The 57,671-nt window shown below is 37.4% G+C and carries 55 protein-coding genes and 1 tRNA gene (2 of these 56 only partly in view); 22 read left to right on the top strand and 34 right to left on the bottom strand.

Annotated features, from left to right (window positions below):
• The 6 genes in view from U0R11_RS05690 to U0R11_RS05665 are tightly spaced (at most 49 nt apart) and all read right to left on the bottom strand, a layout consistent with a single transcriptional unit that may run on beyond the window.
• Positions 1-34 carry the start of a YgaP family membrane protein gene (locus tag U0R11_RS05690; RefSeq protein WP_406750442.1) on the bottom strand. It extends 179 nt beyond the left edge of the window, so the window shows 34 of its 213 coding nt (coding positions 1-34); the start codon lies at positions 32-34; the stop codon falls past the left edge of the window.
• A gap of 19 nt (positions 35-53) precedes the next feature.
• Positions 54-794: a cbb3-type cytochrome c oxidase N-terminal domain-containing protein gene (locus tag U0R11_RS05685; protein WP_406750440.1), complete on the bottom strand. Its 741-nt coding sequence runs from the start codon at positions 792-794 to the stop codon at positions 54-56.
• A 36-nt stretch (positions 795-830) separates the two neighbouring features.
• The gene (locus tag U0R11_RS05680; RefSeq protein ID WP_166373951.1) at positions 831-986 is read right to left on the bottom strand and encodes a CcoQ/FixQ family Cbb3-type cytochrome c oxidase assembly chaperone; all 156 of its coding nucleotides are present in this window, start codon (positions 984-986) and stop codon (positions 831-833) included.
• Positions 987-990: 4 nt separating this feature from the next.
• Positions 991-3,120, bottom strand: coding sequence for a cytochrome-c oxidase, cbb3-type subunit I (ccoN, locus tag U0R11_RS05675; protein WP_406750438.1), 2,130 nt, complete (start codon positions 3,118-3,120; stop codon positions 991-993).
• 17 nt (positions 3,121-3,137) lie between these two features.
• Entirely contained in the window at positions 3,138-3,281 is a 144-nt protein-coding gene (ccoS, locus tag U0R11_RS05670; RefSeq protein ID WP_406750582.1) for a cbb3-type cytochrome oxidase assembly protein CcoS, read from the bottom strand.
• A gap of 49 nt (positions 3,282-3,330) precedes the next feature.
• Entirely contained in the window at positions 3,331-5,850 is a 2,520-nt protein-coding gene (locus U0R11_RS05665; protein WP_406750436.1) for a heavy metal translocating P-type ATPase, read from the bottom strand.
• 132 nt (positions 5,851-5,982) lie between these two features.
• Between U0R11_RS05665 and U0R11_RS05660 the strand changes: the two genes are divergently transcribed.
• On the top strand, positions 5,983-6,363 hold the full coding sequence (locus U0R11_RS05660) for a cyclic nucleotide-binding domain-containing protein (RefSeq protein ID WP_406750435.1): 381 nt from the start codon (positions 5,983-5,985) through the stop codon (positions 6,361-6,363).
• Between the two features lie 209 nt (positions 6,364-6,572).
• Here the strand turns inward: U0R11_RS05660 and U0R11_RS05655 are convergent, their stop codons facing one another.
• Positions 6,573-7,379, bottom strand: coding sequence for an SDR family oxidoreductase (locus U0R11_RS05655; protein WP_406750433.1), 807 nt, complete (start codon positions 7,377-7,379; stop codon positions 6,573-6,575).
• Positions 7,380-7,469: 90 nt separating this feature from the next.
• On the opposite strand from U0R11_RS05655, the gene rlmD reads away from it, so the two are divergent.
• Positions 7,470-8,891 (top strand): 23S rRNA (uracil(1939)-C(5))-methyltransferase RlmD, encoded by a 1,422-nt coding sequence (gene rlmD / locus U0R11_RS05650; RefSeq protein WP_406750431.1) that lies wholly within the window; start codon positions 7,470-7,472, stop codon positions 8,889-8,891.
• On the opposite strand, the gene dnaB is transcribed toward rlmD, so the two are convergent.
• Positions 8,888-10,477 carry a replicative DNA helicase gene (dnaB, locus tag U0R11_RS05645; RefSeq protein WP_406750429.1) on the bottom strand — a complete coding sequence of 530 codons (1,590 nt, stop codon included), beginning with the start codon at positions 10,475-10,477 and terminating at the stop codon, positions 8,888-8,890. The two genes, rlmD and dnaB, sit on opposite strands and share 4 nt — an antisense overlap.
• Positions 10,478-10,584: 107 nt before the next feature.
• Here dnaB and U0R11_RS05640 point away from each other — a divergent pair, with 107 nt between their 5' ends.
• From U0R11_RS05640 to U0R11_RS05630, 3 genes are read left to right on the top strand one after another with little or no spacing between them, the layout of a single operon-like run.
• Complete coding sequence (locus tag U0R11_RS05640; protein ID WP_406750427.1) at positions 10,585-11,544, top strand: PhoH family protein; 960 nt, start codon at positions 10,585-10,587, stop codon at positions 11,542-11,544.
• A 1-nt stretch (position 11,545) separates the two neighbouring features.
• Positions 11,546-11,983, top strand: a complete 438-nt coding sequence (locus U0R11_RS05635; protein ID WP_406750425.1) for a GNAT family N-acetyltransferase — start codon at positions 11,546-11,548, stop codon at positions 11,981-11,983.
• A 54-nt stretch (positions 11,984-12,037) separates the two neighbouring features.
• A complete protein-coding gene (locus U0R11_RS05630) occupies positions 12,038-12,907 on the top strand; it encodes a pirin family protein (protein ID WP_406750423.1) in 870 nt (289 codons plus the stop codon).
• A 110-nt stretch (positions 12,908-13,017) separates the two neighbouring features.
• Here U0R11_RS05630 and U0R11_RS05625 read toward each other — a convergent pair whose 3' ends face one another.
• The gene (locus tag U0R11_RS05625) at positions 13,018-13,392 is read right to left on the bottom strand and encodes a DUF3127 domain-containing protein (protein WP_166373961.1); all 375 of its coding nucleotides are present in this window, start codon (positions 13,390-13,392) and stop codon (positions 13,018-13,020) included.
• A 76-nt stretch (positions 13,393-13,468) separates the two neighbouring features.
• Here U0R11_RS05625 and U0R11_RS05620 point away from each other — a divergent pair.
• A tRNA-Leu gene (locus U0R11_RS05620) sits at positions 13,469-13,552 on the top strand.
• A 37-nt stretch (positions 13,553-13,589) separates the two neighbouring features.
• Positions 13,590-14,579: an oxygen-dependent tRNA uridine(34) hydroxylase TrhO gene (trhO, locus tag U0R11_RS05615; protein WP_269009647.1), complete on the top strand. Its 990-nt coding sequence runs from the start codon at positions 13,590-13,592 to the stop codon at positions 14,577-14,579.
• Here trhO and U0R11_RS05610 read toward each other — a convergent pair.
• Genes U0R11_RS05610 through U0R11_RS05585 form a run of 6 tightly spaced genes read right to left on the bottom strand, consistent with a single transcriptional unit; the run spans position 14,573 to position 23,699 of the window.
• The gene (locus tag U0R11_RS05610) at positions 14,573-16,078 is read right to left on the bottom strand and encodes a serine hydrolase domain-containing protein (RefSeq protein ID WP_406750421.1); all 1,506 of its coding nucleotides are present in this window, start codon (positions 16,076-16,078) and stop codon (positions 14,573-14,575) included. The genes trhO and U0R11_RS05610 overlap by 7 nt on opposite strands.
• Positions 16,079-16,087: 9 nt before the next feature.
• On the bottom strand, positions 16,088-16,549 hold the full coding sequence (locus U0R11_RS05605; RefSeq protein ID WP_406750419.1) for a 3-oxoacyl-ACP synthase: 462 nt from the start codon (positions 16,547-16,549) through the stop codon (positions 16,088-16,090).
• A gap of 6 nt (positions 16,550-16,555) precedes the next feature.
• A complete protein-coding gene (locus tag U0R11_RS05600; protein WP_406750417.1) occupies positions 16,556-18,289 on the bottom strand; it encodes a type I restriction-modification system subunit M in 1,734 nt (577 codons plus the stop codon).
• A gap of 3 nt (positions 18,290-18,292) precedes the next feature.
• Complete coding sequence (locus U0R11_RS05595) at positions 18,293-19,504, bottom strand: AAA family ATPase (protein ID WP_406750416.1); 1,212 nt, start codon at positions 19,502-19,504, stop codon at positions 18,293-18,295.
• Between the two features lie 3 nt (positions 19,505-19,507).
• A complete protein-coding gene (locus U0R11_RS05590) occupies positions 19,508-20,740 on the bottom strand; it encodes a restriction endonuclease subunit S (RefSeq protein WP_406750414.1) in 1,233 nt (410 codons plus the stop codon).
• Complete coding sequence (locus U0R11_RS05585; RefSeq protein ID WP_406750412.1) at positions 20,733-23,699, bottom strand: type I restriction endonuclease subunit R; 2,967 nt, start codon at positions 23,697-23,699, stop codon at positions 20,733-20,735. The genes U0R11_RS05590 and U0R11_RS05585 overlap by 8 nt, the downstream gene beginning before the upstream one ends.
• Before the next feature lie 257 nt (positions 23,700-23,956).
• Here U0R11_RS05585 and U0R11_RS05580 point away from each other — a divergent pair, with 257 nt between their 5' ends.
• A complete protein-coding gene (locus U0R11_RS05580; RefSeq protein ID WP_406750411.1) occupies positions 23,957-24,835 on the top strand; it encodes a nucleoside phosphorylase in 879 nt (292 codons plus the stop codon).
• Here U0R11_RS05580 and U0R11_RS05575 read toward each other — a convergent pair.
• Complete coding sequence (locus tag U0R11_RS05575; protein WP_406750409.1) at positions 24,816-25,301, bottom strand: GNAT family N-acetyltransferase; 486 nt, start codon at positions 25,299-25,301, stop codon at positions 24,816-24,818. The genes U0R11_RS05580 and U0R11_RS05575 overlap by 20 nt on opposite strands.
• Before the next feature lie 50 nt (positions 25,302-25,351).
• Here U0R11_RS05575 and surE point away from each other — a divergent pair, with 50 nt between their 5' ends.
• The gene (gene surE / locus U0R11_RS05570; protein WP_166373966.1) at positions 25,352-26,134 is read left to right on the top strand and encodes a 5'/3'-nucleotidase SurE; all 783 of its coding nucleotides are present in this window, start codon (positions 25,352-25,354) and stop codon (positions 26,132-26,134) included.
• On the opposite strand, the gene U0R11_RS05565 is transcribed toward surE, so the two are convergent.
• Positions 26,124-26,675, bottom strand: a complete 552-nt coding sequence (locus U0R11_RS05565; protein ID WP_406750407.1) for an NUDIX domain-containing protein — start codon at positions 26,673-26,675, stop codon at positions 26,124-26,126. The genes surE and U0R11_RS05565 overlap by 11 nt on opposite strands.
• 49 nt (positions 26,676-26,724) lie before the next feature.
• Here U0R11_RS05565 and U0R11_RS05560 point away from each other — a divergent pair, with 49 nt between their 5' ends.
• Positions 26,725-27,711, top strand: coding sequence for a cation diffusion facilitator family transporter (locus U0R11_RS05560; protein WP_406750405.1), 987 nt, complete (start codon positions 26,725-26,727; stop codon positions 27,709-27,711).
• On the opposite strand, the gene U0R11_RS05555 is transcribed toward U0R11_RS05560, so the two are convergent.
• Genes U0R11_RS05555 through U0R11_RS05545 form a run of 3 tightly spaced genes read right to left on the bottom strand, consistent with a single transcriptional unit; the run spans position 27,697 to position 29,481 of the window.
• Entirely contained in the window at positions 27,697-28,395 is a 699-nt protein-coding gene (locus tag U0R11_RS05555; protein ID WP_406750403.1) for an SDR family NAD(P)-dependent oxidoreductase, read from the bottom strand. The two genes, U0R11_RS05560 and U0R11_RS05555, sit on opposite strands and share 15 nt — an antisense overlap.
• A complete protein-coding gene (gene folE, locus U0R11_RS05550) occupies positions 28,395-29,099 on the bottom strand; it encodes a GTP cyclohydrolase I FolE (RefSeq protein ID WP_406750401.1) in 705 nt (234 codons plus the stop codon). The genes U0R11_RS05555 and folE overlap by 1 nt, the downstream gene beginning before the upstream one ends.
• A complete protein-coding gene (locus U0R11_RS05545; RefSeq protein ID WP_406750399.1) occupies positions 29,059-29,481 on the bottom strand; it encodes a 6-pyruvoyl trahydropterin synthase family protein in 423 nt (140 codons plus the stop codon). Before U0R11_RS05545 ends, folE begins: the two co-directional genes overlap by 41 nt.
• 79 nt (positions 29,482-29,560) lie before the next feature.
• Between U0R11_RS05545 and U0R11_RS05540 the strand changes: the two genes are divergently transcribed.
• The 4 genes from U0R11_RS05540 (at position 29,561) to U0R11_RS05525 (ending at position 34,419) form a co-directional block, all read left to right on the top strand.
• Positions 29,561-30,913 (top strand): Gfo/Idh/MocA family protein, encoded by a 1,353-nt coding sequence (locus tag U0R11_RS05540; protein WP_406750398.1) that lies wholly within the window; start codon positions 29,561-29,563, stop codon positions 30,911-30,913.
• Positions 30,914-30,919: 6 nt separating this feature from the next.
• Positions 30,920-32,125, top strand: coding sequence for a sugar MFS transporter (locus U0R11_RS05535; RefSeq protein ID WP_166373972.1), 1,206 nt, complete (start codon positions 30,920-30,922; stop codon positions 32,123-32,125).
• Positions 32,126-32,213: 88 nt separating this feature from the next.
• Entirely contained in the window at positions 32,214-34,229 is a 2,016-nt protein-coding gene (gene ispG, locus U0R11_RS05530) for a (E)-4-hydroxy-3-methylbut-2-enyl-diphosphate synthase (protein WP_406750395.1), read from the top strand.
• Position 34,230: 1 nt separating this feature from the next.
• On the top strand, positions 34,231-34,419 hold the full coding sequence (locus U0R11_RS05525; protein WP_406750393.1) for a DUF6728 family protein: 189 nt from the start codon (positions 34,231-34,233) through the stop codon (positions 34,417-34,419).
• A 2-nt stretch (positions 34,420-34,421) separates the two neighbouring features.
• On the opposite strand, the gene U0R11_RS05520 is transcribed toward U0R11_RS05525, so the two are convergent.
• Together U0R11_RS05520 and gldC are read right to left on the bottom strand one after the other, a co-directional pair.
• Positions 34,422-35,471 carry a thioredoxin family protein gene (locus tag U0R11_RS05520; RefSeq protein ID WP_406750391.1) on the bottom strand — a complete coding sequence of 350 codons (1,050 nt, stop codon included), beginning with the start codon at positions 35,469-35,471 and terminating at the stop codon, positions 34,422-34,424.
• 11 nt (positions 35,472-35,482) lie between these two features.
• Positions 35,483-35,833, bottom strand: a complete 351-nt coding sequence (gene gldC, locus U0R11_RS05515; RefSeq protein ID WP_166373975.1) for a gliding motility protein GldC — start codon at positions 35,831-35,833, stop codon at positions 35,483-35,485.
• Between the two features lie 84 nt (positions 35,834-35,917).
• Between gldC and U0R11_RS05510 the strand changes: the two genes are divergently transcribed.
• Complete coding sequence (locus tag U0R11_RS05510; RefSeq protein ID WP_406750389.1) at positions 35,918-37,171, top strand: competence/damage-inducible protein A; 1,254 nt, start codon at positions 35,918-35,920, stop codon at positions 37,169-37,171.
• A gap of 2 nt (positions 37,172-37,173) precedes the next feature.
• Positions 37,174-38,442 (top strand): dihydrolipoamide acetyltransferase family protein, encoded by a 1,269-nt coding sequence (locus tag U0R11_RS05505; RefSeq protein WP_166373977.1) that lies wholly within the window; start codon positions 37,174-37,176, stop codon positions 38,440-38,442.
• A gap of 154 nt (positions 38,443-38,596) precedes the next feature.
• Here the strand turns inward: U0R11_RS05505 and U0R11_RS05500 are convergent, their stop codons facing one another.
• The 6 genes from U0R11_RS05500 to U0R11_RS05475 all read right to left on the bottom strand — a co-directional run bounded on the left by U0R11_RS05500 (position 38,597) and on the right by U0R11_RS05475 (position 44,255).
• Positions 38,597-38,932: a hypothetical protein gene (locus tag U0R11_RS05500; protein ID WP_166373978.1), complete on the bottom strand. Its 336-nt coding sequence runs from the start codon at positions 38,930-38,932 to the stop codon at positions 38,597-38,599.
• Positions 38,933-39,258: 326 nt separating this feature from the next.
• Complete coding sequence (locus U0R11_RS05495; protein ID WP_406750387.1) at positions 39,259-40,020, bottom strand: acyl-CoA desaturase; 762 nt, start codon at positions 40,018-40,020, stop codon at positions 39,259-39,261.
• 90 nt (positions 40,021-40,110) lie between these two features.
• Positions 40,111-40,770, bottom strand: a complete 660-nt coding sequence (locus tag U0R11_RS05490) for a DUF4159 domain-containing protein (protein WP_269002892.1) — start codon at positions 40,768-40,770, stop codon at positions 40,111-40,113.
• Positions 40,760-41,476, bottom strand: a complete 717-nt coding sequence (locus U0R11_RS05485; RefSeq protein ID WP_269009393.1) for an RsmE family RNA methyltransferase — start codon at positions 41,474-41,476, stop codon at positions 40,760-40,762. Before U0R11_RS05485 ends, U0R11_RS05490 begins: the two co-directional genes overlap by 11 nt.
• 2 nt (positions 41,477-41,478) lie before the next feature.
• The gene (locus U0R11_RS05480) at positions 41,479-42,036 is read right to left on the bottom strand and encodes a hypothetical protein (RefSeq protein ID WP_406750384.1); all 558 of its coding nucleotides are present in this window, start codon (positions 42,034-42,036) and stop codon (positions 41,479-41,481) included.
• A gap of 11 nt (positions 42,037-42,047) precedes the next feature.
• A complete protein-coding gene (locus U0R11_RS05475) occupies positions 42,048-44,255 on the bottom strand; it encodes a glutamine synthetase III family protein (protein WP_166373983.1) in 2,208 nt (735 codons plus the stop codon).
• A 244-nt stretch (positions 44,256-44,499) separates the two neighbouring features.
• Here U0R11_RS05475 and U0R11_RS05470 point away from each other — a divergent pair, with 244 nt between their 5' ends.
• Both U0R11_RS05470 and mtaB read left to right on the top strand, forming a co-directional pair.
• Complete coding sequence (locus tag U0R11_RS05470; RefSeq protein WP_166373984.1) at positions 44,500-45,513, top strand: glutamine synthetase beta-grasp domain-containing protein; 1,014 nt, start codon at positions 44,500-44,502, stop codon at positions 45,511-45,513.
• Between the two features lie 88 nt (positions 45,514-45,601).
• A complete protein-coding gene (gene mtaB, locus U0R11_RS05465) occupies positions 45,602-46,927 on the top strand; it encodes a tRNA (N(6)-L-threonylcarbamoyladenosine(37)-C(2))-methylthiotransferase MtaB (protein WP_166373985.1) in 1,326 nt (441 codons plus the stop codon).
• Positions 46,928-47,026: 99 nt separating this feature from the next.
• Here the strand turns inward: mtaB and U0R11_RS05460 are convergent, their stop codons facing one another.
• The 3 genes from U0R11_RS05460 to U0R11_RS05450 form a co-directional block, all read right to left on the bottom strand.
• Positions 47,027-48,370 (bottom strand): ammonium transporter, encoded by a 1,344-nt coding sequence (locus tag U0R11_RS05460; RefSeq protein ID WP_166373986.1) that lies wholly within the window; start codon positions 48,368-48,370, stop codon positions 47,027-47,029.
• Positions 48,371-48,391: 21 nt separating this feature from the next.
• Positions 48,392-49,546, bottom strand: coding sequence for a porin (locus tag U0R11_RS05455; RefSeq protein WP_406750382.1), 1,155 nt, complete (start codon positions 49,544-49,546; stop codon positions 48,392-48,394).
• A 352-nt stretch (positions 49,547-49,898) separates the two neighbouring features.
• A complete protein-coding gene (locus tag U0R11_RS05450; RefSeq protein WP_166373988.1) occupies positions 49,899-50,246 on the bottom strand; it encodes a 4Fe-4S dicluster domain-containing protein in 348 nt (115 codons plus the stop codon).
• A gap of 148 nt (positions 50,247-50,394) precedes the next feature.
• On the opposite strand from U0R11_RS05450, the gene U0R11_RS05445 reads away from it, so the two are divergent.
• Positions 50,395-51,408, top strand: a complete 1,014-nt coding sequence (locus U0R11_RS05445; protein ID WP_406750380.1) for an aldehyde dehydrogenase family protein — start codon at positions 50,395-50,397, stop codon at positions 51,406-51,408.
• Here the strand turns inward: U0R11_RS05445 and U0R11_RS05440 are convergent.
• Both U0R11_RS05440 and trpS read right to left on the bottom strand, forming a co-directional pair.
• Complete coding sequence (locus U0R11_RS05440) at positions 51,381-51,929, bottom strand: phosphatase PAP2 family protein (protein WP_406750378.1); 549 nt, start codon at positions 51,927-51,929, stop codon at positions 51,381-51,383. The genes U0R11_RS05445 and U0R11_RS05440 overlap by 28 nt on opposite strands.
• Positions 51,930-51,931: 2 nt before the next feature.
• The gene (gene trpS, locus U0R11_RS05435) at positions 51,932-52,903 is read right to left on the bottom strand and encodes a tryptophan--tRNA ligase (protein WP_406750376.1); all 972 of its coding nucleotides are present in this window, start codon (positions 52,901-52,903) and stop codon (positions 51,932-51,934) included.
• Positions 52,904-53,019: 116 nt separating this feature from the next.
• On the opposite strand from trpS, the gene U0R11_RS05430 reads away from it, so the two are divergent.
• The 3 genes from U0R11_RS05430 to trxA all read left to right on the top strand — a co-directional run bounded on the left by U0R11_RS05430 (position 53,020) and on the right by trxA (position 57,659).
• Entirely contained in the window at positions 53,020-53,703 is a 684-nt protein-coding gene (locus U0R11_RS05430) for a DUF2461 domain-containing protein (protein WP_406750375.1), read from the top strand.
• A 3-nt stretch (positions 53,704-53,706) separates the two neighbouring features.
• Complete coding sequence (dnaE, locus tag U0R11_RS05425) at positions 53,707-57,270, top strand: DNA polymerase III subunit alpha (protein WP_406750373.1); 3,564 nt, start codon at positions 53,707-53,709, stop codon at positions 57,268-57,270.
• Between the two features lie 65 nt (positions 57,271-57,335).
• Positions 57,336-57,659 carry a thioredoxin gene (trxA, locus tag U0R11_RS05420; RefSeq protein WP_109323049.1) on the top strand — a complete coding sequence of 108 codons (324 nt, stop codon included), beginning with the start codon at positions 57,336-57,338 and terminating at the stop codon, positions 57,657-57,659.
• On the opposite strand, the gene U0R11_RS05415 is transcribed toward trxA, so the two are convergent.
• Positions 57,656-57,671, bottom strand: partial view of an aspartate aminotransferase family protein gene (locus tag U0R11_RS05415; protein ID WP_406750370.1) — the final stretch only. The gene runs 1,187 nt beyond the window's last position; the window shows 16 of its 1,203 coding nt (coding positions 1,188-1,203); the start codon falls outside the window, past its right edge; it ends in the stop codon at positions 57,656-57,658. The genes trxA and U0R11_RS05415 overlap by 4 nt on opposite strands.

Genomic DNA, 57,671 nt, shown 5'->3' with positions numbered 1-57,671 from the left:
CTATCCTATCTGTACGTCCTACATTCTGTTTCATATTAGTTGAGTTTAGATGACTATTTTTGCTCTGTTCCTTGTGGTTCTTTCGCCCCTGGAGGATTAGTACCTTGTAAGGTTAAAATGTAGGAAGAAACTTGCTGAATCTGAATGGGATTCAGTGTTTTATTCCATGCAATCATCCCTTTCTCTGGAACACCATTGGTGATTGTTTGGAATAAATCCTTAATTGTGCCTCCATGTATCCAGTACACGTCTGTTAAATTTGGACCTACTCCCCCTTGACCTTTATCACCATGACAAGCTACGCAATTTGTCGTATAAATTGAAGATCCTTCTGTTAAATCTTTTGCCGAACTAAGGGCTTTAACATTATCCTCATTGACCGAATTAGCGAATTTCTTCATGTATTCCTCTCTGGCTTTTTCAGCAACAGCTACTTCTGTTTTGTATTCTGCTTCTTGAATATTGCCATCTTGTGCTACGTGGTAATAAAACAAATACACGACAGCAAATAAAATAGTAATATAAAACAGGTACATGAACCAAGGCGGTGTAGGATTATCTAACTCAACAATGCCATCGTATTGATGTTCCATCTCTAGATCTTTTTCCTTTTCTAAAGGTTTTAATCCAGTAAATTTCTGCCACCAGCTTAAGGATGCTTCTTCTTCCTGTTTATTGGGATCTAAGGTTAATTTCTTAAGCGCAGAAGAAAGCTGCATGGTTACGATTAATACCAAAATGCTTGTTAAAAGAATCAAGCTGATTAACCAAATTTCTGTGAATGAATTAAACATATTGTTATGAATAAATGTTATCAAAATGTATTAGACCTATTCTAGAGGCATTTTTCTCATTTTATCTAGATGTTTTTTATCCATCCAGAACAAATAGACTCCCACTAAAACAAAGAATACAAGGAATATCAATAAGGAGAAAATCATGTAGGAATCAGCTCCTGGTATCGTGGAAATAAATTGCTTAAACATGGGCTTATTTTTTAGAAATGTCTGTACCTAATCTTTGTAAATAAGCGATCAAAGCAATAATCTCTTTGTCTGCACTTACTTTGATTTTTTCTTCCGCTAATCTCGCTTGAATCTCTTTAGACTGAGCTTCTAAGTCCTTTACCGCGTTTTTGATTTGAACATCATCATAAGGAACGCCCAATGTCTTCATGGCTTGTAATTTAGCTTGAGTTTGAGACGTATTTAAACGCTGATCATACAACCAATCGTAAGCTGGCATGATGGACCCAGGAGACATAGACGCTGGTTCACGCATGTGGTGATAGTGCCAAGAATCTGGATATTTTCCTCCCTCACGGTGTAAATCCGGACCAGTTCTTTTAGATCCCCACAAGAACGGATGATCATAGACAAATTCACCTGATTTAGAAAACTCGCCATAACGTTCTGTTTCACTTCGGAAGGGACGAACCAATTGGGTGTGGCAGTTTACGCAGCCTTCACGTATATAAATATCACGTCCTTCTAATTCAAGCGATGTATAAGGTTGAACAGCCGCAATGGTAGGAACATTGGATTTCACCATGAAAGTTGGTATTAATTCCACTAAAGAACCTATCAGAATCATGATTAAAGAACCAATCAATAATTGAATCGGTCTTCTTTCAATCCAGCTATGCCAGTGTAATCCTTTTACTTCTTTTTCAGAAACAATCACTTCTAATGGAGCAGCTTCTGCAGGCTCATTCGCTAAAAGTGAACCTTGAGCCATGGTTTTAAATAAGTTATAAGCCATTAAAATAGCGCCCACTAAGTACAAAGTTCCTCCTAAAGCACGCATTTGGTGCATTGGGATAATTTGTAAAGTTGTATCTAAGAAGTTACCATATTGTAACGTTCCCTCTGGAGTAAACTGTTTCCACATCATACCTTGAGTGAAACCAGAGATATACATGGGGATAGCATAAAAGGCAATACCCAATGTACCAATCCAGAAGTGAGTCTTTACTAATTTTTCAGAGAACAAAGTGGTTTGGAAAATACGAGGAACCATCCAATACAACATCGCAAATGTCAAGAAACCGTTCCATCCTAATGCTCCAACGTGAACGTGTGCTACGATCCAGTCGGTAAAGTGGGCAATCGCATTCACGTTCTTTAAACTTAACATAGGGCCTTCAAAAGTAGCCATACCGTAAGTAGTGATACCTACTACCATGAATTTCAAAATAGTATTTTCACGTACTTGATCCCAAGCACCACGCAAGGTTAATAAACCATTGATCATGCCACCCCATGATGGAGCAATCAACATAATTGAGAAAACGACACCTAAGGATTGTGCCCAATCGGGTAAGCTCGAATATAGTAAATGGTGAGGACCAGCCCAGATATAAATAAATATTAAAGCCCAGAAGTGTAAAATAGATAAGCGATACGAATACACAGGGCGGTTCGCCATTTTAGGTAAGAAATAATACATCAAACCTAAGAATGGAGTAGTTAAGAAAAATGCTACTGCATTATGTCCATACCACCATTGAATCAAGGCATCTTGTACCCCTGCATAGACATAATAACTTTTAAGGAAGGAAATAGGTAACTGAACGGAGTTGGTTAAATGTAATACCGCCACCGTAACAAACGTAGCAATGTAAAACCATATGGCCACATACAAGTGACGCTCTCTACGTTTAATGATAGTCCCAAACATATTGATACCAAATGCTACCCATACCAAAGTAATGGCAATATCAATAGGCCACTCCAATTCCGCATATTCATGGGAGGTCGTAATACCTAATGGTAAAGTGATGGCGGCAGCTACGATGATTAATTGCCAACCCCAAAAATGGAACGACGAAAGAAAATCACTAAACATACGTGCTTTTAATAACCTTTGTAGAGAATAATACACACCAGCAAAGATGGCATTACCTACAAAAGCAAAAATCACCGCATTGGTATGCAGCGGACGTATACGACCAAATGTTCCGTATTGAGTGACGTTCATTGCAGGTTCGAACAACTGCGAGGCAATAATGACCCCAACGAGCATTCCAACAATACCCCAGATAATGGTTGCAATGGCGAAATTCCGAACGGTTTTATTGTCGTACGAGAATTGATCCAAAGTAGTCGTTTGTGACTTCATAAGCGTTTAAATTGAGATTAATTGATTGTCTTTTTATCTTCATTAAGAATGCGCATACCTGGAGTAATGAGGTCATCTTGTTGCCCTGAGCGTACAAACCAAATAAACGCCAAGAGAAAACCGATGGCCATAAGTAAACTCAAAAAAATCATTAAGTACATTATTTCCATGGCAATAAAAATTAAGAGAACAAGGATTGCAGAAAGTAACTTAATACTCTATACTGCTTTGTAAAGTTCTTTTTATATCAGTATTTAAAATATGATTTTCCTCAGCAATGAGTGAGCGGCTATATGATTTCAATTGGTTTTTAACCTGTTTTCCGTAGATATTCATCCCCCATGTTGCTATAATTAACATACTGATTGAATTAACCGGCATTAAGATCGCTGCAATTAAGGGAGATAAATTACCCTGTACCGCAAAACTTAATCCAATGGCGTTATATACCAAGGATAATAAGAAACTCATTTTGATTAAAGTCAGGGCCTTTTTCGAAAATTGTAAAAATTCAGGCAAGCGACTTAGTGAACGACCTTGTAAAATAGCATCGCTAGCGGGGGTAAAATGTAAGTGATCATCAGAAACGGCTATCCCTACATGAGCCTGTTGCAATGCTCCTGCATCATTTAATCCATCTCCTACCATCATGACTTTCTTTCCTTGGGATTGTAATTCACGAATGAATTCCATTTTTTCCATGGGACTACATTCAAACTTCATATGGTTCTCTGTGGAAAACCAATCTTGTAAACTTGTGGCATGGCTCGCTTTATCTCCAGAGACCAAATACACCTCATATTGATGCTGTAATTTTCGTAGCATGAATTCTACTCCTTCTCTGTTTTCCCAAGGGAAGTCCCAATAACCCAATGTCTCCTCTCCTATTTGTATAAATAATTGAGATTCAGAAGAGTAGAAATCTTGCGGTGAATAATAAGTGATCCCCAAAAATTTGGCCGAACCTAATTTTATAGGTAAATCCCTCCATTTTGCTTCTAAACCTTTGCCTGGTATTTCTTTGAACGAAGTTATTTTTACCAAATTTCTTTCTCCTAAACTTTGGGTATAGGCACAAAGTCGGCGGGCAAGCGGATGGGTTGACTGTACGGATAAAGAATACAAAAGATCTAATTCTTGCTCGCTGATACTTCGATGCAAATAACTTTTTGGTGCTTCAGATTTTGCCAAGGTCAGTGTACCTGTTTTATCGAAAACCAAGGTATCTACTTGTGCCATGCGTTCTAAGGCTTGTATATCCTTAACATATAACTGGAACTTGGATAACCACCTAACACCATGCCCTAGGGCAAATGGATAAGAAATAGCTAAAGCACAAGGACAAGCAATGACCAAAATACTAACTACTGAATTTTGCCATTTACTGGGGTCAACTTGAATCCAGTAGGCAGCTACAATGCTGGCTAAACTAATTAAACCTATGGTAAAATAAACCCCAACTTGATTGGCAAAATTTTCCCAGTTTTCCATTTTTAAACTGGGGTCCTTGAATGCTTGCTGTTCCCATAATTGTGTTAAATGACTTTGCTGAAGGTCCTTTTTAACTTCTATCTCCATCATTTCCCCATGATGCTTTCCTCCAGCATAGATTAAGTTTCCTGATTGGATGGAAACCCATTCACTTTCACCTGTAACAAAACTATAATCCATGCTACTTTGTCCCTTCATCAAAATCGAGTCAGCAGGAATGATTTCTTCATTCCTTATGCGCAAACGGTCACCTACTTTGATGTCACTTAATGGTGCCGTTTCTTCTCTTCCATGAACGATTTTAGTAATAACCAAGGGAAAATAGGAAGTGTATTTTCTTTCAAAGGATAGAAAATCAAAGGATTTTTGTTGAAACCATTTACCTACCAATAAGAAAAATAAAAGTCCGGAAACAGAATCCATATACCCTGCTCCTGTATGGCTCAATATTTCATAGACACTTCGGGAGTAACCGACCATAACGCCTAAAAGTATAGGCATTTCGATCGTGATTTTTTTCAATTTTAAGTGAGCCCATATATTTTTGAAATAATCTGAACCTGAATAAAAAAGGGTCACCGACCCCAACACTAAGTTTAAATAGCCAAAAAGATTTTTTAAACTACCCTCCTCAATACCTAAATATTCAGGAAAACTAAAAAGCATGATGTTGCCAGCACAAAAGCCAGCAACACCTAGTTTGATGAAGAGTTGTGTTTGTTGAGTATGTCTTTTTTTCTTTTCTTGTCCTTCAGATTCTTCCGATAAAAGCGGTTCATATCCAATTTTAGCTAATAAGGAAGCTAATTCTCCTAAACTAATTTCTTTCTCTTTGAACCAAATGCTTAAATCCTTTTTCCCAAAATTCAATTGAGTTTTAAGGATTCCTGCATGTAGTTTATGTAGATTTTCCAATAAATAAAGGCAAGACCTACAGTGGATACTGGGTAGGTTAAAACTGACTTTGGAAATTTCTTGATTGGAAAATTGTATTAATTTATCCCGAAAAGCAGGTTTATTTAAATAATCAAAGTTTTGATGACTGGGTGAAATGCCTGGATTAACATCGCAAGTATAGTAGGTGCCTAATTCATGGTCATTTAGTAGCTCATAAACGTTTTTACACCCTTGACAGCAAAATTCCTTTTCCTGAAATAGAATAATCTCGTCGACAAATGGCTCTCCACAGTGAAAGCAGCTTGTTTTTGTTAGGGTAGTATGGACAGGTTGTTCCATCATAAACTCAATCTTTTCTCAAAGTTCCCATGAAAATACTGCTCTGTTAATGATAAAAAGCAGGACAAAACATGAGCATTGTCATGAAATTAATTCAGGAGTAAATCTACTTTCGTAAACAAATTTTTAAAAAGTATGGATCAGATGATCGAGACCGAACGTAAAGTACTAGCTAGCGGAATAGAAATCAACTATTTAGCTAACGAATTTTTGTTCCGTCAAGGTCAAAAAGCGGAGTTTGTATTCTATTTTCAAGGAGGCGAAATTTCTTTAAAGTCATTTAATTCTCCTGAAGGTATTGTATATCACGCCAATCCTATATTTCTAGGTATCAGTGAAGTGATGGAAGGTAAAAAACATACCTTTTCTGCTGAAACTCTTCTGACATCTAAGTTTTTAGTTTTTGAGAAAAATTATTTCTTGATGTTGATGCAAGAGTTTGATTTTGCATCAACCTATTTTGAACAAAAAAGTAAGGAATTTGATGCCGTATTTACGGAGTTAGTTCCGCATTAATCGAGATTTTCATTAAGAGGATAACCTCTAAAAAAAATAGAGTGGTAAGTTAAAAGGGTTGTACTGCCCTGCTTGACGTTGTCGGGCAGGGCTTTTACTTGTATCATGTAGAATAACTGGTTATTTTAACGCTTATTAATTGCTAATTCTAAAGCAATTATTTGATATTTCTACATTCTACATTTTAATTCTACATTCTTAATTCTACATTATTTCAGCGGGCTATCCTTCTCCTTTTTCAAGGTATTATACACCAGCCTATCCATGAAACCGTTTAGCCATTTGTTTAAAAAGACAGTCAATTTCCCCTGGAAGGTCAAAACCAAGGTTTTTTTCTTTTGTTCAAAGGCCTGATAAATGCGCTGAGCTACTTCCTCAGCCGACATCATTTTTTCTTCATCCCGCATGGTATCTCCTGTAATTTTACCTTCGGAATTCAATGATGCATTCCGAATATTGGAAGCCGTAAATCCTGGACAAGCTGTTAAGACATGTACCCCAGTTTCCAATAGTTCTGTTCTTAATGCCTCTAAAAAACCATTCATAGCAAATTTGGATGCGGAATACCCTGTTCTTACGGGTAATCCTCTGTATCCTGCGATGGATGAAATACCAATAATGCCTCCTTTACTCTCTTTTAAATAAGGCAAAGCGGCATGTGTGGCATAAACTGTTCCCCAAAAATTGATGTCCATGACTTGCTTCAAAACTTTTAAATCTACATTTTCAAACATAGAACGCATGGAAATTCCCGCATTATTGATCAATAAGTCGATCCTCCCAAATTCTTGAACAACCTGAGCAATCATCACTCTTGTTTGTTCCTCAGAACTACTATCACAAACAATGGCTTGGCAAGCAATATTGGCAGTGACTAATTCTGACTTCGCTTCTTCAAGTTTTGCTTCATTTCGACCCGTAATAATAACTTGGGCTCCATGCTTACCATATTCCAATGCCAAGGCTTTACCGATTCCGGAAGATGCCCCTGTGATAATGACGACTTTGTTTTTCATATGCAAAATTTGATCTCAAAGTTAAGCTTTTATCCCATAATTGATTGACTAGCCAAATGAAAGCCCTATTTTTGTGGCAGAATTTACCTTATGAACGCAAGAAAATACAAAATCCCCCAAGTGTTAGAACAAATTTCCATCCTTGATTTCGCAGCGGAAGCAAAGTGCATAGCGAAGGTAAATGATGAAGTTATATTTGTTCAAGGTACAGTAGCCCCTGGTGATATTACTGATTTGCGCATTCTTAAGTCTAAAAAGAAATTCAAACAAGCTCAAGCGATCAACATTCAAGCTCTCTCTCCTTTTAGAACAGAAGCTCCTTGTGATCATTTCGGGGTTTGTGGTGGATGTAAATGGCAGCACGTTTCCTATGAGGCTCAATTGGCGTTTAAACAGCGACAGGTGAAAGACAATTTAGAGCGAATTGCCAAAATTAAATTACCTGAATTTCAACCCATTTTAGGTTCTGATGAAGCCTATTATTACCGTAATAAATTGGAATTCACCTTTTCTTCTGCTCGCTGGTTGACCAACGAAGAGATTGGAAAAGAAGATTTAGCTTCCATGAATGCCTTAGGTTTTCACGTACCGGGTCGTTTCGATAAAATATTACCTGTCGATCATTGTTATTTACAACCTGATCCTTCGAATGCTATTCGAAATGGAGTTCGTGACTTTGCCGAAGCAAAGGGCATTTCATTCTATGAATTGAAAAATCAAAAAGAAGGCGCTTTACGTAATTTGATCATTCGTAATGCAAGTTCAGGAGAATGGATGGTGGTGGTGCAGTTTGCCTATGCTACAGAGGAAGAAATTAGCTTGGTCATGAATTACCTCCAAAGCAATTTTCCGATGATTACCTCATTAAATTATGTGGTCAATCAAAAAGGGAATGATACTTTCCACGATTTGGAAGTTATATGTTTTCATGGTAAGCCATTTATCGAAGAACAAATGGAAGATTTGCGTTTTCAGATTGGCCCAAAATCCTTTTTCCAAACCAATGCCAAACAAGCCTTGCGATTATATCAATTAGTAAGAGAATACGCTGATTTACAAGGAGATGAGTTGGTGTATGATTTATATACAGGCACAGGAACTATCGCTTTGTTTTTGGCTAAATATGCCGCCAAAGTAGTTGGACTAGAATATGTTGAAATGGCGGTAGAAGATGCCAAAATGAATGCTATTCATAATAACATTGATACGGCATCTTTCTTTGCTGGGGACATGAAAAAGCTTTTAACAGAAGAATTTATAGCCCTTCATGGAAAGCCTCAAGTGGTCATTACAGATCCACCGAGAGCAGGTATGGATGAGGATGTCGTTCGACAATTATTGCAAGTTCGTCCAGAAAAAATAGTCTATGTAAGTTGTAATCCTGCTACACAAGCCCGTGATTTGGCTTGGCTAGATGAAGCATATGAGGTGGACGTAGTTCATCCAGTAGATATGTTTCCACAAACGCATCACGTGGAAAATATCGTTCGCTTACGACTAAGAAAAAACTAGAAAGGTTCGTTCAATGGGTCAAAATCCGCAGGAGGCAAATTCATTTTACTTCCTTTAAAGACGGAGTCGCTATTACCTTGCTCAAATTGAGATGCTGTATCTCCTAATTCACTGAGGTTAAAAACTCCGTTTCCATTACCATCCGCAAAGGGTTGAAAATCCAAATCACAATATTTGGTGAACTTACCGATGAATTTCAACCAAACATTTTCTAATGAACCAGATCGGTTTTTAGCCATGATAATCTCTCCCATTCCTGTGATGGAATTACCTTGTTCATCGGTAGTAATGCCATAGTATTCAGGGCGATAGATGAACATAACCTGGTCAGCATCTTGCTCAATGGCTCCCGATTCACGAAGGTCAGAAAGTTGAGGTTTTTTATTTCCCCCACGAGTTTCCGTCGAACGATTTAATTGAGAAAGTGCAATCACGGGAACATCCAATTCTTTTGCTAATTGCTTTAAAGCACGAGATATTTGAGCGATTTCTTGTTCACGGTTTCCACTTGCTCCTTTTCCAGATGTATCCCCTGTCATTAATTGCAAGTAGTCAATAACAATCAGCTCAATGTTCTTTTGAGCTTTTAAACGACGACATTTGGCTCTTAATTCCAAAATGGATAAGGCGGGTGTATCGTCAATATAGATGGGTGCTTGGAATAATTTATCGATCTTGGTGTGTAATTGTTGCCATTCATGCGGCTCCAATTTTCCTTTTCGTATTTTTTCAGCCTCAATCTCAGCTTCAGCAGAAACAATACGATTCACCAATTGAATTGAACTCATTTCTAGGGAGAACAAAGCTACCGCATGGCCAAAGTCTAGGGCGGCATTTCGACAAGCGGAAACGACAAAGGCCGTTTTACCCATACCCGGACGAGCTGCAATGATGATTAATTCTTGTTTTTGCCAGCCAGAAGTATGGCGATCTAAATCGGTAAAGCCAGATGGAATACCCGTAAGGCCACTTTTTTGCTTTTGTTTCTTTTCTAATTCATCAATAGCCTTCTTCAAAATGTCCGACATACTTTCGTAATTCTTCCGGATGTTGGATTCTGCAATGGAAAATAATTCTTGCTCCATACGATCCAAAATTTGGAATACGTCGGTTGTATCTTCATAAGCCAGTCGTTGAATCTCAGAAGAAACGTGAATCAACTGACGTTTGATGAATTGCTCAATGATAATCCTAGCGTGAAACTCCACGTTAGAGGTGGAACTGACCCTAGAAGTTAATTGAGCTAAATAACTCGTCCCTCCTGCTTTTTCTAAATCCCCATTAACTTTTAAGAAATTGTTTACCGTTAATAAGTCGACAGGTTGAGAGGCTTGGAACAATCCCTGAATGGCCAGAAAGATCTTCTGATGTGCTTCTTTGTAAAAAGTCTCAGGTTTTAATAATTCAATGACATTGGCTAAGGGTTCCTTTTCCAACATCAAAGCCCCCAATAATGCTTCTTCTAACTCAGGAGCCTGTGGAGGAAGCTTTCCTAAGCCTAAATCACTTAATCGTGTAGGTTGATTGGAACGATTATAGCTAGAATTTGCTTTTTTAGAAATTGATGAGGGATTGTTTGATTCCATAGACTACAATTTTACAATATTTTGATAAAAATATCATTCTAATCATCCGATTAAATTTCAATTATTCTCTATTTTAGTAAATATTTTTCACCTTAACTTTTTCATACTTGTTAGAAAAAATTATTGCCTTAACGGATGTGTCTCTGGTTGATTTTCTCGGAGTCTCAAATTCCAACTTAACACTATTGACGGAAGCTTTTCCTCAGACCAAAATCATTGCTCGTGGTGATCAAATTACAGTTCGAGGTTCAGATGATCAAATTTCTTTGGTGGAAGCCATCGTCAATCAATGTATCAAGCATTTAGAAAAACATAGTTCTTTGTCGGCCAATCACATGAAGGCCTACATCGATTTGATCTTAAACCCAACAGGAGAAGAAAATGAAACTCCTTGGGTGGAAGATAAGGACGTTTTACTTTTTGGAACCAAGGGTTTGGTGATCAAAGTGAAAACACCCAATCAACGGAAATTAGTGGAAGCAGCTAGTAAAAACGATATCGTTTTTGCCATTGGGCCCGCTGGTACCGGTAAGACTTATACGGCGGTAGCTTTAGCCGTTAAAGCACTCAAAAACAAAGAGGTCAAGAAGATTATTATTACGCGCCCTGCTGTAGAGGCTGGTGAAAACTTGGGTTTTTTACCGGGAGATTTAAAAGAGAAAATAGATCCATACCTACGTCCAATTTATGATGCTTTGGATGATATGATTCCAGCGGAAAAATTAAAATTCTACCTCGAAAATAGAACCATCGAAATTGCTCCTTTGGCCTACATGCGCGGTCGTACATTAAATAAGGCATTTATCTTGTTGGATGAAGCCCAAAATACCACTTCCATGCAAATGAAGATGTTTTTGACGCGTATGGGTATTCAGTCTAAAACCATTATCACGGGTGATAAGTCTCAAGTAGATTTACCTAAAAATCAAGTATCTGGATTAGGAGAAGCGGCTCATATACTGAAAGGTATCACAGGCATTGCTTTTGTGGAATTGGATGGCTCCGATGTGGTTCGTCACCGCCTTGTTCGTGAAATCATTGAAGCTTACGGAAAACAAGAGAAATAAGATGGTCAAAATCATTCAAGCCAAATCGCTGGAAGAAATTCATGAGGTTTTTGAGATTAGAATCGAGGTATTTGTCGTAGAACAAGCATGCTTGCCTTCAGAAGAGTTTGATGAATTAGATGCGCAAGCGAAGCATTATTTATTTTTGGAAGATGGAAAGCCGGTGGCAACTGGTCGTTATCGCAAAACAGATAAAGGAATTAAGATTGAGCGAATTGCGACACTTGCTTCAGCCAGAGGAAAGGGATATGCCAGTCAGATTGTTCAACATATCATTCAAGAAGCTCGGACAGCTTATCCAGATGCTACATACTTCTACTTACATTCTCAACAAACGGTCATGCCCCTCTATGCCAGTTTAGGATTTATTCCTTTTGGTGAAACTTTTATCGAGGCAGATATTGTTCATCAAGCAATGTCACTCGAAATAAGTGATTAGGGTTTAGTGATTAGTGATGGTGAAGAATGTTTTCAACATTAAATTTTGATGATTATGACAAAGAAAGTCGAGTTAGTATATCCTCCTGGTGAGGTACATTTTGTTGGAGATGGGTTTAGAGTACATAATTTTATTCCTAGTCGATATGGTTTAGATATGCAACGCATGAGTCCATTTATTATGTTGGATTATGGTTCAAAGCATTACTTCTCCCCTTCTACACATGCCAGAGGCGTAGGTGTTCACCCTCACCGGGGCTTTGAGACGGTTACCATTGCTTATAAAGGTCGAGTAGCTCATCATGATAGTAGTGGTGGTGGTGGAATTATTGGTGAGGGAGATGTACAATGGATGACGGCTGCCTCAGGGGTTTTACATAAAGAATATCATGAAGAATCTTTCAGTGCAGAAGGGGGTGATTTTCAAATGGTTCAATTGTGGGTTAATTTACCTGCTAAGGATAAAATGTCGACACCTAAGTATCAAGCCATATCAAACCAACAAATCACACAAGTTGATCTTGGAGATTCAGGTTTTATAGAAGTGATTGCAGGAGAATATCAAGGACAAAAAGGCCCTGCTTCTACTTTCACTCCCGTGAATATGCTGAATGCCAAATTGAAAAGCGGAGCACAAGCTAGTTTTTCTTTTCCAGCTTCTTACAATACCTGTTTATTGGTAATCGAAGGAAGTGTTCGAGTGAATGGTGCAGAAGATGTAGACTTAGACAATTTAGCTTTGATGGAAAACGAAGGCGAGGAATTTTCGATAGAGGCTAAAGAAGATAGCGTGGTATTAATTCTAAGTGGTGAGCCAATAAATGAGCCCATTGCGGCACATGGTCCGTTTGTGATGAATACCCGTCAAGAAATCATGCAAGCTTTTGAAGATTTTAATGCTGGGAAATTCGGTTATCTTTCCTAGAGCCCTTTCATGACACGAAGAGTCCTTGCAAGGCAAGGGCCTAGAACCACAGAATCTCAAAAAAAAGCCCTTGCAATGCAAGGGCTTTTTTTTGGACTCATACATTATCCTTAAAAGGGAAGATCATCACCCGATTCAGCTTCTAACGGAGGGAACTGATATCCACCACCTGCTGAAGGAGCTACATTAGGAGGAACAGATGGCGCTGCACCTGAACGATCTAATCGATATGCTCTAATTTCGGTATACCAGCGATCATTATATTCCCTTGATTCGACATTGAATTGTACTTTCACTATTTCACCTTCTTGTACAGGAGCTAAATCTTGAGTCTTGTCACCCCAGACCGACATACACACTTTTTTAGGGTATTGGTCTTGAGTTTCAATCACAAATTCTTGCTTGATCCAATTGGTCCCATTACGTCCGGTACCGGTTACTTCAGGAAGTTTTTTAACTAATTTTCCGCTGATTTCTAAAGCCATTCTGTTTATTCAGATTTGATGAAAACTTGATTTCCTTGCAAGTAAGCAAATATTTGGTAATTTTGCTAACCATATTGGCGATGTGGTGAAATTGGTAGACACGCTACCTTGAGGTGGTAGTGCCGTTTTAGGTATGGGAGTTCGAATCTCCCCATCGTCACTTATTTTTTATTATTAATCTGTAAATCATGTTGAAGATGAAACCTTACAGTGTGTTGCTTTACTATAACTACACCCCTGTGCCAGATCCCGAGGCTTATCGGGAAAAACACCATCTTTTTTGTATTGAAAACAATATCTTGGGGCGCATCATTGTGGCGTCAGAAGGATTGAATGGAGCCGTTTCTGGACTCAAAGAAGATTGCGACAAATACATGCATTGGTTAGAAAGTGATCCCATATTTCAGGGAACTGATTTTGACTTTAAAATTGAAGAATTTGACAAACACACTTTCAATAAATTGCATGTGCGTGTCAAAAATGAAATAGTCCATTCCGACTTACCTGTGAATCCTTTGGAGCGAACAGGTAAGCATTTGAAGCCTAAAGAATTCAAGGAATTATTGAAAAATGATCCAGATGTGGTCTTGGTAGATATGCGTTCTAATTATGAACATGAATTAGGACGTTTTAAAGGGGCATATACTTTCGACATGGAAAATCTACGTGATTTACCAGACCATGTGCATGAAATTGATCATCTGAAAAATAAGAAAGTTATTACTTACTGTACTGGTGGTATTAAATGTGAAAAGGCTTCCGCTTATTTACTAGAGAAAGGTTTTAAAGATGTATATCAATTGCACGGTGGTATCATTAAGTACGGTTTAGAAGAAGGAGGAGAAGATTTTGATGGATCTTGCTATGTATTTGATAGTCGTGTAGCAACACCCGTTAATAGCGTAAACCCGGTTGTTGTTTCCAAATGTCATGTTTGCCAGGAGCCATCAGACCACATGGTCAATTGTGCTAATCCGGAATGTAATGAGCATTTGGCTATTTGTCCAAGCTGTTTAAAAGAAATGGATGGCGCTTGTTCTCCTGCTTGTAAGGATCATCCGAGAAAGCGCCCATACAATGAAAAAGGATATTATTCCAAACAATCCGTGGGCTACTCTCCTATTTTAGGATTTAAGTCCTTTAGCAGAAATGCGAAGATTGAAGAAAAACAAAAAAAGGCTCATTGAGCCTTTTTTATTTCAATTAAATGGAATTCTTGAATCAGGGCTGGATTTTCTGGGCTTAAAGTAAAGCTTACTTCTAAATCGCCTTTTTCTCCCTCTATGCTAAATTTACCACGTAATTGATTTTCTGGAATCATGTCATGTACCTTTTTGATAGAGCCAACTTTCGAGAATAAGGCTTCTGCTTCTTTTTTCAGTACAGTAGTAAAATAATCGGAGAAAAAATTGATGGCAAAAATCCCACTGCTCTCTGCTTGGTTCCAATGAGGTAATATTTTCATTAATTCGTTTTGTCTTTGTTTCAGAATGGCAGAAACAGCTAAAGTACGTTTAGGTAAAGCTGTAGTATGTAGCAAGGAATCAATGACCAACATATTGATGCTCCCCATATTGGCATAGGTTAAATTACTAAAAGATATAATTCCGATATTATAATCTGGAAATATCCGCCAATTACTCCCAAATCCGGGTAAACCTCCAGAATGAGAAATGGAAGTTCTGTTGGCATAATCTTTCTTAAAACTCAATCCATAGGCATAAGCGTTAAAACTTTGCCCCACCTGACCATTGGGATATTTTTGTTTAGGATTCACATCAATGAAATTCCATGGGAATTGCATTTCTCTGACAGAAGCGCGTTTAATCGGACCAGATTCTGGATCATCTCTTTCTGGCCAAGCGGATAAATGAAAAGTAACATAACGACTAAAATCTTCCATGGTAGTAATTAAACCACCCATGGCTCCATAAGCTCCATCATGTTCCAAGGGCTGCTCCACCCAAGTTTGATTGATCCAGCGGTAGCCAAGGGCTAATTGGTTTTTGGGAACATCCATATATTCCCAATAGGTATGGGTCATACCTAAGGGTTTTAAAATTTTCTCTGTAATGTAAGCTTGATAAGGCTGTCCACTTACTTTTTTGATAATGCTTCCCAAAAGCGCAAACCCCATATTACTATATTCATAGCTTACACCAGGGTTGTTTGAAAATGAAATTCCCTGATGTAGCATGTCAGAAAAGGCCTTTTCTGAAATACCCAGTTGTCGATCCCCCCAAGGATTATCTTCAGGAAAACCCGCCGCATGGGTCATTAAATGCCTAATGGTAATCTCAGGAGCATCTTTTGTGACATATCGTTGATTTTTTAATTCTGGAATATAATGGTGCGCGGGTTCATCCAATTGCAATTTCCCCTCATCGCGCAATTTTAAAATAGCCATAGTGGTGAAACTTTTGGTCATGGAAGCTATGCGATAATCCACTTGCGAACTTGCAGGAATTTGTTGTTTGATATTTGCCAAACCAATGGATTGTGCGTGCACCAATTTTCCTTGATAGACCAATCCATAGACAACGCTAGGTAGTTTTTCTTTCTCAACAAACTGTTTAAAAAGTAGATCCATTTGCGGTATAAATGCCTTGATTTTCTCTTCAGCACTTTGGCCAAATGCCGATTGCACACAAATTACAATCAAGAGTAGATGTACTATTTTTTTCATGTTTTTCTATTAATAAATGCCCTGTATATGAATTTTCTGTTCTCTCAGAAGGATGAACTCGCCTACTTTCTTTCCTAAAAACAAGCTTCCAATGGGTGATTCAGGTGAAATAGCAAAATAGTCTTTTTGATCTAAGCTGATTTTCCCTAAGCCTACCAACATATAATACATTCCTTTGTCTGTGATGATAAGGGCCCCTTTTTCGACGCTCTCATAGGTTCTATGGATGGGTACGTGCTGGATGATTTGCAAGGAATGCTTGTTTTGATCCATCAAAGCAGAGCATTTATCCATTTCTCTTTGCATCATTTCTCGGCCTGTTTCGTATTTATCCCCTGCGGAGCTCTTGGTGTCTGAATCTCTTGATTCTTTCGCCTGAACATATGCTATTTGTGCCTCTTGGATGTTTTGCTCCAAGCGCTGTAAAATTTCCTGATAAATTTGAGATTTAATATGGGGCCAATCGCTCATGTTGAATTAGATGGTTGGTAATCCTAACTCGTGTAAAAATTGATTATGCTTTAATCTTGCTTCCTCTATTTTTACATTTAATTCATTAATTTTTTGATTGACATCTTTTAGATCAATGATTTCTTCATCCAAGGATGTACTGACATACCTTGAAATATTGAGGTTATAACCATTCTTTTCAATTTCATCCATATTAACTCTTCGGGCATATCGTTCAATATGCTCAGGACGAAATTGATAGGTTTCAACAATTTTCTTTATATCATTTGGTTCATCATTTTTCCCTTCTCTAAGTTTATTTTGTCTTTTCCCTTTTTCATAATGCTCACTGGCATTAATGAATAAGACATCATCTTGTTTTTTGCATTTTTTCAGCACTAAAATACAAACAGGAATGCCCGTGGAATAGAATAAATTAGAAGGTAAACCAATGACGGTATCAATGTGGTTATCTTTTAATAATTTGGTTCGAATTCTTTCCTCTGCACCACCCCGAAATAAGACGCCATGTGGCAAAATAATGGCCATGGTTCCTTCTTTTGATAAGAAGTGAAAACCATGTAATAAAAAGGCAAAATCAGCAGCTGATTTTGGGGCTAATCCATAACTTTTAAAGCGAAAATCTTCGGCTAAAGTATCACTGGGTTCCCAACGTAAACTAAATGGAGGATTAGCCACGATGGCATCAAATTCTGTCTTTTTACTTGGATTCAGCTCGTTAAGTATGGACCAACTATTCTCTAATGTATCTCCATGGAATATCTCAAACTCGGTATCTTTCATACCATGCAAAAGCATATTCATACGGGCAAGGTTATAGGTGGTGATATTTTTTTCTTGACCGTAAATTTTACCAATATTTCCGCCACTATCTTTGATTCGCTTCCTTACATTGAGTAATAAGGATCCTGATCCACAGGCAAAATCCAATACCTTATCTAATTTATTTTTTTTACCCGTTTTGGGCTCTTGACTGTCCAAGGTTACTATTTCAGATAAGATGGTAGAAATTTGTTGAGGTGTATAAAACTCTCCTGCTTTCTTTCCTGAACCTGCAGCAAATTCACCAATAAGATATTCATAAGCATCACCCAAGGTATCAGCATCGGCTGAGAATTCAGCAATTCCTTCGGCAATTTTTTGTATAATAGTGCATAGTTTCTTATTTCTTTCGGAAGAGGTTTTACCTAGTTTTTCGGAGTTAAGATTGATTTCAGAAAATAATCCTTGAAATGCACTTTCAAATGATTCATTCTCAATGTATCGAAAGCCTGATTCGAGTGTAACCAATAACTCCGTATTTTGAGTTCGGGCTAATTCGGTGATGTTGCTCCATAAATGATCTGGTCGAATAACATAATGCACCTTTCTGCGCATTTGCTTCTCAAATTCTTGTATTTCATCAGGATTTTCGAAATACCATTTGCCAAGAGGTGAAATAGTGTGATTTTTTGTTTTCTCTATTTGTATTTCTTTATCATCTATTTTTTGATGCGCTCGGGCTACTTTTTCAAATTCAAATTCAATGTCATGTTTTTGAATAGTTATAAAAAGACTATGAGTTGGATAATCTTTCCCTAGCTCTTTTTTTGCAGCTTCTTCATAATTGTAGGACAAATAACGAAGGAAAAGAAACGAAAGCATATAATCACGGAAATCATCTGCATTCATGGCTCCTCTTAAATCGTTAGCTATATTCCAAAGGGTTTTACCTAATTGTTGTTGGTCTTTTAGTGTCATATCTTAATTTTCTGCCGGTATTGGTTGAATTCCCTCGTTAAAAATTTCAGGGAGTCTAAATTTATATTTGTCAACAAACCCTCTAAGAATTTTTTTAAATAAATCTTTATTATCTGGTGTCATTGGTGAAGGAGCAAATATTGAATACTTACCATGACTAAGTAACTGTACTGCTCTGTGAAAAAGAACGGCATCTTCCAACCCATGAATAACCTCATCAATTCGATTGTACCCGAAAAAGCTTACAGCTTTTTCCATTACAGTCCTTAAACCATTAAAGTGGTAGGTATGAATAACTTCTGACTTTGCTGCTTTTTCCAGTTCACTCAATAATGAAATGTGGTGAAAAAATGGCGTATCTTCAGTGTCTTGTAATCTATAATCTTGAGAGTTATTTGAATGAAGGAAAAAGGTTTTCCTTTTCAATTTTAGTTCATTATAAATCACATTAAAAAAAAGACTATGGTGGGTTGATAAGACTACTTTTACTTTTCGCTCTCTTTCAACTTTCTTTTTCTCTCCAGCTTCCTCAATTTCCTGATATATTCCGCTTTCAACCATTGTGGCTAAACCACAGGCTAATGCAATGGCATTATTTTCGTCTAAGGAAGAAATTGGGTCGTCAATGTAAACATACTTTACCCAATCGTATCCTTCAGCACCATCAATTGCTAATTGATAAATAGCTAAGAAAAAACACCAGATAAATAGATTTTCTTCCCCACGTGATATTTTTATATTTTCAACATTCTGTGCTGTTCCATTTACTAATTCTTCTCTTGTAAACCTCACAGCCCAGTAAGTCTCTGGATTTTTTTTAGCAGCATCAATTGGTTTTACATAATTAAAGTCGATTGTAAAGTTGAAGTTGCTGTAATTGTGAAGTATGGGGCGAATTTTATTGTCAATGTCTAAATCCCTTATACCACCAAAAAACTTAGAATACTTATTTAGAAGGAGCACTCTATGTTCATCGCCATCTAAGTCGTTATCCCAATTGAATAAATCTTCGGTGAAAGCATTATAATATAAGGTATTTGGTCTACTATCAGCTTTACCTATTCCATTAAACTCCATAGACAATCTTGTTTTACCAGTTCCATTATGAGCATAGAAAAGAATCAAGTCTTTGAGAGGTCTATGATCTCCATTGAGATACTTTTGGAATTCGAAAGCTAACTCAGTTAGGCTATTAAAATTTGTAATTGCTGCCATCTTCTAATCATTAATTTGTGGAAACATCCCCTGCATCAACCCTTTTTTATGCAATTTCAGTAGCTCTATTTTCTCCTCTTGTGCTGTTATTAATGCATCTAAGGATGAAAGACAAGAAGCTATTTTTTGTTGTTCTTCAACTGGAGGCACTAATACCTTAATTTTGTAAATATTTGATTTCGATAAGCTTGGTATACCTCCTGCTTCATTATGGTCCATCCAATTTATATTCTCAAAAACATAAAATATATACTTCGGTAAGCAATTTTTGAATGAATATGTGTAAAATAGGGTATCAACTGTCCAAAACTTACCATTTAGAAATATAGGTTTATCAATGGTCCCTTTACGTCCGATACAAACACTATCACCCTCATATAAAAAATCATTAACAGAAAGCATATATCCACCAGATCCATAAACAGGAATTTTACCAATTTTCAGGTGTTTATAATCTCTTCCATTTCCAATTTCAAATAATTCATCAAACAACTTTTCTTCCCACTCCCCATCTTTTTCAAACTCCTTAAATCTATATTTCGGCACCCGTGCTGAGCCTGTCGAAGCATCAACCTCTTGAGGGAAAAGGTTCTGCATCAAGCCTTTTTTGTACATTTTTAAAGCATCTAACCTTTGGTTGTGTGCTTCAATTAAATCGTCTATTGATGAAAGGCAATCAGTTATGTGTTGTTGTTCATTTTTATTTTTAGGAAATGAGATTGGTAAAATTTTGATTATTTCTGCATTCAAATTTTTAACTGCCGCACCAGCTGCATAAGTATTGAAATATTCTTGACTTGATTCGTTAGAAATATAATAGTATAAATATTCTTCAAAACTTAAATCGGATATTTTACGAATTGCAATCCATCCATCGTGAATACAAGTCTTTATTTTTAGAATATAAGGCCGTCCGAAACTCATAGAGTTAGAGAGAATTAAATCGCCAGGAAAGACTTCTCTAGTACTGTTTAAAGCTTCCATTAAAACTTTTCCAGTTGTCCTCGTAATGTATTTAGAATCAGATGGTACATCTGCTATTTTTAACCAATTTAAACCATCTCCTCTAGTTGTAAGATAATCTTGAATTGGTCTTGGTGAACCACCACGAACAATTTCAGAAAGTTGTCCTAGTTCTAGTAGTTCCCAATTCCCATCATTCTTAAACTCTGGAAAACGCAATTCAGGGATTAACTCTTTGGTTTTGTTCAGGGTCATTTGTCTATCTTTACTCATATGCTGCTAATCCTGATATTTCACGCCCTTGGGCAAGTTTTTTTAATTGTGGCACCAAGTCTGCCATCAACGCTAATTCTTTATTTCTTCGTTCTTTCCAACTTAAATCTAAAGGTTCTAATAAGTCGGTCAGTTGCTCTCCATCAAAAATCATTCGGCTCATAATAGATTCCACAAATACTTTTAGATCGGCTGTTTGTAATCCATGTTTCTGGGCAATTTCTGCCAATTCTTGGTTGTATTTATCGAACTTAAAAAAAGTAAAGCCTTTACGAAGAGAATCTACATCAAGTCCACTATTCCAGTCCAAACTCTCGATATAATCACTTAAATCTTCTTGCTCATCCATCAGGTTGGCATTCGAATTTAGTAAACTTATGATCTGGGATTTAGACATTTTTTGTTTAGCGGGCTTTTGCTGTGTACTGTCTGCAATTAAGTTCATGATGTAATCATAATCAATCACAGCGGATGCAAATAGCACAAACTCAAAATCCAATTGTTGAATATCGTTAGGTACTTCTTCACCTTTACTTTCTTGAATTTCTTTTAATTTTTTAGCAGTTTCTATATAGGAGCTTTTAAATGAAATTAGGATGTCTTTGGGCAAAATCGCTTCAATTTCGGCCTTTTGTTGATCATTTAAATCAGTATACTGATCTAATTGGGTTTTAAAACGTTGAACCTCTTTAAAATTCTTAATGAAATTAATTTTTGCCGCATGACCTTTTAAATTATACACTTGTTGAGGTTCATTTAGTAAATCATGTTCATGCATGAATACGCCTAGTTTATCCACAGCCTCCTTGAATTTATCAATTATGATGGGAGCTGGATCTACCATCCAAATTTCTCTAGCTCTGCCACTATCTTCACCAGAAAATAGCGCAATGGCTTGGTTCACAGCCTCTTGTTGAGAGCGAAAATCGAGAATGCTACCGTATGGTTTCGTGTCATTAAGAACACGGTTGGTTCTGGAATAGGCCTGAATTAATCCGTGGTATTTCAAATTTTTGTCCACGTACAATGTGTTCAGGTATTTAGAATCAAAACCTGTGAGCAACATATCTACCACGATGGTAATATCAATCTTATTCTCGTGTGAATAATCCTTGTTGCTGTATTTCTGGTCTTTGATTCGTCTTTGTATATCTTGATAGTACAAGTCGAATTGACTCATATCATGGTTAGTGCCATATTGTTTATTGTAATCAGCTATAATAGTTTTAAGAGCTGCCTTTTTTTCTTCAGGATTATGTTTGTTGTCCTCTTTTTCTTGAATTAGGTCTTCTTGAATCTGTTGAATATCAGTGTTTCCTTCGGCTGGAGGGGAAAAAACACAAGCAATGTTTAAAGGGTGATAGTCATCATTTTCTAATTGTTTCTTCTTTTGTAATTCTTTGAAAAGCTGATAATATTCAATAGCATTATTAATAGAAGCCGTTGCGAAAATGGCATTAAAACGTCTTGAATTTGTTGCGGCATCATGCTTATCTAAAATAGCCTCTACCACAGCTTGTTGTGTAATGGCTATTCCTGGCTTTGCAGGTTGAGCCCCTTTTCCCTTGAAAAAATCAATGTGAAATCGTAATACATTATTGTCATCAATAGCATGAGTAATAGTGTAAGCATGCAATTGTTTTTCAAAAATGTCTAGTGTTGTTTTATAAGATGCATATTCGCCTTCTCTGATATTGTAATTCGCATTCTCATCAAAAATAGGTGTTCCAGTAAATCCAAATAATTGGGCGTTGGGAAAAAACTCTTTTATGGCACTATGATTTTGGCCAAATTGAGAACGATGACATTCATCAAAGATGAAAACGATTCGTTTTTTGCTCAAAGGCTCTAAACGATCTTTGTAATTTTTCTTATTAGACCCATCTAAAGCGAGTCCTAGTTTTTGAATGGTGGTTACAATAACTTTATCCGAATAATCACTAGAAAGTAAGCGTCTAACCAAGGTTTCCGTATTGGTATTTTCTTCAACGCTTCCTTCTTGAAATTTATTGAACTCTTCTCGGGTCTGTCTGTCGAGGTCCTTACGGTCCACGACAAATAAACATTTTTCAATGTCTGGATTATCCTTTAGGAGAGTAGATGCTTTAAATGAAGTCAATGTTTTACCACTTCCAGTAGTGTGCCATATATATCCGTTACCCCTGTTTTGCAGAATGCAATCTACTATTGCTTTCACTGCATAAATCTGATATGGTCGCATGACGAGCAATCTTTGTTCACTTTCCACTAGCACCATATATTTGCTAATCATTTCAGCAAGTGTACATTTGCTCAGAAATTTTTCAGTAAAATCGAATAGCTTATTTATTTTTTTATTTTCAATATCTGCCAGTTCATAAACAGGTAAAAATTGTTCATCAGCATTAAAAGCAAAATGTTGGTTCTTGTTGTTGGCAAAGTAAAGTGTCCTGCTTCCATTACTAACTATAAACATCTGCATGAAGCATAGAAGTGAATTTCCATATCCATTACCAGGCTCATTTTTGTATTCCACGATTTGTTGAATTGCTTTTCGTGGAGAAATATCCAGTTTCTTTAATTCTATTTGTACAACAGGTAAACCATTGATAAGCAATATGATATCGAAACGATGATGGCTATTTTCTGTGTTAATCCGTAACTGATTGATTACTTCAAATTCATTTTTGCACCAATCTTTAATATTAACTAATGTATAATGTAATGGGGTTCCATCTTCACGTTGAAAATATTGTTTTTCACGCAAGAATTTAGAAGCATTAAATACGTCAGGTTTAATTAAATCTTCCCTAAGTCTTAAAAATTCATTGTCAGATAATCGAACACGATTAAGGGCTTCAAATTTGGATTTGAAGTTTTGTTCCAATGATTTCCTGTCAACAATTTCGGGACGATAGATGTATTTAAGCTCTTCAAGATGCTTAATTAATTTTTCTTCTATTTGATTCTCTTTTGTCATTCAATTAATCAAGTTGGACATTTCAATTAGTTAAATTACATATATTTCTGCAATTATTTTTGTAAGATTATTTCATTTTGTTTTTGGTGTGTAATTCAATAAAAAGTATTTATACCCTCAAAAATAATTTATTTCTTTTAATTCAAATAGCATTAATTCTTTCAATGATGTACAATATAAATTAGTAGATAATTTTCAAAAATTCCATCCGTTATAATTTATGTTATACTCCTTGTTAATAATTTTTAAATTTGTTCATGACCTATTTCTCGCCGACCGACTTGATTATAAACCCTGATGGAAGTTCATATCATTTGAACATTCGTCCTGAGCAATTATGTGATACCATTTTCATGGTTGGTGACCCTGAACGTGTAGAAAAGGTTTCCTGCCATTTTGACCGTATTCATTTCGAAATCCATAGAAGGGAGTTTGTAAGCCATTTTGGAGAACTGGCAGGAAAGCCCATAGGGGTACTTTCTAGTGGCATTGGGGCCGATAATGTTGAAATTGTCATGAATGAATTGGATGCCTTAGCTAATATTGATTTTGAAACAAGAGTGGAAAAAAGTCAAAAGCGTTCCTTGAATCTCATACGAATGGGTACCTCAGGCTCCATTCAAGAAGATATCCCTGTCGATTCAGTTCTGATATCTGAGGCTGCCATAGGCTTTGATAATTTGGCTCAATTTTATGATTTTTCTTCGGATAAAAGCCTTCCTCAAAAGGATTTGGATCAATTTTGCGAACAAATTGGCTATCCTTTGCCTATTTATGGAGCGAAAGCTTCCAATCAATTAGTACATCTATTCACTCAAGATGCCTATTTTCAGGATGCTTATCTGGGTACCACCCTAACAGCACCTGGCTTTTATGCTCCACAAGGTCGCACTGTGCGAATGAATTCGATCTTACCTAATTTTTTAAATGACTGTTCAGCCACTCTGGTAGGAAAATTAAAAATTACCAATATTGAGATGGAGACCTCTGCTTACTATGCTTTTTCTGGAGTTTTAGGCCATGAAATGATTTCATTGAATGCCATTTTGGCCAATCGGAAAACCCATCAATTTTCATCAAATCCCGAAAAACAAATTAGTCAATTGATCGAGAAAGCTATAGCTCTCTTTTCATGATGTAATCGTTCATGTAATAGCCCTCTCCCACATGTAAATCCAGTTCTTGATCAATTTGGAAGCCTCTTTTTAAATAAAACTGAAAAGCTGAATTATGTCGGTTGACGTTTAAAAAGATGGCTTTTTGTCCATTTTCTTTGGCAAAATTTGCAACATACTCCAATAAAAATGTTCCTGCACCTCGGCTCTTTTGTTGAGGTCTCAAATAGATTTTATGGAGTTTTCCTTGTTGCGCATCCATCGCTTGGTAGGCAGCGAAACCAATGGCTCCCTCCTCTGATTCCAAAATGAAAAAATGTACATTTCCATGGAATTGTTTTTCCAATACATCCCTTCGGTACATCATATCTAACATATACACACATTGCTCCTCACTCAGGATTTCACCATAGGTAGGACGCCAAGCTTGCTCAGCTATGGCTTGAATGGTAGGAATATCATTTATTTCAGCTTTTCGGATTTGCATCGTGCAAAATTAAGTAAGCAAATTTGTAATTTCGTTAAAATTAAGAAAATATGAGTCAAGAGAAACCGCTTATTCTAATTGCTAATGACGATTCCATTCATTCTAAAGGAATTAGAGTATTAACTGAGATCATGTCAGAAATTGGAGAAGTCGTAGTAGTTGCCCCAGATAGCCATCAATCGGGTATGGGACATGCCATCACCATGGGGACTCCCATTCGTGTGACTAAAACGGAAACTTTTGGCCCCAATATTCAATCTTATAAATGTTCAGGTACACCTGCCGACTGTGTTAAATTTGGCAAGCACTATATTTTAAAAGGCCGCAAGATTGATTTGATGGTATCAGGTATCAATCACGGTTCCAATGCATCCATTTCAGTTTTGTATTCAGGAACGATGTCTGCCGCTATTGAAGCTGCCATGGAAGGAATACCAGCCATAGGTTTTTCCTTATGTGACTATGCCAATGATGCCGATTTTAGTCATTGCCATGATTTAATCATCAAAATAGCTCAGCAAGTATTAGAGCATGGTTTGCATGAAGGATTAACACTCAACGTGAATTTCCCAGCTAAATCAGAAGCTCCTATTCAAGGTATTCGGGTAGCCCGACAAGCCAAAGCGGTTTATCGAGAGTTTTTTGAAGAAAGAAAAGACCCTTACGGGCAACCCTATTTTTGGATGGATGGTTTTTTGCACAATGAAGACCTAAACAATGGAACTGATTTGGATTGGTTAACAGAAAATTATGCCACCGTAGTTCCGGTAAAATACGACTTAACGGACTATCAAGCTTTAGAAGAAATGAAGCATTGGGATTTTACGATATAAGAGATTTGACCTTTAAAATGGTCAATAAACTTAAAGCATCTTGAATTTCCCCATTTTCAGCCATGGTGAACACTTCTTGTATGGGTAGTTTCCTGACTACCAAAGACTCTGTCTCTTCAGGAGCAGCGATTCCTTGTTGAAGCTTTTTAGCCAAAAACATATTTGCTTTTTCATCTGTAACAGAATTGGATAAATAACATGTTCCAAGGCTAATCCATTCTTGGGCTTGTAAACCCGTTTCTTCTGCCAATTCTCTTTTAGCTGCTTCCAAAGGGCTTTCCTGATCTTGAATCAAACATCCTCCTTCAGGTAATTCCCAAGAATAGACATCCAAAGTATACCGATGCTGGCCCACTAAATAAGTATTTCCTTCTTCGTCCAAAGGAAAGATGGAAACAGCCGTATTTTTAAAGTGAACCAAACCATAAATACCTTCAATTTGATTCGGGTTAATGACCTCATGATGCTCAATTCGAATCCAAGGATTTTCATATACCGTATTTTTGGAGAGTGTTTTCCATGGCTTATCTTGTTCTTTCATCCTGTAAAAATAAAAGGAATTGATGTATCTTTGTGCATAAATTTTTCCCATGAAACAGCGTCTGCTGCTTGTTACTTTCTCGGTCAGTGTCTTGATTTTGATTGGGAAATTTTATGCCTATTACTTAAGTGGTTCTACCACTTTGTTGACTGATGCCCTAGAATCCATCATCAATGTCGTAGCTGGAGCATTTGCCTTTTATTCGGTTTATTTAGCCTCTTTGCCCAAAGACCTGAATCATCCCTATGGGCATGGGAAAATTGAGTTTTTCGCTTCTGGTTTAGAAGGAGTTTTGATTTTGTTGGCTGCTGCTTATATCTTTTTACATGCCTCTCAGCATTTGTGGACCAATCAAGAGCTCAAGAGTTTGGATATGGGTATGGCCATTTCTTTGGGATCCTCTGCATTGAATGGTATCATGGGGTATTTATTGATTCAAATGGGTAAAAAGGAGCATTCTCCAACCATGGTAGCAGATGGGAAACACTTACGTTTAGATGCCTATAATAGTTTATTAGTCGTATTGGCCTTAGCTATCACCTATTTTACCAATTGGTTATGGGTTGACTCAGCTGCATCTCTCTTATTTGCTTTTTTCATGTTTTGGCAAGGTATTCGTCTAATTCGTACTTCGGTAGCTGCTCTAATGGATGAAACAAATCCTAAAGTATTTCGGATGGTCATTGAATGGATCACCAAAAACCAAAGAGATGAATGGATTGATTTACACAATTTACGGGTTCAGCAATATGGGGGTGATTTACATATCGACTGCCATTTAACACTTCCTCGCTATTGGGATTTAAATCATGTTCATGAGGAAATTCACGACTTTGAAGGTACTTTATCACAAGTTTTACCTACCCACATTGAGATATTTGTCCATGCAGACCCTTGTTTGGATGAATGCTGTGCACATTGTCAAGTGGCCAACTGCCCTATCCGTGCACAAGCATTTGTCGATAAAATTGAATGGAATAATGTGAATTTAGCTTTGAATCAAAAGCACTTTCTGGAACAATTAAACCGTTCTTAGGCTTCCTATCCCTCCGTCAACTCCAATCACTTGTCCCGTTATCCAAGAATTTTCAGGCTTAAGTAAGAATGCAGTTAAATTAGCTACGTCTTCCGCCTGACCAACACGTCCTAGTGGATGTCTTTTTCCTCCAGCTTCAATTTTCTCTGGACTACTCAATAGATTCTGAGCCAAAGGTGTTTGAGTTAAGGAAGGAGCAATAGCATTCACTCGAATTTTGAAACTACTCAATTCAGCAGCTAATGATCGAGTTAAACCTTCAATGGCACCTTTGGAACTAGCAATAGATGCATGGAATCCCATACCTGTTTGTACTGCCACGGTACTAAATAGCACGATTGAAGCACTATTGGATTGTTTTAAGGAAGCTAATAAGGCTTGAATCACGCGAACCGCACCCAAAACATTGATTTTAAAATCTAGTTCAAAATCAGTTGTTGATAATCGATGAAATGGTTTTAATACGATGCTTCCAGGGCAATAAGCAATACCATCTACAGAATCTTGAATGGTTGAAAATATGCTATCATCCTCTTGAAGGGCATCCCAGGTATAGTTTTCAATACCCGCCAAATCAGCTGCTTTTCTAGAAAAATTTAAAACACGATGTCCAGAGGCTACTAATTGCTCAGCTATAGAGTAGCCAATCCCCTGGCTAGCTCCAACAATCACATAAATTCCCATTAAACCGACTGAATACCGCCTAAAAATTCTTTTTTAGTTGCTTCTTCTTGGAATTTACCTCCGTAAAAGGAAGTAATAGTGGATGTAGCATCATCTTTAACCCCACGAGAAGAAACACACAAATGTTTGGCATCAATATAAATAGCCACATGTTCTGTTTCAAGCACTCGTTGCAAGTGTTTGGCAATTTGCATCGTCAAACGTTCCTGAACCTGAGGTCTTTTGGCATAATACTGTACAATTCGGTTCAATTTCGATAAACCAATTACTTTACCTGAAGAAATGTAAGCAATATGCGTTTTACCAACGATGGGAACAAAATGATGCTCGCAATTGGAGTAAAAACTGATATTTTTCTCAATTAGCATTTCATTATAGCCAAATTTATTTTCAAATAAGGCTACCTGAGGCTCATTTTTAGGATTTAATCCACTAAATATCTCTTCTATGTACATTTTGGCTACACGCTTTGGCGTACCCTTTAGTGAATCATCTGTCAAATCTAAACCTAGAGTCAACATGATTTCTCTAAAATGCCCCTCGATTTTTTTGATTTTTTCTGCATCAGAAAGATCGAATGCATCTGAACGCATAGGCGTTTCTATCGAAGTCGCTATGTGATTATCTCCAATCTCATCATCTGTGAAATGGAAATTTTCCGTATCAATGAGCAGGGAATTCAACAAAATTTCTTTCTGTTTCATATAATCTGATTTTTAAATCAAGGTTTGTGGCAAGTGCTGCTCTAATTTTTTGATAAATTACAAAGGCAATGTTTTCAGCCGTCGGATTCAATTGAGCAAATTCGGGCACATCTAAATTTAGATTTTTATGGTCAAATTTTTCAATGATTTCCTTTTGAATCAGTTGGGAAACTTCCTTCATATCTATCACATAACCCGTTTCTGGATTAATTGTTCCAGTAATTTGCACAATTAATTCATAATTGTGACCATGGAAATTGGGATTATTGCACAATCCAAACACTTCTTGGTTCTTTTCATCTGACCAATTGGCATTATACAATCGATGAGCAGCATTAAAATGCTCTTTCCTAAATACACTTACACGGGGAAACTCTATCATTTTTTTAAATTGGATATAAATTTACAGCCATAATTTGATTAAATTTCAATTTCATTACCTAAAACCAGTTTAACTATTTATGAAAAGGCGAAATTTTATTTCAAAATCGCTGCTATATACGTCGTCTGCTGCTCTATTCCCGACTATTTTAAAAGGCATAACACCAGAACAAACAAAAGTGCGTTTAGGTTTCATTGGTGTTGGACTTCGTGGAAGAAATCACTTAGAAATGGCGATGTATCGTTCTGATGTGGAAATTGTAGCAATTTGTGATATTGATCCACAAGCTATTCAGATTTCTCAAAAAATGATTCGTGATAAAGGCCGTAAAGAAGCGGTCGTATATCAACAAGGGGATCATGACTTTGAAAACTTAGTTAAACGAAACGACATTGATGGCGTGATTATCGCTACTCCTTGGGAATGGCATGTGCCTATGGCCTTAGCTTCCATGAAAGAAGGAAAATATACCGGTGTGGAAGTCTCTGCTACGGTCACATTAAAAGAATCATGGGATTTAGTGAATATGTACGAAAAAACAGGTTCACATTGCATGATTTTGGAAAATGTCTGCTACCGTCGTGATGTCTTGGCTGTATTAAACATGGTTCGTCAAGGCATGTTTGGCTCATTAACCCATGTACAATGTGGATACCAACATGATTTACGAGAAGTGAAATTCAATGATGGAGTCAAGCCTTATGGTGGCGGGGTAGAATTTGGTGCCAAAGGATTTTCTGAGGCAAAATGGAGAACACAACACTCCATAGACCGTAATGGAGATATTTATCCAACCCATGGTTTAGGCCCTGTGGCTGAAATGCTTAATATCAACCGTGGAAATCAGTTTTTACATTTAACATCCATGGCTAGCCCAGCCTTGGGTTTGCAGAAATACATCGTAGATAAAGGAGGGAAAGATCATCCCAATGCCAAAACCAAGTTTAAATTGGGAGATGTCGTAACTACCTTAATCAAATGTGCCAATGGCGAAACCATCATGATTTCGCATGATACCAACTCTCCTAGACCTTATTCCTTAGGTTTCCGAGTGCAAGGAACCAATGGTTTATGGATGGATGATAATAAATCCATTTATTTGGAGGGTGTCTCTCCCAAAGCCCATAGCTGGGAGCCGTTCAAACCTTACCAAGAGAAATACGATCATCCACTATGGAAAGCGCATGCTCAGGATGCTGAAAATGCTGGCCATGGGGGAATTGATTATTTTGTATTAAGAGCCTTTATTGAATCTATTAAAAATAAAGTAGCCCCTCCTATTGATGTATATGATGCAGCAGCGTGGTCAGCTATTTCACCACTATCAGAAGAATCCATTGCTAAAGGATCTGCTCCTATTAAAATTCCAGATTTCACTCGAGGAAAATGGAAAACGAATCAACCTATTTTTGCTTTACATGATAACTATTAAACCTTTATGACAACTACAAACAAACCTACCAACACCTCAGCTGCTCTGTTAATTATCGGAATACTCTTCTTTGTATTTGGATTTGTGACTTGGGTAAACTCCGTATTAATTGCTTTTTTCAAAGCAGCCTTTGCGTTAAATAATTTTGAATCTCTATTAGTAACCTCTGCTTTCTTTATTTCTTACTTTGTCATGGCTATTCCATCTTCTTGGGTCTTAGCGAAAACAGGATTCAAAAACGGAATGTCTCTTGGTCTAATGGTCATGGCCGTAGGAACTGTATTATTTGTACCTGCTGCTCAAATGTCTAATTACCCCATGTTCCTTTTAGGATTATTCGTCATCGGAACAGGATTAGCCCTTTTACAAACAGCTTCTAATCCTTATGTAACCATCTTGGGTTCACCAGATTCAGCAGCTAAGCGCATCTCTGTCATGGGAATTTGCAATAAAGTGGCTGGTATTTTAAGTCAGTTTATTTTTGGCGGCTTATTATTGTCTTCCACCACGGATGCTAAAGATTTAAGCATTGTCGTTAACCCTTATTTAATCATGACTGGGGTTTTAGTGGGATTGGCTTTATTGGTTCGTTTCTCAACTTTACCAGAAGTGGAAGCAGAAGAAAGTGCAGAATCGGCAGCAGAACAACGTTCTAGTGTATGGGCTTATCCGAATTTAGTGTTAGGGCTCGTTGCATTCTTTTTATACGTAGGTGTAGAAGTAATGGCGGGTGATACGATCATTAATTATGGCGTATCTCAAGGTATTGATATGGAAGTAGCCAAAACCTTTACGACCTATACATTGTATGGCATGTTGGCCGGATATGTTGTGGGTATATTATTCATCCCGAAGATTTTATCTCAACAAAAAGCCTTGAATTATTCCGCAATATTAGGGGTAGTATTTTCTCTTGGAACAGTCCTTTTAGACGGATATTATTCAGTGATGTGCTTAGCCTTGTTAGGTCTAGCCAATGCGCTTATGTGGCCTGCTTTATGGCCATTAGCAATCAGTGGTCTAGGTAAATACACGAAATTGGGTTCTGCATTAATTATTATGATGATTTCTGGAGGTGCTTTAATTCCCTTATTGTACGGGGATATTGCCGATAGAATTCAAGATACGCAAATAGCTTATGTCATTATGGTTCCCTGCTATTTGTTTATTTTATTTTACGCAACAATCGGACACAAAAAGAGTTCTTGGTAGTAGCATCATGCAAAAAGAGCCTCATCTTATTTCCATGAGATGAGGCTTTTTGTTTGTATTTCGTACATTTGAATTAAATTTTATACCTATGTCAAGTCTTCAACAATCGTCTTCAGCTCATTTGATCAGCGATGGGAATATGTATGCTCCTACCTTGTTCGGCTATCAGCGGAGAGAAACGATTCCCGTTTCCATTGGCGATTTGATGTTGGGTTCAGATTTTCCCATTCGAATACAATCCATGACAACCGTGGATACCATGGATACAATGGGATCCATAGAACAGTCCATTCGCATGATTGACGCAGGCTGCGAATTGGTACGGATTACTGCTCCTTCCGTTAAAGAAGCTCAAAATTTAGAAAATATTCGTAAAGGATTACGCGCTAAGGGCTATAAAACGCCTTTGGTTGCTGATATACATTTTACCCCCAATGCGGCAGAATTAGCCGCTCGGATAGTGGAAAAAGTACGTATTAATCCAGGAAATTACGCAGACAAAAAGCGTTTTGAAACGATAGAATACAGCGAGAGCTCTTATCAAGCTGAATTAGAGCGTATTCGTGATAAGTTCTTGCCTTTGGTGAAGATTTGCAAAGAATACGGCACAGCGATGCGTATTGGAACTAACCACGGTTCATTATCCGATCGAATTTTAAGTCGATATGGTGATACCCCTTTAGGCATGGTAGAATCTGCTTTGGAGTTTCTTCGAATTTGTGAAGATGAAAAATACTTCAATATTGTACTCTCTATGAAAGCTTCCAATACTCAAGTCATGGTGGAAGCCTACCGTTTATTGAGTAAAAAACTGGCAGATGGCCAATTTAAAGCTTATCCCTTACATTTAGGGGTTACCGAAGCGGGTGAAGGTGAAGATGGTCGAATTAAATCGGCTGTAGGAATCGGTACTTTATTGGAAGATGGATTAGGAGATACGGTACGGGTATCTTTAACCGAAGATCCTGAATTTGAAATTCCAGTAGCCAAAGATTTGGTGAATCGTTATGTAGGTCGAAATCGTCCAAATGCACCCATTCCAAGCCTAAGTAATTTATCTGCGGGATTCGACTCCCCCATCAATCCATTTGCGCATACCAGAAGAAAAAGTGCCGAATTGATGAATTTTGGTGGGCATCAAGTACCCCGTGTTATCGCTGACTATTCACATTTGAAAAGCATCAGCATGGAGGATCTGAAATCCATTGGTCATTTTTATTTGCCAGAACCCGATAAATGGGCCATGAATGATTTGGGGGCTGATTATTTGTTTACCGGGACTTCAGATTTAGATTTCATGCTTCCCAATGGATTGAAACAAATACAATCAGCTACAACTTGGCTGCAATCCAGTCCTTCTGAGCATCAATTTCCATTATTTGAAGTGGAAGATTGGTTAAAGGCAAGCAAGAAACATGCCCAACTTAATTTTGTTCAGGCGGATGCCGAGGAGATTTGGTCTAATGACTTATTCGTCAATGCCCTTAAATTGGCCCAGAATGAGGTATTGGTACTTTCTTCGAGCTTTTCTAATCGAATGGCAGCCATTCGACGAGCCTTTTTTGAATTGGAAATACAAGGAATTCATATTCCTGTAGTAATACGTTTGAACTATCAGGATATTCATGCGGACCAATTTCAACTATTTGCACCAACAGACGCAGGTGCTTTATTTATTGATGGATTTGGTGATGGATTAATGCTTTCTTTAGCAGGTTTACCTGTTCAATCCTCGCTGGAGAATTCTACCAATTTCGGGATTTTACAGGCCTGTCGAGTACGTATTTCTAAAACAGAGTATATATCTTGCCCATCTTGCGGAAGAACCTTATTTGATCTTCAAGAAACCACTGCCAGAATACGACAAGTAACAGATCATTTGAAAGGGGTGAAAATAGGAATCATGGGATGCATCGTGAATGGCCCAGGAGAAATGGCCGATGCTGATTATGGTTATGTAGGTATAGGTAAGGACAAAATTGCCTTGTACCGTGGTCAGGAAGTCGTGAAAAAGTCGGTACCAGCAGATTCTGCTGTAGATGAGTTAATACAATTAATCAAGGAAGACGGAATCTGGAAAGATCCGCAAGAAACGAATAACTAAGATGAGCAGACTAAAAGAACAATTCAGAATTGGTGAAGTATTTACTTACTTTATTCGTGTATTTCAAAAGCCAAAACCAGGTGCACCGACGAACTTTAATATTCGTACGATGCACATGATCAATAAAATATCGATTGTGATGTTTTTGTTTTGTGTGGCTGTGATGATTTTTCGCGCACTTTTTCGCTAGAATTATTTCATTCCAAATTTACACCAATGTGTTTTGGCATAGGCTAATGCCTTTTTGTCCTTCGTTTTACCATTGACATAATCACATAAGTATTGGTATTCCTTAGGACCTGGAGCATTGGGAAGTACTGCCAATAATTTTTCAATCACTTGAATGGCCTGAGTAGCTTTCTTTTGTTTAAACAATAAAGTACTTTCTACCATCCACATTCTTCTTTGAATGGAGCCTGGGTCTAAACCAGCTTTAGCCATTTGGGCTTTAATCTTTTGAATATCAGCTACGCTTAATTTATTTGCTTGAGAGCTTGTCAAGACGATTTGAAAGATATTTTCATAACTCATCCTGACAGGATTTGCTTCATAAATCCTTTCATAAGCAGGAATGTGGTTGATGAAATAATCAAAAAGTACATTGTTATTATTCATCATCACCATTTGAATGGCATTGAAGGTACTTTGTGAGGTATATTGGCTAGGATTTATGGTCTTAGCAAACACATTGAAAGCGGCTATATTGGAAGTTGTATCACCCACTATTCGAGCATACTCAGCATAGTTTAATAAGAACTGCGGGTTTTTATCTCCTGCTTTCAATCGTTTGGCATAATTCTGCGCATGTTCAGCTGGATTAATTGCTTTTTGAGCTATTGAATTCACATTAATGACCGAATTGTCTCTTTCCCCAAATATCTTAGCCCCAACGATTTGTAAACTAGTGGGATCCATGAAGATAAAGGTAGGTGTAGCATTAATCGTGATTTTCAGCTTTTTTAAGAGCTTTTGATTCTCAGGATTACGAATGTCCAACTGGAAATTGACAAATTTAGCATTGTATAAAGCACCTACTTGGGGTTGTGCAAAAGTTCCTTTAAAAGCATTACAAATATGACAATCTGGTGCATATACTTCCATAAACAAAAGTTTATTTTGTTGTTTGGCAGTTGCCACAGCCGTATTAAAATTGCCCGTTTTAATGAAGTTGATGCCCTTTTGTGCCAAACTAGGCACAGAAATAAACAACATGATGGCAATGAATAAATGGGATACTTTCATGTATATTTTGCTTATTGACCCTTTTCAGCCGCGATGATTTCTTTCTTTAAATGACTCGATAAAGTCATACAAACTTGTTCGATTTCCTGAGAAAAGTAACTATCACCTGTAGCTTGCAAGGAAGCTTCCGAAACTGTCCCTAAAATTTCAATAAAAAAGCGTTTCATATCCAAAACCTCCATGTCTTTCGTCCATAAGGGTAAAGTCAAAGTGCCTTTGTGGTAAGGATCCCAGGTTGCAACTAATATCGCTTTTGTTTCCTCTATTCCTTCATTGGGATTATCTGTGGCGGACCAAGAAATTTGTTCAGGAATGTTATTTTCGTCTAAACTTATTTTGAAATTTATCTCTGATTGTTTCATTGCTTAATTTGAATTGTTTTTCGATTCAGGGATTAAATTCTATCCCAAATAAATCGTATTTTCGTACAAAAGTAAGAAAACTTAATGGTTCGAGCAGAAATTATTACAATTGGGGATGAGATTCTTTATGGGCAAATATTGGATACCAATACCCAGTGGATTAGCCTGGAATTAGACAAAATAGGAATTAAAACCATCAGAAAGTCGTCCGTAGGCGACCAGGAAAGTGAAATTTTAAACATACTTGAAGAAGCTCAACACCGGGCTGATATCGTATTTATAACAGGTGGATTAGGTCCAACCAAAGACGATTTAACGAAAAAAGTTCTTGCGAATTTCTTTGGTTGCGATATGGCATATCATCCGCAAGCATTAGAAGACGTGCGTGTGTTCTTTGAAAAAAGAGGGCGTGAATTAAGTGATTTGAACCGTGATCAAGCCTTATTGCCTACTAAGGCACAATATGTTCAAAATAAGCAAGGAACAGCGCCTGGGATGTGGTTTGAGGAAAAAGAAACGGTGTGGGTTTCCATGGCCGGAGTACCTTTTGAAATGAAAGCCATGATGGAAGATTTGGTTTTACCACGCGTAGCCCAACATTTCAAAACACCCACCATTGTTCATAAAATTGTTAAAGTAGTAGGTATCGGTGAATCTTATTTGTCGGATATGATTCAGGATTGGGAATTGTCTTTGCCCAAACATATTAAATTAGCCTATTTACCTTCTTTGGGAATCGTCAAGCTACGTTTAACTGGTTTCGGTGATCATGTAGTTCAATTGAATCAAGATATTCACCAAGAAATTACTCGGGTCATGCCCCTCATTAAACCTTATGTGTTTGGATATGAACAGGATGAATTAGCCCAAGTGATTGGTCAATTATTGATTGAAAAAGGCGCTAGTATTTCAGTGGCAGAAAGTTGTACGGGTGGGTATTTATCTCATTTATTTACAGAAATTTCAGGAAGTTCCGCCTATTTTAAAGGGGCTGTTATTTCCTATGCAAATGAAGTGAAAATAAATAGTTTGGGTGTTTCTCCTACCCTTTTGGAACATGAAGGTGCAGTCAGTGAAGCATGTATCATTTCCATGGCCAATGGAGTAAGAGAGAAACTACATAGTACTTTATCTTTAGCCACTTCTGGTATTGCAGGTCCCGATGGAGGTACGGAGGAGAAGCCTGTTGGTACAGTTTGGATTGCTTTATCTCATGAAGGTGGTGTTATAACTCGCAAATTGCAATTAGCTGGAACTAGGAAGCAAATAATACACATGACGGCCCTGAACTGTCTGAATTTAGTTAGGAAATTTTTGTTAAACGAATTGACTCAATAGTTATGGCCATCATGGAAGTCATTATGCCTAAAATGGGTGAAAGCATCATGGAAGCAACCGTATTAAACTGGTTGAAAAATCCTGGTGATTATGTGGAAGCTGATGAATTTATTTTAGAAGTTGCTACTGATAAGATCGATACCGAAGTACCGAGTCCAGTTTCAGGATATTTACAAAAGATCATCGTTCCTGTTGGGGAAATTGCTACCATTGGTAAGGCTATATGTGTGATTGATTCCATAGAAAACTCAGCTGATACGACTCCAAGCGCATCCGTAGCCAATATGTTTCCAGAGCACGAAGCATTAGCTTTATTGACAGACGTTAGTTTAGGGATTTTAGGTCAAAATGAAGAAAAATCAAATCCTTGGATTTCTCCTTTGATCAAACAAATTTGCCTGCAAGAAAATGTAACACAACGAGAACTTAGTACCATTAAAGGTTCGGGTTTGGACCAGCGAGTTACTAAGAAAGATGTATTGAATTATATCGCTGTCCGTAATTCCAAACGGATGATAGCTTCAGGTACGCTAAGTCAAGGCCCAGGCCTACGTTTACCGGGTGATGTGGTAATCGAAATGGACCGTATGCGTAAGATGATTTCTGAGCGTATGGTGGATTCTAAGCGTATTGCCCCTCACGTTACGTCGTTTCTAGAAGCGGATATGACAGCCATGGTAACGTGGCGTGAAACGGAAAAAGCCAACTTTTTAGCCAAATACAAAGAGCCAATAACCTACACACCATTATTGATCATGGCTACGGCCAAAGCACTTAAGGATTTTCCCGGCATGAATATTTCTGTTGAAGGAAATTACCTAGTACAGCATGAGCAAATCAATATAGGCATGGCGGTAGCCTTACCCAATGGTAATTTAATCGTTCCGGTTATTCATGAAGTGGATAAATTATCTTTATTGGAATTAACTAAAAAAGTTAATGATTTGTCGAACCGAGCTAGGTTGAATAAATTGACTCCCTCTGATTTAGAAGGAGGCACTTATTCCATCTCCAATATTGGTTCTTTTGGTAATTTAATGGGTACTCCCATCATTGTTCAACCTCAGGTTGGTATTTTGGCATTTGGAGTCATTGAGAAGAAACCAGCGGTCATATCTGGTCCTCAAGGAGACCAGATTGCGATTCGACAAAAGATGTTCATTTCCCATTCCTACGATCACCGTGTGATTGATGGTTCTTTGGGCGGAGGTTTCTTGAAACGAGTTTCGGATTATTTAGAGAAATTCAATATTTCAGATCACGAATTGTAGTCAGATCTTTATTTTACATGAGGCTCAGGATGTTATTCTGAGCCTTTTTTTATAAAATATGCAAAGTGTTGTCTTGCCTGATAAATGGCCAAAGTAAATGATGTGATTTTAGTTTTTTTGAAGCTTTTCTAAAAACATTACTTAAAATACATTTTTACGGTATTTCTTTTTTTGAAAAAAAAGAAACAAAAAAACTTCTTTTCTTGTCGTTCATCAAAGGCGAATTTCGCTTCGCGAAACCGTGATTCACTTCGCTATCGCCTATATTTTTGACGCCAACGCGCATCGCCTTTGCTATGGTCAAAACCTCGTCTACCGCTGCGTTCATCATCTTTCGCTCGTGCTGACCGACGGTATTTTCTATCAAAAAATCAACAATCTTCATTCTGAAACTAAACTCTAAATAACTGACAATTGATGAGGTTAATCCCAACGAAAGATGGGAACGTAGCATGAGCGAAGCGGTAGGCGGATGGTTGCCCCTGCGCATAGGCCATATGAGATAGAGTCAAAGATTAAAGCCGAATGCGGAGTGAACATCGGTTCCGCGTAGCGGAATTCGTCTTAGGATTAACCGCACTTCTTTTGTTTTTTTTGTTTCTTTTTTTCAAAAAAAAGAAATACCTCAGTATTGGAATTAAAGTAGAGTTCGATATAAAATAACATAGATTGATTCAATTATTATATATCGGAAAATCCCAAATATTATTGACCAACTCGTTCGTCTTAAAAACTGTCAACTAATTTCAGGTCAGGACACATTGGTAAAAAAAAAGCCCTGAATTATTCAGGGCTTTCATATAATGCTTTGTACAATTAAAACTTGGAATTCGGGTCCTTAACGTTAGGACGAATAATTTTTAACCAAGTTAATAATTTGACCATCGGATAGGTAGGATCAATCTCAAACCATTTGGTGGCAAAATTGACACGGTTTGGTAATTTATGGTGGTTATTTTGGAACAACTCCCCCATCATCAGGACATCTACTACTAAGGAGTTCTTGGAGTGATCATGATTGTCATAATTTTGATAGCCATATTTGTGACCTGACCAGTTAACAATGGCTCCATGTACTGGACCCATCAAAAAGTGTACCGGTAACAAAAAGAAGAATGCCCAATGCATATCAAAATATAGGTATGCTACTATGTAGAATGAAGAATAGGCTACTCCCCAACCAACACGTGAAATCCATGAATCACCGATTTTTTCAATTGTTTTTGAAACAGGGTAATCATGTTCAAAACGCTCTTCTACTTTTTGAGAACGGTTTAAAACCGCATTGTAAATGTTCTTCGTTTTCCACATCATAGTAAAGACATTGCTGGAGAACATCGGTGAATGTGGATCTTTAGGCGTATCAGAGAATGCATGGTGCATTCTGTGCAGAATGGCGTAAGCTCTTGGACTTAAGAAAGAAGACCCTTGCGACAAATAAGTAAGAAAATAGAAAAATTTCTCCCAATACTTGTTCATTAAGAACATTTTATGTGCTGAATAGCGGTGTAGGAAGAATGTTTGACTAAAAAGAGATACGTACCAATGAATAATAAAAGCTGGAAGTACTAATTGCATAAATTATATAATAAGATTATGACTACAAATTTAACTATGAAAAGTTTAAGAATCTCTAGTATTCCAATATACTTTTATGATTTTTATCAGTTAAGGGTGCAGGAAAGCGTATTGAAGTATATTGACTCCCATCCTAAGCGCGGCCTCTCTTTTTTCTGCCGGATCATGGTAAATACTTTCATCTTCCCAGCCATTTCCTAAATCACATTCATAGGAATAAAAACAGATAAGTCGGCCTTGATAAATCAATCCAAATCCCTGAGGTGCTTTTCCATCATGCTCATGAACCTTGGGTAGGCCTTTGGGAAAGGGGTATGCTTGTGAATAAATGGGATGGCTATAAGGTAATTCCACAAAACTTAATTCTGGGAAGACTTTCGCCATTTCTCTGCGAATGGACTTGTCTAAACCATAATTATCATCAATATGCAGAAAGCCACCACCCAATAAATATTGGCGTAAGTTTTTTTGTTCTTCTTTGTCGAAAAGCACATTGCCATGTCCTGTCAAATGTATAAAAGGGTAATTCCAAAGCATGGGACTAGTTAATTCCACCGTTTCTGGACTGGGATCAATGCCCATTTTCTTTTGCTGGTTGGCAAATTGAATGAGATTAGGCAAGGAAGTCTTGTTGGCATACCAATCTCCTCCCCCTTTGTATTTTACTTTGGCAATTTTAAACAAGGGATTTTGAGCCAAAATAACTTGACTAAAACCTATTAGTAAGAAAAGTAGCGCCTTAGTTTTCATGTAATAAATGAATGGCATGTGTGGCAGCTAAACCAGCTGTTTCTGTTCTCAAAATAGATTTTCCTAGGCTAAAGGGTGTCCAATCAGTAGAAATTAAAGCTTCACTTTCTTCGCTGGAAAAATCACCTTCTGGGCCAATTAAAATATGATATGCTCGATTCAAATGTATACTTTTACTTAAGCTTGAACTAGGAGGATTGGAAATGTAAGCAAATAGTTTTTGCTCATCTTCCTTGTTTCCAAGTTGTCCAACAAGCTCTTTGAAGGAAACCATGGGATAAATAGTCGGCAAAAACAGATTTTTAGACTGTTTCAAAGCCGAAATAACAATTTTTTCTAATCGATGCGTTTTAATTTCTTTTCTTTCGGAATACCTAGAATGAAAAAAACCAATGGATTGAATTCCAAATTCAGCGCATTTTTCCACCATCCATTCCATGCGTTCCATTTGCTTAGTGGGTGCTATCCATAGGTGAATCGCATAGGCGGGCATGACCGAATTTTCTATTTCATTTACTAGATGGAATGAGGTCTTTTTACTCGTAGATTGGTCAATTTTAGCCTCAAATTTTTGCCCCTTCCCATTTAAAATAAAAATCGGGTCTCCCGCTTTTAAACGGAGGACCCGATGGGCATGAATGGATTCTTCTTCGCTTAAAAAAGGGCTAGCAATTGGATTTGGCTCATAAAAAACCGGAATACTCATGCTTACTCTTCTTCAGATTTGAAAGAATATAAAGATGTATCTAATTGTATATTATCCGCATTGAAATCATGGATAAACTCCTCAATCACTTCATCTGTTAATGCAGGAACATATAAAGCAGCCTCTAAACCGATACCAAAATCAAAGTCTTTATCTACTTCTACATATTCACTAACCTTGATTTCATCGTTTTCTTCCATTTCTTCGATGATTTCTAAGACCATCATTTCTACTTCTTCATCCAATGAATCATTTGCTTGATAGGTCTCATCCCTGTTTTCAATAGGAACATACAAAGGAAAATGCTGGATAGCTTCTCTCTCTGCAGCCTCATATAGCAAGCTAGAATAATGTAATTGTAGAGTACAAAGGATGGCGTCATAGACTACCTCTTTTTGCTCAAAATGGCCCACAAATTGTATGTGGACCATTTCTCTATCATTGCTTACCGGAAGATCTTCATCTTCAATCAAAATAAAGTTACGTTTTTCAGATGCGCAAAGCTCTTTCAAACGGTTGATTTCCTCAGGAGAAAATCCGGGATTGCTTATTTGTGTCATAAGAAGACAAACTATTTAATCATTAATAATTCTCTATACTTTGGTAATGGCCACTCATCATCATCAATGATCAATTCCAATTTATCCACGGCATAACGGATTTCTTCGAAATAACCTTTGACCTTAGAGCCATATAAGAACGCTCTTTCTTCCAGATTTTCTACGTTATTAGCCTCTTTTCTTGCTTCTGTCATATCATTTTGTAATAAAACAATCTTAGAAGTATACTCAGAGATTTTTTTAATCATTTCAATCGTTGGCGCAAAATACTGAGGATCAATGCCAATTTCCTTCTGTCCTTTCACATTTTCTACCAATTGAGTTTGGTATTTTAATGAAGTAGAAACAATGTGGTTAATCGCCATATCTCCAACAACACGTGATTCAATTTGGATTTTCTTAATGTAGTTTTCCAATTCAATCTCGTAACGTGCATGCATTTCTTCTTTAGAATAAATGCCGTATTTCGTGAATAATTCAATTGACTCTGGGCGAGTATAAACTAACAAAGCCTCAGGAGTAGTTTTCATATTAGATAAACCTCTCTTTTCTGCTTCTTCTACCCATTCATCCGAGTAACCATTTCCCTCAAAACGGATTTTCTTAGATTCTTTGGCATAACGCTTTAACACATCCATGATAGCCAATTCTTTCTTCACTCCTTTTTCTAAGATAGCATCTACCTCTTTACGGAATAAGATTAATTGGTTAGCTACAATGGTATTCAAAATGGTCATGGGTGCTGCTGAATTGGCAGAAGAACCAACGGCACGGAATTCAAATTTATTACCTGTAAAAGCAAATGGAGATGTTCTATTACGATCCGTATTATCCAAAATCAAAGAAGGGATTTTGTTGATACCTAATTTTAGGTACACATTATCTCCTTTTTCTAATTGGAATTCTTCGATATCCTTCATGTTTTCTAAATCATCCAATACATTGTTCATGGTAGATCCTAAGAAAACAGAAACAATCGCTGGAGGCGCTTCATTGGCCCCTAAACGGTGCTCATTGCCTGAAGATGCGATCGATGCTCGTAATAAGTCGGCATTATCATGTACCGCTTTAACTACGTTCACAAAGAAAGTTAAGAAACGAAGGTTTTCTTTTGGTTTAGAAGATGGTCCCAATAAATTGACACCCGTATCCGTACCCAAAGCCCAGTTATTATGTTTACCTGATCCATTGATACCAGCAAATGGTTTCTCATGGAACAATACTTTTAATTTATGTTTTACGGCTACTTTCGACATCAAATCCATCAAAAGCGCATTGTGATCACAAGCTAGGTTGGCTTCCTCAAATGTCGGAGCCACCTCAAATTGCGCTGGAGCCACTTCATTGTGACGCGTGCGAACAGGCATACCTAATTTTAAAGCTTCAATTTCAAAATCAACCATGAACGCATTCACACGGGTTGGAATAGATCCAAAATAATGATCTTCTAATTGTTGACCCTTAGCAGGCGCATGGCCAAAAACCGTTCTTCCCGCCATCATTAAGTCTGGACGAGCATTGTATAAAGCCTCATCTACTAAGAAGTATTCTTGCTCAATACCTACAGTAGGTACAACTTTAGTTACATCACGATTGAAATATTCTTTTACCACAGCAGTCGCTGCTTTGTCGATTAATTCAATAGATTTCAATAATGGAGTTTTGTAATCAAGTGCCTCGCCTGTATATGAAACAAAAACTGAAGGAATACATAAAGTAGCTGTTCCAGCCGCATTTTCCATGATAAAGGCAGGTGAAGATGGATCCCAACCTGTATATCCGCGTGCCTCAAATGTAGAACGAATTCCACCGTTCGGGAAAGACGAAGCATCTGGCTCTTGTTGTACTAAAGCAGATCCTTTGAATTTTTCTACCGCCTTACCCGTACTTAAATCAATATCGAAAAACGAATCATGTTTCTCTGCAGTAGTTCCAGTTAAAGGTTGAAACCAGTGTGTATAGTGAGTCGCTCCTTTAGAAATAGCCCAAGATTTCATCGCTGCAGCTACCTCGTCAGCCGCATCACGGTCGATTTTGGAGCCCGTATTAATGGCTGTCGTAATCTTAAGGTATGCTTCTGGTGATAATAATGAGCGCATCACCTCATCATTAAATGTCATATTGCCGTAATAATCACTTACTTTTTCAGTAGGGATTTTCACAACGGCAGTAGCTCTACTTTGAGCTAATTCAAGAGCTTTGAATCTAGTTATTGCCATGGTTGGAATTTGGTTATCAAGAACGTAAAAATAGGATTTTTGCTTGTTACTTGAAACAAATTTAATCTCTTTTTCCCGTATATCTTGTTAATTCTAATAATTGTCATGTTTTTTATTTTCAAGTTTAATAGTAAAGAAATTGTATAATTTTTATGTCAAAAAATTGTTTTTCTTGAAAACAGGTTTATTTTTGCATTGTATTTGGTACAAAAAATGAATTTTTAATAAAAACACGTTTAAAATCATGGCAAAATCTAAACTTGAATACATTTGGCTTGACGGTTACAAACCTACTCAGAGTTTACGTTCTAAAACAAAGATTGAAAATAACTTCAGTGGCAAACTAGAAGATTGTGATATGTGGTGCTTTGACGGCTCATCTACTGAGCAGGCTCCAGGTGGTTCTTCTGACTGTCTTTTGAAACCTGTGTTCATTTGCCCAGATCCTGCTAGAAAAAGTGCTTACCTAGTAATGTGTGAAGTGTTGAATTCAGATGGTTCAGCACACGAAAGTAATGGTCGTGCGACTATTGAAGATGATGATAATGATTTTTGGTTTGGTTTTGAGCAAGAATACTTCTTGTGGGATCCAGAAACTAATAAGCCTTTAGGATTTCCATCCAACGGTTATCCAGCGCCTCAAGGACCATACTATTGTTCAGTTGGTGCTAAGAATGCCTATGGCCGTGATATCGTAGAAGAGCATTTAGACATTTGTTTAGAAGCTGGATTAAATGTGGAGGGTATCAATGCCGAAGTAGCTGCTGGTCAGTGGGAATTCCAAATTTTCGCAAAAGGTGCTAAAGAAGCAGGTGATCAAATTTGGGTAGCTCGTTATTTATTAGAAAGATTAGGAGAGAAATATGGTGTTGCTATTAACTGGCACTGTAAGCCTCTTGGGGAATTAGATTGGAATGGATCAGGAATGCATGCCAATTTCTCTAATACGGCTTTACGTACTTGTGGAGAAAAAGGTACATATGATGCCATCTGTTCTGCATTTGCTCCAGTAGTGAAAGAGCATATTGAAGTATATGGTGCTGATAACCACTTACGTTTGACTGGAAAGCACGAAACTCAATCAATCCACCAGTTCTCTTATGGAGTTTCTGACCGTGGAGCATCTATCCGTATCCCTATTGCAACAGTAGAAAAAGGATGGAAAGGTTGGTTAGAAGATCGTCGCCCTAACTCAGCTGCCGATCCATACAAAGTAGCTTCAAGAATTATTAAGACAGTAAAAACAGCCAAATATTAATATTTGGAGTATTGTTTCATACATAATTGAGTAAAAATGGCGGATTTATCCGCCATTTTTGTTTTAAATTTGTAGCTTATTATTCTGCATGAAAAAATTAGCTTTTTATACGTTAGGTTGCAAGTTGAATTTTGCCGAGTCCAGCACCATTGCTCGTTCCTTGGAACCCATGGGTTTTGAACGGGTAGAATTTCAACAAAGCCCTGATCTTTTCGTTATCAATACTTGTAGCGTGACTGATCAAGCAGATAAAAAGTGTAAAAAAGTAGTTAAAGAAGCTAAAAAAATCAATCCAGAATCAGTAGTCGTCATTATGGGCTGCTATGCTCAATTGAAACCTGATGAAATTGCTCAAATCCCTGGGGTTGATTTGGTTTTAGGAGCAAATGAGAAATTCCAATTAGCGGACATTATATCACCTTATTTTGTTTCTGAAAAGAAACAAGCCTTGCCTAAAGTGATAGCTTCTGAAATTCGCTATGATTTAGATTACCATGCCTCCTATTCTGTCAATGACCGAACACGAACTTTTTTAAAAGTTCAGGATGGTTGTGATTACCCCTGCTCCTATTGTACCATTCCTTTGGCACGTGGACAAAGCAGATCGAGTAGTATTAAAAATGTGTTGGGTTTGGTTAAGGAAATTGCGGAAAAAGGAGTTAAGGAAGTGGTATTGACTGGCGTAAACATTGGCGACTTTGGTATTCAACAAGGTAAGCGCGTCGAATCTTTTTTTGATTTGGTCAAGTCACTAGATGATCAAAACGATTTAAATAGATTTCGGATTTCGTCCATAGAACCTAATTTATTGCACAGTGAGTTATTACACTACCTAGCTGATTCACCGTATTTTGTGCCACATTTTCATGTTCCACTACAATCTGGTTCCAATGCAGTTTTACGATTAATGAAGCGTAGGTACCAAAGAGAATTGTATGCTGATCGGGTTCGCGAGATAAAATCTCTGATGCCAAATGCTTGTATTGGTGTAGATGTGATTGTAGGTCATCCTGGTGAAAGCGAAGAGATGTTTTTAGATACCTATCATTTCTTAAATGAATTAGATATTTCCTATTTACATGTATTTTCTTATTCAGAACGTGCCAATACCTATGCGGTCGATATCCAGCCAAAAGTAGATGCAAAGGTGAAAGCCGAGCGTTCGAAAATGTTACATATTCTTTCCGATAAAAAACGTCGGGCTTTTTATGAATCCCAAGTAGGGCGAAAAGGCAAAGTGCTTTTTGAAGAGGCTTCTTCGGATGGTTTTATGGAAGGGTTTTCTGAAAATTACGTACGCGTTCGTGTACCATTTGATCCTTTATTAATCAACACCATTCAGCCTGTACGCTACAAATCTTTAGATGATGAAGGATTAATGCGGGCGGACATCTTAATAGAACAATTCGTTTAATACGTACAAAACAAAAAAGCCGGAAACTAGAAGCTTCCGACTTTTTGATTGAAACAAAACCACAAGAACCATTACTTGCGGCTTTGTCTATATGTTAGACTATTCCGTAATCGACTCGTCGTGTTGCGAAATGTCCAAACCTAATCTTTCTTCTTCCTCATTAACACGTAATGGAATGATTTTATCCGTTACAATTAAAAGGATATATGATACGCCAAATGCAAAGGCAGAAACGATGGCAAGAGCTAAAATGTGTTTTACGAATAAATCTGTTTCTCCGTAGAACAAACCGTTACCAGCAACCGCAGAGTTTACTGCGCTAGTAGCGAAAATACCTGTCATCAACATACCAACCATTCCACCTACACCATGGCAAGGGAAAACGTCTAAGGTATCATCTAAGTTGGATGATGCTCTCCAGTGAGCGATGATGTTAGAAACCATTGCTGCGATTACACCGATGAAGATAGCTACTGGAAGGGTTACAAAACCTGCTGCAGGTGTGATGGCTACTAAACCAACTACAGCACCGATACAGAAACCTAAAGCAGATACTTTTTTACCACGAGTTACATCAAATAAGATCCAAGATAAACCAGCAGAAGCAGCAGCAATGTGCGTAGTAGCGAATGCAGTAACAGATAAGGAATTAGCTCCTAATGCTGAACCTGCATTGAATCCAAACCATCCGAACCATAATAAGGCAGTACCTAATAATACGTATGGAATATTAGCTGGAGGCAAAATGTTTGACTCGATGTGTGACTTTCTACGACGTAAGTAAAGAGCACCTGCTAATGCAGCCCAACCAGCTGACATGTGAACAACAGTACCACCTGCGAAATCTAAAACACCTAAATTGAATAAGAATCCGTCTGGGTGCCATGTCCAGTGAGCCAATGGAGAATAAACAAAGATGCAGAAAAGCACCATGAATAAAACATAAGCTTTGAAGTTAATTCTTTCTGCCAATGCTCCTGAAATCAAAGCTGGGGTAATTACCGCGAACTTCATTTGGAAAAATGCAAATAACGCAAAAGGAATCGTGAATTTAATCTGATCAGCTGATCCTAATGATAATTTGTGGTCAAACACATTATTGAACATAAAAAAGGTAGTTGGGTCACCAATCCAGCCGCCAATGGAATCTCCAAATGCTAAACTGAATCCAAAAACCACCCAAATAACGCTGATGACACCCATGGCAATGAACGATTGCAACATAGTAGAAATCACATTTTTATGATTTACCATTCCCCCATAGAAATAAGCTAATCCAGGAGTCATTAGGAGTACTAATCCAGAGGCTACAATCAGCCAAGCTGTGTCACCCGTATCTATGCCTTCTGTAGGAATCGATCCAGGTAGATCGGTAAACAATGCAAGCACCGCGACTGCAAGTAATACTAGAAGCGGAATCCAAGTTGGTTTTTGTGTTGTCATGTCCGTAAATGTTAAGTTAAATTAAAATTTGTATATAAAGACTGTTCCAAATGTGGCTTGTGATTTTTGAGACTTTCCATCACCATCCACAAATTGAGCGGTTTTGAATGAATCTGTTCTTAATTCTGGTTTGATCAATAAATGGCCTTCAGCAGTGGTGAATGTAGCAGTTAAAGTGAACGAGCTAACATCAGTTCCTACTGTCTCGCCGGCAGCATTGATACCGCGCAAAGCTCTAGCTCCACTAGTATTATCAAAAACTTCGTAACGACCTCCTAAGCTAAAGTGGTCTGTGAAAGCGTAGTTCGAGTAAAGTGCTACCCCACCCCAAGTTTTGCTATCACCTACACTACCACCACCTTGAAAATCACCTGTTTGTGAACCATAAGCAGCATTTAAGCCGATTAAGTATTTAGGAGTTACTTGGTATGAAGTGGTTAAGTCTAATAAGTTGTAACTACCCGAATCATCTTTTCCACTAGCTAAAGGAGCAGATTCGTTGGAAGTAATTCCATTGATGTATACGTTCCATCCCTCTTTAGGAGCAAAAAAGAACTGACCGATGAAACCTTTCGAAGAGTTGTTATCATTTAAGTTATCTACGTTATTCACAATACCCAACATCAAAGCGGATTTAGAAGAGAACGCATAGTTGGCTTTAGCACCGATGTGGTAGAAAGGACCGTTATTGAATAAGTTAGATAATGAATAATTATAATTCACGGGTGCATCAATAACTTCATATCCAATGTGTGTACCAAACTGACCCACAGTGAATGTCCATTTGTCGCTAGGCTTCCAGTTGAAATATGCTTGTTTAATAGCTAAAGCAGTGGATGCTTTTCCTGCGCCTAATGGACCAACCACGTTACCGTATTGGCCAAGGTCTGCATTTGGTCCAAAAGTTAAATCAACCACAACGTCAGATGTTTTTGTCGCATAGCCAAATTTGGTCTGTACTAATCCGATGGAGAATTGATTTGATTTTTGATCAAATGCTCTTTCGTAACCTGAAGTACCTAGGTTGCTGCGGTTTGTCGGATTGTTAAAATTTAACATATAGTACGAATCGATGTAACCCGAAAATGTAAATTTTGAGCTTTCAGCTTCTTTTTCTTGGGAAAATCCCAAAAAGCTAATTCCTGACAATAAGAGGGTAAAGATTGATTTTTTCATATTCTTTAAATTTTAATGGGAAAATAAATGCTTGACTACGTGACAAATATTGTTTTAAAAAAAATACAAAACAAGAATTATTGATAAAAATTAAACCTAAAAATGATAATTATTCAAAAATATTACAATTTAAGGTTAAAAATTAAACCTAAAATTTGAATAATTACAAAAATGAATAAAAATGAGATTAAAATTAAAACTCATTTTTGCAAAATTGACATTTTGAGGTTTTTATTCTTAGAATAGTATAAATTGGATATTTTGACTTAGGATAAGTCAGTTTGGATTAAACTGAGGCAAAAAAAAAGACCTGCACTGGGCAGGTCTCCGTAAGTATCTATATAATAGCTATTTATTCAGCATGTAACCACGCTTTTTTAGCTAATAAGGTATCTTTATCTTCTACATGATCAGGGTCAGGCACGCAGCAATCTACAGGACAAACAGCCGCACATTGTGGTTCCTCGTGGAATCCAGTACATTCTGTGCATTTATCTGGAACGATGTAATAAAATTCTTCAGAAACGGGCTCAACGGGCGCCTTGGCGTCCATGGTGGAACCATCTCCTAATTCTACCTCTGTTAACGAGGTTCCCCCTGCCCATGTCCACTCAACTCCACCTTCATAAATCGCTGTATTAGGGCATTCTGGTTCGCAAGCCCCACAGTTAATACACTCATCAGTAATAATAATAGCCATAATCTTTTGTTTAAGACCTTAATCGTCCTTTTTGAAAGAAATTTATGCAATTTACATCCAAAATTTTGAATACTATATATTTTTGAAAGACTATTGCAAAATTTTTAGAACTTTGCAATTCAATTGCATGCTAGGGACCATTACATTTATGAAAAAAGAGTCATTTTTACAGCTCATTGCCTTTTTGTCGGACTATTTTACAAAGTCATCTAACAAGGAAAAAATAGAACTTTTTATAGATAGAGCTAAAAATGAAAATCCATGGTTCTCTGAACACCTCATTCGTGAAGCTATGGAAGCTGTTCAATTGCAATTTTTTGATGTGACTGCTTGGGAAGCATTTTTTCTACAGCACCCCCTACAAATTTCTACTAGGCATCAAGTTGGATTAATTTTAGCGGGAAATCTACCTGCCGTAGGTATTCATGATGTATTAATGACTTTAGCTAGTGGAAATGAGGCCTGCATTAAATTAAGCTCTCAGGATAAATCCATGATGCTATTGTATGTTCAAGCCATGCAAGAGTTTAGTTCTGATGTGCCCATTCGACTGATTGAACGTTTGCAAGGTATGGATGCCGTTATTGCTACAGGAAGTGATTTCTCAGGTTCTTACTTTGCCCATTATTTTGCCACCATACCACATATCATACGCAAGAACAGGACTTCCATCGCAGTGTTAGAAGGTTCAGAATCCCATGAGGATTTTCATGCTTTAGCTAGCGATGTATTTTCTTATTACGGATTGGGATGTAGAAATGTATCGACCATCGCCATACCAGAGGTTTATGACCCGCTTCCTCTTTTTGATGTATTAACTCAATACCATTGGGTTTTAGACCATACCAAGTATTCCAATAATTACCAGTACCACAAAACCCTATTTCTTTTAAATCAAATTCCCCATTTTGATTTAGGAAATTTATTGATTCAAGAAAGTCAAGATTTAGTTTCTCCCGTTGGGGTGGTTTATTTGAGAAGATATGCCTCAAAAGATGAACTTCAAGCTTGGATTCAAGCCTCCGAAGGAAAAATTCAATGCATCGTTGGAGCTAAGTCAGACCTGGCAAACCAGGTAGAATTTGGAAAAAGCCAGCAACCTGGTTTGAGCGATTTTGCCGATGGAATTGATACTTATGCTTTTTTGACAAGCTTGTCGTAAATAAGGTGTTTTAAAATAATAGTTCCCAAAATACCCACAGCAGCTCCCATAATGACATCCAATGGATAATGGGCTCCTAGGTATACCCGACTATAAGAGACTAAAAAAGCCCATAGCAACAATAAATTCCTTGCTATTTTATGTTGAGTTATTATATAAAAGCCAAAAGCCAAAGCAAATGAATTGGCAGCATGGGACGAGCAAAATCCATACAATCCTCCACAGCCATCGGGTAAATGTATCCAAGAACTAAATGCTGGTTCATGGCAGGGTCTTAATCGTTGAAAATAGGGTTTTAAAATACTAGAAGATATTTGGTCGGCCCAAACAATGCATAAGATCAAATAGGATATGGAAGCTAAAAATAGCTTTCTCTTTTGTTGGTAAACGATGTAAATCAAATACAAATACAAAGGAACCCAAATCCAGCGGTTGGATAAAAGCATCATGATTTCATCCAGACCACTCGCATGAGCTTGGTTGATCCATTGAAAAACATCACTATCCCATTGTGGCCACATGATTAAAACTGAAAGATTTCCCGTACTCGTTGAATCGTAGCCTCAGCAATAGGTTTAACTCGGGCCTCTCCTTCTTCTAATTTTTTAATAATTTCATTTTCATTATTCATGTAAAACTTAAACTTTTCACGGGCATCTTTGAAATATAATAAAATGGCCTCAAATAACGCTTGCTTCGCATGTCCGTACCCATATCCACCTTGTAAGTAGTTGACTCTCATTTGAGCTACATCTTCTGGTGAAGCAATCAATTGATACAATTTAAACGTAATATCCTCATCTGGAATCTTCGGATCCTCCAAAGGAGTAGTATCCGTTACAATTTTTTTGATTTGTTTCAATAAGTCCTTTTCAGGTAAAAACACATCGATGTAATTGTTCAAGGATTTGCTCATCTTTTGTCCATCTATGCCCGGGATCGTCATGACATGCTCGGAAATTTCAGCTTCCGGAATGACAAAAATATCTTTTTGCGCTATACGATTAATCACACCCGCCATATCCCTAGTCATTTCAATATGTTGACGCTGATCTTTACCGACTGGTATCAAGTTTGCATCATATAATAAGATATCAGCGGCTTGTAAAACTGGATAGGTAAATAAGCCCGCATTCACATCGGCCAATTTATTGGATTTGTCCTTGAAGCTGTGCGCATTTGCTAGCATCGGGAAGGGTGTCACACAAGATAAATACCACAATAATTCGGTATGGTAGGGAGCTAATTTCGACTGGCGATAAAAATAGGTATGCTGGGTATCCAAACCACAAGCTAACCAAGCTGCCGCAATGGATAAGGTATTCGCTCGGATGCTAGCACCATCTTTTAAACTCGTTAAGGTGTGTAAATCGGCTATAAAAAGGAAAGATTCATTACCAGATTTCTTAGAAAGTTCAAGCGCTGGTAGAATGGCTCCTAATATATTTCCTAAATGTGGCCGACCAGAAGATTGAATGCCCGTCAGAATGCGCATGCTTAAAAATTTAATGTTTTACAAAAATCAAGAAAATAGCGCGAAACTCCCAAAATTTGCGGGCAAGTATTGACTTATTTATTTAAATTCGTTTATATTTTTTGATTCCTAGGCTTATGTCCATTCCTTCTTCCCTTTTGACCTTTTTATCTGATTTAAAAGAAAACAATACAAGGGAATGGTTTGGGGAAAATAAGGACAGATTTCTAGAACAAAAGTCGGCATTTGATCAATTTACCATTCAGCTCATTTCGCTATTTGGGGATTTTGAAAACATGGATGGTGTGGAGTTAAAGCATTGCTCCTACCGGATTTACCGTGATGTTCGCTTTGCCAAAGATAAGGCTCCCTATAAAACCTGGTTTTCAGCAAGTTTCTCGGAAGGTGGACGGAAGTCAGGTCTAATGGATTATTATGTACACATTGAACCCGGTGGAAAATCCTTTTTAGGAGGCGGAATGTATAGTCCTACTCCTGAGCAATTAGCATTATTTCGACAAGAAATAGATTATAATGCCAAGCATTTAAAAGAAATCATATACGCTCCAACATTTTTGAAGGTGTTTGGAGAAGCTGAGGGAGATGCTTTGAAAACAATGCCCAAGGGTTATGGTGTGGACCATCCTGAAATTGAGCTATTGAAGAAGAAACAGTTGTTTTTTTGGCGGAAATATAGTGATTCTGAAGTATTAAATCCCAAGTTTGTAGAAACACTAATACAAGATGCACAGGTATTGAAACCTTATCTGGATTTCTTGAATGCCATTTTTTTTGATAAAGAACCCTTTTCTATTAAGTAATATATGCAGTTTTCGCATTTGCACAATCACTCCCAGTTTTCCCTTTTGGATGGTGCGTCCAAGATATCTTCCATGTTTAAAAAAGCCAAGGCCGACAATATGCCTGCAGTGGCTATTACGGACCATGGTAATATGTTTGGAGTGTTTCAGTTTGTCGCTGAAGCTGGAAAACATGGAGTTAAGCCCATTGTGGGATGTGAGTTTTATTTAGTGACAGATCGTCATAAGCAAAGCTTCACGAAGGAGCAAAAGGATAAAAGGTATCACCAGCTATTCCTTGCCAAAAATCCTGAAGGCTATCAAAACCTCGTGAAATTATGTTCTTTGGGATTTATGGAGGGTATGTATTCCAAATATCCGAGGATCGATAAAGAATTGGTGTTGAAATACCATAAAGGCTTGATTGCTACCACTTGTTGTTTAGGAGCGAGTGTTCCTCAAGCCATTTTACGTTCGGGTGAAGCGGAAGCTGAAAAGGAGTTCAAATGGTGGTTGGATTTATTTGGAGAGGATTATTACATCGAGGTTCAAAATCACCAAATTCCTGAGCAACAGACGGTAAATGAAGTCTTGTTGCGTTTTGCCAAGAAATACAATGTCAAGGTGATCGCATCCAATGACAGCCATTATTTAGACCAAAAAGATGCGAATGCACACGATATTTTATTGTGTATTAATACCGGAGAAAAGCAGTCCACTCCCACTTACAAGGACATAGAAGGTGATTTTGACATGAAAGGCAAGCGTTTTGCTTTTTATAATGATCAATTTTACTTTAAGACCACTGAGGAAATGACCCAATTGTGGTCACATATTCCTGAATCCATTGATAATACCAATGAGATTGTTGGCAAAGTGGAAATCTTGGAATTGAAAAAGGACGTATTATTGCCCAATTTTCAAATCCCAAGTACCTTTTTAAGTCAAGATGACTTCTTGGAGCATTTGACCATGGAAGGTGCTAAAAAGCGCTATGTGGATATTAACCAAGAAATAGAAGAGCGTTTGCGATTTGAATTGCATACCATTCGGACCATGGGTTTTGCAGGTTATTTCTTGATTGTAGCCGATTTCATTAATGCTGGTAAAGATTTAGGAGTTTATGTGGGGCCTGGTCGTGGTTCAGCTGCAGGTTCTGTGGTAGCCTATTGTTTGGGTATTACCAATATTGACCCAATTAAATATAATTTGCTTTTTGAGCGTTTCTTGAATCCAGATCGTAAGTCCTTACCCGATATTGATACGGACTTTGATGATGAAGGCCGACAAAAAGTTATTGACTATGTGGTAGAGAAATACGGCCGTAATCAAGTGGCACATATAGCCACTTACGGTACCATGGCTGCCAAAATGTCAATCAAAGATGTGGCTCGTGTATTGGATTTGCCTCTTTCTGAATCCAATGCTTTGGCCAAATTGGTGCCAGATAAGCCAAAAATATCCCTCGAGCGTGTGATTAATGCACCTTTAACAGGAGATGGCAGTTTAGCTGATAAAGAAAATTTATCGAGTGAGGAATTAGAGCAAGTCAAGCAATTAAGGCAAATCAAAGCAAGTGGTGGTTTAGCCTCTCGGGTGATTGAAAATGCCTTGGTATTGGAAGGTTCGGTTCGAGGAACGGGAATACATGCCGCCGGTATTATCATTGCTCCCCATGATTTAACGGATATTTTACCTGTTGCCACTTCCAAAGATGTGAGTTTATTGATTACACAATTTGATGGTTCAGTCATTGAAAACGCTGGTGTTATTAAAATGGACTTTTTAGGTTTAAAGACCTTATCTATTTTAAAGGAAGCCATTCGCTTAATCAAGCAAAATCATGGAATAACGATTGATTTGGACACGCTTCCTCTGGATGATGTCAAAACATTTGAATTATATCAAAGAGCAGAAACGAATGGTACCTTCCAGTTTGAATCTCCCGGGATGCAAAAACACTTGAAGGATTTAAAACCCGATCAGTTTTCTGATTTGATTGCCATGAATGCTTTGTTTAGACCAGGTCCAATGGTCTATATTCCCAATTACATTTCCCGTAAGCACGGAAGAGAGAAAATTGAATACGATTTGCCAGAAATGGAAGAGTATTTAAGTGATACCTATGGCATTACGGTTTACCAAGAGCAGGTCATGTTGCTTTCTCAAAAATTGGCCAATTTCACCAAAGGTGATGCGGACGTTTTGAGAAAGGCGATGGGTAAAAAAGATAAGGCTACGATTGATAAAATGAAAGGAAAGTTCATGGAAGGTGGACAAACCAATCATCACCCTGCTGATCGATTAGAAAAAATATGGACTGACTGGGAAGCATTTGCTCAATATGCCTTTAACAAATCGCACTCAACTTGCTATGGATTAGTGGCTTACCAGACAGGGTATTTGAAAGCTAACTACCCTTCCGAGTTCATGGCGGCAGTTCTTTCAAACTCCTTGGGTAATATTGAAAAGATTACCTTCTTCATGGATGAGTGTAAACGCATGGGAATACCTTTATTGGTTCCTGATGTGAATGAATCGGAAAGGTATTTTGCAGTGAACAAAAAAGGGCATATTCGTTTTGGTTTGGGAGCCATTAAAGGTGTGGGTGAAGCAGCCGTAGATGCTATTGTGGAGGAAAGAACAAAAAATGGAGAATACACCGATATTTTTGATTTTGTTTCTAGAATCAACGTACGTCAAGTAAACAAGAAAAGCTTGGAGTCTTTGGCTTTTGCAGGTGCTTTTGATTGTTTTACGGAAATACCTCGCTCCCATTATTTTTATGTAGATCAGGAAAATACAACCTTTATTGAGAAGATTGTTCGATATGCTTCAAGGATGGCTGAATTGAAAGCCAGCGCCACGCAGTCTTTGTTTGGCGAGTTGGGAGCAGGAACAGGTAATGACATCGCTAAACCTAGAATACCTTCAGCCGAAGCTTGGTCTGTGATGGAGCAATTGAAGAACGAGAAAGAAGTGGTGGGTGTTTATATTTCAGGACATCCTTTGGATGAGTATCGTATCGAAATCAATAATTTTTGCAATTCGAGTGTTTCTCAATTGGAGTTAAAAGGTGGAAATGTGCAGTCCTTTGCGGGGATTGTTACCAAAATGAATGTTAGAACCTCCGGAAATGGGAATCAATTCATGATTTTCAGTTTGGAGGATTTCTCAGGAACTACGGAGTTTGCGCTTTTCGCGAAGGATTATATTGAATTTGAACGATTCATAGGTCTCGACCGACTGTTATTTATTCAAGGAATTTATAAAAATAAAAACTCCTATTCGGATCAAAAAGCCTTTAAAATTCAATCCATTGAGCTTTTGTCAGAAATTTTATCTTCAAGAACGAAGGAAATGAAACTTTCTTTGAACTTACATAGTTTAAACAAAACTTCATTGGATCATTTGTTAGGTACATTAGAAAGACATAAGGGAAACAAAAAGCTGGTGATTGAAGTATATGATGAGATAGAAAAGTTGCAGCTTGATTTTATGTCGCGCAAAATGCAATTGAATATAGAGAAGTCTTTAATGGATGAATTAGCTGATATTGAGCATATTACAGTAAAATTGATATCTTAATTAGCTGGTTTATCTAATAGAAATAATAAAAATGTTTAATTTTGAATCTTAATAAAAAATAAATCATGGGAAAATACGTAGAGGCTACTGATGCCAATTTTCAAGAGTTAATAGGTTCTGATACTCCGGTATTAGTGGATTTTTGGGCAGAATGGTGTGGCCCATGTAAAATGATTGGACCCGTAGTAGAAGAATTAGCAGGCGAAGTAGAAGGTCAAGCAATTGTAGCTAAAATGAATGTAGACTTAAATTCAGCGGTACCTGCTTCTTTGGGTATTCGTTCTATTCCGACTTTGATGGTTTTCAAAAATGGAGAAATGAAGGAGCGTTTAGTAGGTGGTAACTTGCCAAAATCTGTTTTGGCAGAAGCTTTATTGAAGCACGCTTAATTTTTTTGATTA

This window comes from Aquirufa salirivi (assembly GCF_045310485.1).
In the GTDB taxonomy this organism is placed as follows: Bacteria; Bacteroidota; Bacteroidia; order Cytophagales; family Spirosomataceae; genus Aquirufa; species Aquirufa salirivi.
Note: the sequence above shows the minus strand (reverse complement) of the source record. Positions and strands in the feature narration are given on the sequence as shown.

Coding starts and splice junctions, on each gene's coding strand:
- U0R11_RS05685 (WP_406750440.1), bottom strand. CDS start 794: ATGTTTAATTCATTCACAGAAATTTGGTTAATCAGCTTGATTCTTTTA.
- U0R11_RS05680 (WP_166373951.1), bottom strand. CDS start 986: ATGTTTAAGCAATTTATTTCCACGATACCAGGAGCTGATTCCTACATG.
- ccoN (WP_406750438.1), bottom strand. CDS start 3,120: ATGAAGTCACAAACGACTACTTTGGATCAATTCTCGTACGACAATAAA.
- ccoS (WP_406750582.1), bottom strand. CDS start 3,281: ATGTACTTAATGATTTTTTTGAGTTTACTTATGGCCATCGGTTTTCTC.
- U0R11_RS05665 (WP_406750436.1), bottom strand. CDS start 5,850: ATGATGGAACAACCTGTCCATACTACCCTAACAAAAACAAGCTGCTTT.
- U0R11_RS05660 (WP_406750435.1), top strand. CDS start 5,983: ATGGATCAGATGATCGAGACCGAACGTAAAGTACTAGCTAGCGGAATA.
- U0R11_RS05655 (WP_406750433.1), bottom strand. CDS start 7,379: ATGAAAAACAAAGTCGTCATTATCACAGGGGCATCTTCCGGAATCGGT.
- rlmD (WP_406750431.1), top strand. CDS start 7,470: ATGAACGCAAGAAAATACAAAATCCCCCAAGTGTTAGAACAAATTTCC.
- dnaB (WP_406750429.1), bottom strand. CDS start 10,477: ATGGAATCAAACAATCCCTCATCAATTTCTAAAAAAGCAAATTCTAGC.
- U0R11_RS05635 (WP_406750425.1), top strand. CDS start 11,546: ATGGTCAAAATCATTCAAGCCAAATCGCTGGAAGAAATTCATGAGGTT.
- U0R11_RS05630 (WP_406750423.1), top strand. CDS start 12,038: ATGACAAAGAAAGTCGAGTTAGTATATCCTCCTGGTGAGGTACATTTT.
- U0R11_RS05625 (WP_166373961.1), bottom strand. CDS start 13,392: ATGGCTTTAGAAATCAGCGGAAAATTAGTTAAAAAACTTCCTGAAGTA.
- trhO (WP_269009647.1), top strand. CDS start 13,590: ATGAAACCTTACAGTGTGTTGCTTTACTATAACTACACCCCTGTGCCA.
- U0R11_RS05610 (WP_406750421.1), bottom strand. CDS start 16,078: ATGAAAAAAATAGTACATCTACTCTTGATTGTAATTTGTGTGCAATCG.
- U0R11_RS05605 (WP_406750419.1), bottom strand. CDS start 16,549: ATGAGCGATTGGCCCCATATTAAATCTCAAATTTATCAGGAAATTTTA.
- U0R11_RS05600 (WP_406750417.1), bottom strand. CDS start 18,289: ATGACACTAAAAGACCAACAACAATTAGGTAAAACCCTTTGGAATATA.
- U0R11_RS05595 (WP_406750416.1), bottom strand. CDS start 19,504: ATGGCAGCAATTACAAATTTTAATAGCCTAACTGAGTTAGCTTTCGAA.
- U0R11_RS05590 (WP_406750414.1), bottom strand. CDS start 20,740: ATGAGTAAAGATAGACAAATGACCCTGAACAAAACCAAAGAGTTAATC.
- U0R11_RS05585 (WP_406750412.1), bottom strand. CDS start 23,699: ATGACAAAAGAGAATCAAATAGAAGAAAAATTAATTAAGCATCTTGAA.
- U0R11_RS05580 (WP_406750411.1), top strand. CDS start 23,957: ATGACCTATTTCTCGCCGACCGACTTGATTATAAACCCTGATGGAAGT.
- U0R11_RS05575 (WP_406750409.1), bottom strand. CDS start 25,301: ATGCAAATCCGAAAAGCTGAAATAAATGATATTCCTACCATTCAAGCC.
- surE (WP_166373966.1), top strand. CDS start 25,352: ATGAGTCAAGAGAAACCGCTTATTCTAATTGCTAATGACGATTCCATT.
- U0R11_RS05565 (WP_406750407.1), bottom strand. CDS start 26,675: ATGAAAGAACAAGATAAGCCATGGAAAACACTCTCCAAAAATACGGTA.
- U0R11_RS05560 (WP_406750405.1), top strand. CDS start 26,725: ATGAAACAGCGTCTGCTGCTTGTTACTTTCTCGGTCAGTGTCTTGATT.
- U0R11_RS05555 (WP_406750403.1), bottom strand. CDS start 28,395: ATGGGAATTTATGTGATTGTTGGAGCTAGCCAGGGGATTGGCTACTCT.
- folE (WP_406750401.1), bottom strand. CDS start 29,099: ATGAAACAGAAAGAAATTTTGTTGAATTCCCTGCTCATTGATACGGAA.
- U0R11_RS05545 (WP_406750399.1), bottom strand. CDS start 29,481: ATGATAGAGTTTCCCCGTGTAAGTGTATTTAGGAAAGAGCATTTTAAT.
- U0R11_RS05540 (WP_406750398.1), top strand. CDS start 29,561: ATGAAAAGGCGAAATTTTATTTCAAAATCGCTGCTATATACGTCGTCT.
- U0R11_RS05535 (WP_166373972.1), top strand. CDS start 30,920: ATGACAACTACAAACAAACCTACCAACACCTCAGCTGCTCTGTTAATT.
- ispG (WP_406750395.1), top strand. CDS start 32,214: ATGTCAAGTCTTCAACAATCGTCTTCAGCTCATTTGATCAGCGATGGG.
- U0R11_RS05525 (WP_406750393.1), top strand. CDS start 34,231: ATGAGCAGACTAAAAGAACAATTCAGAATTGGTGAAGTATTTACTTAC.
- U0R11_RS05520 (WP_406750391.1), bottom strand. CDS start 35,471: ATGAAAGTATCCCATTTATTCATTGCCATCATGTTGTTTATTTCTGTG.
- gldC (WP_166373975.1), bottom strand. CDS start 35,833: ATGAAACAATCAGAGATAAATTTCAAAATAAGTTTAGACGAAAATAAC.
- U0R11_RS05510 (WP_406750389.1), top strand. CDS start 35,918: ATGGTTCGAGCAGAAATTATTACAATTGGGGATGAGATTCTTTATGGG.
- U0R11_RS05505 (WP_166373977.1), top strand. CDS start 37,174: ATGGCCATCATGGAAGTCATTATGCCTAAAATGGGTGAAAGCATCATG.
- U0R11_RS05500 (WP_166373978.1), bottom strand. CDS start 38,932: ATGCGCAGGGGCAACCATCCGCCTACCGCTTCGCTCATGCTACGTTCC.
- U0R11_RS05495 (WP_406750387.1), bottom strand. CDS start 40,020: ATGCAATTAGTACTTCCAGCTTTTATTATTCATTGGTACGTATCTCTT.
- U0R11_RS05490 (WP_269002892.1), bottom strand. CDS start 40,770: ATGAAAACTAAGGCGCTACTTTTCTTACTAATAGGTTTTAGTCAAGTT.
- U0R11_RS05485 (WP_269009393.1), bottom strand. CDS start 41,476: ATGAGTATTCCGGTTTTTTATGAGCCAAATCCAATTGCTAGCCCTTTT.
- U0R11_RS05480 (WP_406750384.1), bottom strand. CDS start 42,036: ATGACACAAATAAGCAATCCCGGATTTTCTCCTGAGGAAATCAACCGT.
- U0R11_RS05475 (WP_166373983.1), bottom strand. CDS start 44,255: ATGGCAATAACTAGATTCAAAGCTCTTGAATTAGCTCAAAGTAGAGCT.
- U0R11_RS05470 (WP_166373984.1), top strand. CDS start 44,500: ATGGCAAAATCTAAACTTGAATACATTTGGCTTGACGGTTACAAACCT.
- mtaB (WP_166373985.1), top strand. CDS start 45,602: ATGAAAAAATTAGCTTTTTATACGTTAGGTTGCAAGTTGAATTTTGCC.
- U0R11_RS05460 (WP_166373986.1), bottom strand. CDS start 48,370: ATGACAACACAAAAACCAACTTGGATTCCGCTTCTAGTATTACTTGCA.
- U0R11_RS05455 (WP_406750382.1), bottom strand. CDS start 49,546: ATGAAAAAATCAATCTTTACCCTCTTATTGTCAGGAATTAGCTTTTTG.
- U0R11_RS05450 (WP_166373988.1), bottom strand. CDS start 50,246: ATGGCTATTATTATTACTGATGAGTGTATTAACTGTGGGGCTTGCGAA.
- U0R11_RS05445 (WP_406750380.1), top strand. CDS start 50,395: ATGAAAAAAGAGTCATTTTTACAGCTCATTGCCTTTTTGTCGGACTAT.
- U0R11_RS05440 (WP_406750378.1), bottom strand. CDS start 51,929: ATGTGGCCACAATGGGATAGTGATGTTTTTCAATGGATCAACCAAGCT.
- trpS (WP_406750376.1), bottom strand. CDS start 52,903: ATGCGCATTCTGACGGGCATTCAATCTTCTGGTCGGCCACATTTAGGA.
- U0R11_RS05430 (WP_406750375.1), top strand. CDS start 53,020: ATGTCCATTCCTTCTTCCCTTTTGACCTTTTTATCTGATTTAAAAGAA.
- dnaE (WP_406750373.1), top strand. CDS start 53,707: ATGCAGTTTTCGCATTTGCACAATCACTCCCAGTTTTCCCTTTTGGAT.
- trxA (WP_109323049.1), top strand. CDS start 57,336: ATGGGAAAATACGTAGAGGCTACTGATGCCAATTTTCAAGAGTTAATA.